Annotated in this window: 43 protein-coding genes (1 of these 43 running past the window's edge); 8 read left to right on the top strand and 35 right to left on the bottom strand. The window is 34.1% G+C overall.

Annotation, left to right across the window (positions count from 1 at the left end; translation table 11 throughout):
- The 6 genes from SOM12_RS13170 to rhaT all read right to left on the bottom strand — a co-directional run.
- On the bottom strand, nucleotides 1-670 hold the 5' portion of the coding sequence (locus SOM12_RS13170) for a lactate utilization protein B (protein ID WP_320493751.1). It extends 731 nt beyond the left edge of the window; the window shows 670 of its 1,401 coding nt (coding positions 1-670); it begins with the start codon at nucleotides 668-670; the stop codon falls past the left edge of the window.
- A 155-nt stretch (nucleotides 671-825) separates the two neighbouring features.
- Nucleotides 826-1,566 carry a (Fe-S)-binding protein gene (locus SOM12_RS13165; RefSeq protein ID WP_320493750.1) on the bottom strand — a complete coding sequence of 247 codons (741 nt, stop codon included), beginning with the start codon at nucleotides 1,564-1,566 and terminating at the stop codon, nucleotides 826-828.
- Nucleotides 1,567-1,662: 96 nt separating this feature from the next.
- The gene (locus SOM12_RS13160) at nucleotides 1,663-3,024 is read right to left on the bottom strand and encodes an FGGY-family carbohydrate kinase (protein WP_320493749.1); all 1,362 of its coding nucleotides are present in this window, start codon (nucleotides 3,022-3,024) and stop codon (nucleotides 1,663-1,665) included.
- 65 nt (nucleotides 3,025-3,089) lie between these two features.
- A complete protein-coding gene (locus tag SOM12_RS13155) occupies nucleotides 3,090-4,364 on the bottom strand; it encodes a TIM barrel protein (protein ID WP_095930772.1) in 1,275 nt (424 codons plus the stop codon).
- A gap of 203 nt (nucleotides 4,365-4,567) precedes the next feature.
- Nucleotides 4,568-6,712 carry a bifunctional aldolase/short-chain dehydrogenase gene (locus SOM12_RS13150; RefSeq protein ID WP_320493748.1) on the bottom strand — a complete coding sequence of 715 codons (2,145 nt, stop codon included), beginning with the start codon at nucleotides 6,710-6,712 and terminating at the stop codon, nucleotides 4,568-4,570.
- A gap of 26 nt (nucleotides 6,713-6,738) precedes the next feature.
- Nucleotides 6,739-7,788 carry an L-rhamnose/proton symporter RhaT gene (rhaT, locus tag SOM12_RS13145; protein WP_095930774.1) on the bottom strand — a complete coding sequence of 350 codons (1,050 nt, stop codon included), beginning with the start codon at nucleotides 7,786-7,788 and terminating at the stop codon, nucleotides 6,739-6,741.
- A 389-nt stretch (nucleotides 7,789-8,177) separates the two neighbouring features.
- Here rhaT and SOM12_RS13140 point away from each other — a divergent pair, with 389 nt between their 5' ends.
- Nucleotides 8,178-9,218 carry a GntR family transcriptional regulator gene (locus SOM12_RS13140; protein ID WP_095930828.1) on the top strand — a complete coding sequence of 347 codons (1,041 nt, stop codon included), beginning with the start codon at nucleotides 8,178-8,180 and terminating at the stop codon, nucleotides 9,216-9,218.
- A 76-nt stretch (nucleotides 9,219-9,294) separates the two neighbouring features.
- Here SOM12_RS13140 and SOM12_RS13135 read toward each other — a convergent pair whose 3' ends face one another.
- Nucleotides 9,295-10,473 (bottom strand): serine hydrolase domain-containing protein, encoded by a 1,179-nt coding sequence (locus tag SOM12_RS13135; protein WP_320493747.1) that lies wholly within the window; start codon nucleotides 10,471-10,473, stop codon nucleotides 9,295-9,297.
- A gap of 222 nt (nucleotides 10,474-10,695) precedes the next feature.
- On the opposite strand from SOM12_RS13135, the gene SOM12_RS13130 reads away from it, so the two are divergent.
- Nucleotides 10,696-11,451 (top strand): response regulator transcription factor, encoded by a 756-nt coding sequence (locus tag SOM12_RS13130; protein ID WP_095930776.1) that lies wholly within the window; start codon nucleotides 10,696-10,698, stop codon nucleotides 11,449-11,451.
- Between the two features lie 257 nt (nucleotides 11,452-11,708).
- Here SOM12_RS13130 and SOM12_RS13125 read toward each other — a convergent pair whose 3' ends face one another.
- From SOM12_RS13125 to SOM12_RS13045, 17 genes are all read right to left on the bottom strand, one after another.
- Nucleotides 11,709-11,885 carry a histone H1 gene (locus SOM12_RS13125; protein ID WP_008467640.1) on the bottom strand — a complete coding sequence of 59 codons (177 nt, stop codon included), beginning with the start codon at nucleotides 11,883-11,885 and terminating at the stop codon, nucleotides 11,709-11,711.
- 307 nt (nucleotides 11,886-12,192) lie between these two features.
- On the bottom strand, nucleotides 12,193-13,515 hold the full coding sequence (locus SOM12_RS13120; protein WP_320493746.1) for a rhamnogalacturonidase: 1,323 nt from the start codon (nucleotides 13,513-13,515) through the stop codon (nucleotides 12,193-12,195).
- 26 nt (nucleotides 13,516-13,541) lie between these two features.
- The gene (locus tag SOM12_RS13115) at nucleotides 13,542-14,831 is read right to left on the bottom strand and encodes a DUF4861 domain-containing protein (protein WP_320493745.1); all 1,290 of its coding nucleotides are present in this window, start codon (nucleotides 14,829-14,831) and stop codon (nucleotides 13,542-13,544) included.
- A 201-nt stretch (nucleotides 14,832-15,032) separates the two neighbouring features.
- Complete coding sequence (locus tag SOM12_RS13110; RefSeq protein WP_320493744.1) at nucleotides 15,033-15,473, bottom strand: hypothetical protein; 441 nt, start codon at nucleotides 15,471-15,473, stop codon at nucleotides 15,033-15,035.
- A gap of 155 nt (nucleotides 15,474-15,628) precedes the next feature.
- Nucleotides 15,629-16,162: a YcxB family protein gene (locus SOM12_RS13105; RefSeq protein WP_320493743.1), complete on the bottom strand. Its 534-nt coding sequence runs from the start codon at nucleotides 16,160-16,162 to the stop codon at nucleotides 15,629-15,631.
- A gap of 238 nt (nucleotides 16,163-16,400) precedes the next feature.
- On the bottom strand, nucleotides 16,401-17,144 hold the full coding sequence (locus SOM12_RS13100; RefSeq protein ID WP_320493742.1) for a rhamnogalacturonan acetylesterase: 744 nt from the start codon (nucleotides 17,142-17,144) through the stop codon (nucleotides 16,401-16,403).
- Between the two features lie 250 nt (nucleotides 17,145-17,394).
- Nucleotides 17,395-18,750 carry a glycoside hydrolase family 28 protein gene (locus SOM12_RS13095; RefSeq protein ID WP_320493741.1) on the bottom strand — a complete coding sequence of 452 codons (1,356 nt, stop codon included), beginning with the start codon at nucleotides 18,748-18,750 and terminating at the stop codon, nucleotides 17,395-17,397.
- A gap of 72 nt (nucleotides 18,751-18,822) precedes the next feature.
- Entirely contained in the window at nucleotides 18,823-20,799 is a 1,977-nt protein-coding gene (gene pelA, locus SOM12_RS13090) for a pectate lyase (protein ID WP_320493740.1), read from the bottom strand.
- A 31-nt stretch (nucleotides 20,800-20,830) separates the two neighbouring features.
- Entirely contained in the window at nucleotides 20,831-22,420 is a 1,590-nt protein-coding gene (locus SOM12_RS13085) for a glycoside hydrolase 43 family protein (protein WP_320493739.1), read from the bottom strand.
- A 155-nt stretch (nucleotides 22,421-22,575) separates the two neighbouring features.
- On the bottom strand, nucleotides 22,576-23,796 hold the full coding sequence (locus tag SOM12_RS13080; protein ID WP_320493738.1) for a glycoside hydrolase family 88 protein: 1,221 nt from the start codon (nucleotides 23,794-23,796) through the stop codon (nucleotides 22,576-22,578).
- Between the two features lie 22 nt (nucleotides 23,797-23,818).
- Nucleotides 23,819-25,024 carry a glycoside hydrolase family 88 protein gene (locus tag SOM12_RS13075; protein WP_320493737.1) on the bottom strand — a complete coding sequence of 402 codons (1,206 nt, stop codon included), beginning with the start codon at nucleotides 25,022-25,024 and terminating at the stop codon, nucleotides 23,819-23,821.
- Nucleotides 25,025-25,033: 9 nt separating this feature from the next.
- Nucleotides 25,034-26,254 carry a glycoside hydrolase family 88/105 protein gene (locus tag SOM12_RS13070; protein ID WP_095930786.1) on the bottom strand — a complete coding sequence of 407 codons (1,221 nt, stop codon included), beginning with the start codon at nucleotides 26,252-26,254 and terminating at the stop codon, nucleotides 25,034-25,036.
- 4 nt (nucleotides 26,255-26,258) lie between these two features.
- Nucleotides 26,259-27,224, bottom strand: coding sequence for a DUF4861 family protein (locus tag SOM12_RS13065; RefSeq protein WP_320493736.1), 966 nt, complete (start codon nucleotides 27,222-27,224; stop codon nucleotides 26,259-26,261).
- Between the two features lie 14 nt (nucleotides 27,225-27,238).
- On the bottom strand, nucleotides 27,239-28,177 hold the full coding sequence (locus tag SOM12_RS13060) for an alpha/beta hydrolase (protein ID WP_320493735.1): 939 nt from the start codon (nucleotides 28,175-28,177) through the stop codon (nucleotides 27,239-27,241).
- A 100-nt stretch (nucleotides 28,178-28,277) separates the two neighbouring features.
- Complete coding sequence (locus SOM12_RS13055; RefSeq protein ID WP_095930789.1) at nucleotides 28,278-29,951, bottom strand: RagB/SusD family nutrient uptake outer membrane protein; 1,674 nt, start codon at nucleotides 29,949-29,951, stop codon at nucleotides 28,278-28,280.
- Between the two features lie 13 nt (nucleotides 29,952-29,964).
- Nucleotides 29,965-33,093, bottom strand: a complete 3,129-nt coding sequence (locus tag SOM12_RS13050; protein ID WP_320493734.1) for a TonB-dependent receptor — start codon at nucleotides 33,091-33,093, stop codon at nucleotides 29,965-29,967.
- 30 nt (nucleotides 33,094-33,123) lie between these two features.
- Entirely contained in the window at nucleotides 33,124-34,563 is a 1,440-nt protein-coding gene (locus tag SOM12_RS13045; RefSeq protein WP_095930791.1) for a glycoside hydrolase family 28 protein, read from the bottom strand.
- Between the two features lie 289 nt (nucleotides 34,564-34,852).
- On the opposite strand from SOM12_RS13045, the gene SOM12_RS13040 reads away from it, so the two are divergent.
- On the top strand, nucleotides 34,853-35,881 hold the full coding sequence (locus SOM12_RS13040; protein WP_320493733.1) for a LacI family DNA-binding transcriptional regulator: 1,029 nt from the start codon (nucleotides 34,853-34,855) through the stop codon (nucleotides 35,879-35,881).
- Between the two features lie 363 nt (nucleotides 35,882-36,244).
- Here the strand turns inward: SOM12_RS13040 and SOM12_RS13035 are convergent, their stop codons facing one another.
- The 8 genes from SOM12_RS13035 to SOM12_RS13000 form a co-directional block, all read right to left on the bottom strand.
- Nucleotides 36,245-37,867, bottom strand: a complete 1,623-nt coding sequence (locus SOM12_RS13035) for a UxaA family hydrolase (protein ID WP_111377120.1) — start codon at nucleotides 37,865-37,867, stop codon at nucleotides 36,245-36,247.
- Between the two features lie 35 nt (nucleotides 37,868-37,902).
- A complete protein-coding gene (locus tag SOM12_RS13030; protein ID WP_320493732.1) occupies nucleotides 37,903-39,348 on the bottom strand; it encodes a tagaturonate reductase in 1,446 nt (481 codons plus the stop codon).
- A 220-nt stretch (nucleotides 39,349-39,568) separates the two neighbouring features.
- A complete protein-coding gene (locus SOM12_RS13025; protein WP_320493731.1) occupies nucleotides 39,569-40,237 on the bottom strand; it encodes a bifunctional 4-hydroxy-2-oxoglutarate aldolase/2-dehydro-3-deoxy-phosphogluconate aldolase in 669 nt (222 codons plus the stop codon).
- Between the two features lie 12 nt (nucleotides 40,238-40,249).
- On the bottom strand, nucleotides 40,250-41,272 hold the full coding sequence (locus tag SOM12_RS13020; RefSeq protein ID WP_320493730.1) for a sugar kinase: 1,023 nt from the start codon (nucleotides 41,270-41,272) through the stop codon (nucleotides 40,250-40,252).
- A 98-nt stretch (nucleotides 41,273-41,370) separates the two neighbouring features.
- Nucleotides 41,371-42,771, bottom strand: coding sequence for a glucuronate isomerase (gene uxaC, locus SOM12_RS13015; protein ID WP_320493729.1), 1,401 nt, complete (start codon nucleotides 42,769-42,771; stop codon nucleotides 41,371-41,373).
- 24 nt (nucleotides 42,772-42,795) lie between these two features.
- The gene (locus tag SOM12_RS13010) at nucleotides 42,796-43,587 is read right to left on the bottom strand and encodes a gluconate 5-dehydrogenase (RefSeq protein ID WP_095930797.1); all 792 of its coding nucleotides are present in this window, start codon (nucleotides 43,585-43,587) and stop codon (nucleotides 42,796-42,798) included.
- A gap of 4 nt (nucleotides 43,588-43,591) precedes the next feature.
- A complete protein-coding gene (gene kduI / locus SOM12_RS13005; RefSeq protein ID WP_095930798.1) occupies nucleotides 43,592-44,431 on the bottom strand; it encodes a 5-dehydro-4-deoxy-D-glucuronate isomerase in 840 nt (279 codons plus the stop codon).
- 98 nt (nucleotides 44,432-44,529) lie between these two features.
- Nucleotides 44,530-45,999: an MFS transporter gene (locus SOM12_RS13000; protein ID WP_095930799.1), complete on the bottom strand. Its 1,470-nt coding sequence runs from the start codon at nucleotides 45,997-45,999 to the stop codon at nucleotides 44,530-44,532.
- A gap of 408 nt (nucleotides 46,000-46,407) precedes the next feature.
- On the opposite strand from SOM12_RS13000, the gene SOM12_RS12995 reads away from it, so the two are divergent.
- Complete coding sequence (locus tag SOM12_RS12995; RefSeq protein WP_320493728.1) at nucleotides 46,408-47,346, top strand: alpha/beta hydrolase; 939 nt, start codon at nucleotides 46,408-46,410, stop codon at nucleotides 47,344-47,346.
- Nucleotides 47,347-47,432: 86 nt separating this feature from the next.
- Here SOM12_RS12995 and SOM12_RS12990 read toward each other — a convergent pair whose 3' ends face one another.
- The 3 genes from SOM12_RS12990 to SOM12_RS12980 form a co-directional block, all read right to left on the bottom strand.
- Nucleotides 47,433-48,809, bottom strand: a complete 1,377-nt coding sequence (locus SOM12_RS12990; protein WP_320493727.1) for a PepSY-associated TM helix domain-containing protein — start codon at nucleotides 48,807-48,809, stop codon at nucleotides 47,433-47,435.
- Between the two features lie 136 nt (nucleotides 48,810-48,945).
- A complete protein-coding gene (locus tag SOM12_RS12985) occupies nucleotides 48,946-50,178 on the bottom strand; it encodes a DUF4374 domain-containing protein (RefSeq protein ID WP_320493726.1) in 1,233 nt (410 codons plus the stop codon).
- Between the two features lie 24 nt (nucleotides 50,179-50,202).
- The gene (locus SOM12_RS12980) at nucleotides 50,203-52,509 is read right to left on the bottom strand and encodes a TonB-dependent receptor (protein WP_320493725.1); all 2,307 of its coding nucleotides are present in this window, start codon (nucleotides 52,507-52,509) and stop codon (nucleotides 50,203-50,205) included.
- Between the two features lie 191 nt (nucleotides 52,510-52,700).
- On the opposite strand from SOM12_RS12980, the gene SOM12_RS12975 reads away from it, so the two are divergent.
- From SOM12_RS12975 to SOM12_RS12960, 4 genes are all read left to right on the top strand, one after another.
- Nucleotides 52,701-53,732: a helix-turn-helix transcriptional regulator gene (locus SOM12_RS12975; RefSeq protein WP_095930804.1), complete on the top strand. Its 1,032-nt coding sequence runs from the start codon at nucleotides 52,701-52,703 to the stop codon at nucleotides 53,730-53,732.
- 514 nt (nucleotides 53,733-54,246) lie between these two features.
- Nucleotides 54,247-54,561 (top strand): hypothetical protein, encoded by a 315-nt coding sequence (locus SOM12_RS12970; RefSeq protein WP_320493724.1) that lies wholly within the window; start codon nucleotides 54,247-54,249, stop codon nucleotides 54,559-54,561.
- A 114-nt stretch (nucleotides 54,562-54,675) separates the two neighbouring features.
- Entirely contained in the window at nucleotides 54,676-56,937 is a 2,262-nt protein-coding gene (locus SOM12_RS12965) for a CocE/NonD family hydrolase (RefSeq protein ID WP_320493723.1), read from the top strand.
- 15 nt (nucleotides 56,938-56,952) lie between these two features.
- Complete coding sequence (locus SOM12_RS12960; protein WP_320493722.1) at nucleotides 56,953-57,513, top strand: 2'-5' RNA ligase family protein; 561 nt, start codon at nucleotides 56,953-56,955, stop codon at nucleotides 57,511-57,513.
- Nucleotides 57,514-57,671: the final 158 nt, after the last annotated feature.

The raw sequence follows: 57,671 nt of genomic DNA, 5'->3' as shown, positions 1-57,671 counted from the left end.
TCCCTTCATTCGTACAAACCACAAATTCCCCTGTTTCGGCAACCGCAAAATTGACTCCGGTTAAAGCCACTTTTCTAGTCAAGAAAGTATTTCTCAAACTATGGCGAGCAGATTCTGTCAAATACTGTGGATTAAAATTTCCTTTCTCTGTGCCCAAATGTTCGTGGAAAGTTTCGCTTACGTCTTCCTTTTTTAAGTGAATGGCCGGAAGTACAATATGACTCGGTGGTTCTTTTCGAAGCTGCACGATATATTCACCTAAATCAGAATCGATTACTTCAATTCCTTTTTCGGCTAAATAATCATTTAAATGGCATTCTTCTGTAAGCATCGATTTGGATTTAACCATTTGCTTTACATCATGTTTAGCCATGATAGAATGCACAATTTCGTTGTGTTCTTTGGCATCGGCTGCCCAATGTACAATTATTCCGTTTCTTTGAGCATTTGCCTCAAATTCAACTAAATAATCGTGAATATTAGAAAGCACATTAAATTTAATTTGAGAAGCGGTTTCACGCAACAGTTCCCAATCTTCAATTTGATGTGCTGATTTATCTCTTTTAGCACGCACAAACCATAGCGTTTCATCATGCCAATTGACACGCTCTACGTCTTTATTGAACTTCGCTGCGGCTTCGCTGTGCGGTATTATTTTTTCTGATGACATTTTCTATTATTTAAAAGTCAATTTTGAAATGTTTATTTAACCGCAAAGTTCGCAAAGGAAAAAGCGCAAAGTTCGCAAAGATTAAAATTAACTTTGCGAACCTTGCGTAAAACTTTGCGCACTTTGCGGTTAAATTTTATACTCAACATCTATTTTTAGTTTTCAAGTGAATTTAATATTTCAGCAATGTGAATGGTTTTGATCCTGCTTTTTTGTCTTTTTAAAATTCCATCCAAATGCATTAAGCAAGACATATCTCCACCTGTAATATAATCCACATCATGACTTTCGTGATCTTTAATGCGATCTTGTCCCATTTTTACAGAAACTGCTTCTTCGGTAACGCAGAACGTTCCTCCAAAACCACAGCATTCATCTTTTCTCGTTAAAGCAACCAAATCAAGACCTTCAATATTGTGTAGTAGTTGTTCTGGTTTCGAGAAAAATGGCGCATTTAATTCAGACATTTGCGAAAGCTTTAATCCGCGCTGACCGTGACAGCTCACGTGCATTCCCACTTTAAAAGGAAATCTACCGTCAATGTGGTCAATTTTTAAAACGTCGGTTATAAACTCAGTAAGTTCGTAAACTGTATTTCGAATTGCTGTTGCCTTCTCTTCTTGTTTTTCGTCGTGCAAATGGTCTTTTACATGCAAAACACAACTTCCAGAAGGACAGACGATATAATCAAATCCAGAAAAATTGGCAATAAAATTGGTGTCGCATCCTTTTGTTAAATGCGCATAACCGCTATTAGCCATTGGCTGTCCGCAGCAAGTTTGCCCCATCGGAAATTCGACGTCACAACCTAATTTTTGTAGTAATTCGTAGGTTGCGATTCCTACTTTTGGATAAAATTGGTCGACATAACAAGGTATAAAAAGTCCAATTTTCATGTTGTAGTATTTAGTGTGTTGTTCATTTTGGCGTGTACTGTAAAAATGTAAAAAATACGTTTCTCAGCAAATTTACAACATACAGATCGTTTTTACCTAATGTTTATAGAATTTCAAGTCAATTAAATCGTTCTGAATGGGTTTCGGATTCCAATTATCATGAATCGCCAATGCAGCACCCAAAGCACTCGCCTGCGCCATCGATGCGGCGTAGACTTCAATATCTGGAAAAGCTTCTGCCAATAAATTCATATAAATTGAATTTTTACTGAAACCTCCATCCACAAAAATCTTTTTTACAGGACTGTTATGAATTACCAAATTGGTAGAAAAAACTTGCTGTTCTACCAAATCCAGCATTAATTGGTGATAGGCTGTTTCGTAATTTTTATAATGTGAAAGATCTCTTTTTTGAAAAGGGCATTCTTTCAGTATATCAAAATTATATTTCTTAGGATAAAAAATTTGATAATTAAGCGCTCGCAAATTGGCTACAATCTTCTTGTCAAAATAAACTTCTTTGTAGGTATCAACCGGAACATTAAAATGCTGCGCCAAACGTTTGGTTTGCACTTCGTGTTCGTTTCCTGCAAATAAACGAGCCGCTTTTACGGGTTTCTCTGTGTACTGCATATAACACAGACAATCGTTTTGCGATTCGTCAAAAGTTAAAGGCTTATTATTGAATGGATTTAAAGAAATACTCCAAGTTCCTGTAGACAACAATACAAAAGGTTCTGTAAAATTGATTGTATACGGAATAATGGCCGATGAACTATCGTGAAGACCAACTCCAATTGCCAGATTATCGCGAGTCATAATGACATCTTTTCCAAAATGAATTGGTGGTATTTTATCTGAAATACCTTCTTCTTTCAGCCATTTATGATATTTCATTTTTTTGAAATTCCACAAATTGGTATGACAGCCAATACTTGTAATATCAGCATAGGCTTCATTCGTTAAAAGAAAACTTAAAAACTGCGGCAAGTGCAAGCAGTATTTTACATTTTCAAAAATTTCGGTTTTTTCTTCTTTCAATCGGTAAATCTGCATTCCCGAATTTAAACTGCCCAAAACTGGAGAAGCTGTTTTTACAGCAAACTTTTTTTCTCCTTTATATTTTTCATAGAAATTAGCTTTTAAATCCTCTGGATAATCTTTTAGATAATTATACAGAGGAGTTAAAACTTTTCCGTTTTCGTCTATATAAACAAAACTGGCGCCGTAAGTGCTAAAATTGATGGCTTTTAAAACATAATCTTTAAGCTCTTTTATTTCAGATAATCTATCTAAAATCCAATTTTTAAGTACTTCGATATCTTCACACGGAAATCCGTCTTCGTCTTTGGTTTCCTCCAGATTAACCGATTTCTCCCAGACAATTTTATAATTTTCGTTAAATAAAAAAACCTTTTTGTTTGTTTTACCAATATCAAAAATCGCAACTACATTCATTCTTTTTAATTGTAAATTGTTAATTATCAATTGTCAATTTATAATTAACAATTAATAATTGATAATTATAATCCCGTTGCCATTGTTTTTAAACCTCTTTCTTCGATAAGATTTTGTCTTACTTGAATCGAACGGTATAATGCTACAGGATTTAAAGCCGCTCCAGAACGAAGACGAGCTTCGGCAACTAATGCACGAACATCTGTACGGAAAGCATTTTGAAGAATTTCTTGTGCTTTTACCACATCATTTTCTTCTTGTGCTTGTTCCAATGCTTTTCTATCTACAGAAAGTGCTTGTGCGTAAGCAATCATAATTGCCTCAACAGACTGCAATAAATCTTCTAATGGATCTTTGATGTTATGAGAAGCGTCGATCATCCAGCCTAAATCTTTGGCGTGATTCATTCCTCTGGCATCCATTCCCTCAACCAATTCATTGAAAATCAAGAATAATTGATATGGTTTTAATGCTCCCGCCGTTAAATCGTCATCACCATATTTTGAATCATTAAAGTGGAAACCTCCTAATTTGTTTTCCATCAATAATAAAGAAACAATCTGCTCAATATTAGCGTTTGGAAGATGGTGCCCTAAATCGACTAAAGTCTGCGCTTTGTCGCCTAACTTTTTAACATACGAATAAGACTGCCCCCAATCTGCTACAGTCGTAGAATAAAAGTTAGGCTCAGCACATTTGTATTCTAAAAATAATTTCCAGTTTGAAGGCAATGCATCGTAGATTTCCTCTAAACTTTCTAAAGTATTTTGATATGCTTTTCTGAAGTTTAACTGCCCAGGGAAGTTAGAACCGTCAGCTAGCCAAATAGTTAAAGACTCAGAACCTAATTCGATTCCGTGTTTAATAACTTCAATATTATGAGCAATTGCTTGTTTGCGAACCGCTTTGTTTACATTTTGTAAAGAACCGTATTTATAAGTGTGCTCAGAGCTTGCTTGATCTTGAAAAGTATTCGAGTTCATAGCATCGAATTTTAACCCATGCTGATTTGCAAGTGTTCTGATTGCTTTATAATCAGTCGGGATATCCCACGGAATATGAAGTGAAATGGCTCCTGAAGCATTGTTTAATTTGTGAAGCAAACCAACATCTTCAATTTTTTCTTCTAAAGAACGAGGTTCTCCTCCTCCAGCGAAACGTCCAAATCTTGTTCCTCCTGTTCCTAAAGCCCAAGATGGAATGGCAATTTGAAAATCGATTAATTTTTGAATAATCGCTTCTGTATCATTAATTTCTGAAGCTGTAAAAACTAATTTATTCTGGTGTTTTTTGATTAAATCTTCGTTATGAGATTCGATGTGGTTTGATCCGATTAACATAGTTATTGATATTTTAATAGAGTCTACAAGATATAACTTTATACGCTGTGAACTCCCGTTTTACTTCACTTTTTTGTTAAGTTTTCTTTGTTAAAGCGAATTGTTATATGCTAAAAAAATCTAACGTTCGAAAGAATTCGAACGCTAGACCACAAAAAACCACTTTTGCTTAAACAAACTTATATAAAAAACCTAAACAATCTTTATCTATAAAAGCCCATGGCTACGCCACCGTCTACGTTTAATGCGTTTCCTGTAGATTTACCAAGTAAACCTCCAACAAAAGCATAACAAGCGTTAGCAATATCATCTGGCAATATGATTTCATTTAATAACGTACGTTTTGCATAGTAAGCTGGAAGTTCTTCAACTGTAACTCCGTATGCTTTTGCACGACCTTCTGCCCATCCGCCAGACCAAATATTAGAGTCTGAAATTACGGCATCAGGATTTACTGTATTGACACGAATTTTATCAGCTCCAAGTTCTGCAGCCATTAAACGTGTTAAGTGCGCTTGCGCTGCTTTAGCCGAACCATAACCAGGATTATTCGGACCAGCAACAACAGCGTTTTTAGAAACGATATTTACAATATCTCCTCCAAAACCTTGCTTGCGCATTACTTCGATTCCTGCTTTAGAAACAATAAATTGTCCTTTTACCAAGATATCATATAATCTATCCCACTCTTCAAGAGTATGTTCTGCAATAGATTTAGAAATACTGATTCCAGCATTATTCACTACAATGTCAACGCCTCCAAAAGCTAAACAAGCTTCGTCTAATGCTTTTTCTGTGCTTACTTCGTCTGTAACATTCAATAAAGTGCTAGAAACGGCATCTTTACCAAAAGCTTTAATAAACTCAGCAGATGCACCTTGCAAACGCTCTTCATTAATATCATTAATTACGACACAAGCACCTTCTTGAGCGAATTTTTTAGCGATAGCTTTACCAATTCCGCCCGCAGAACCTGTGATTAAAGCTACTCTTCCAGACAATGCTTTTGGTTTTGGCATACGCTGCAATTTTGCTTCTTCTAGCAACCAATATTCAATATCAAAAGCTTCTTGGTGCGGTAAAGAAGTATATTCCGAAACTGCTTCAGCGCCTTTCATTACGTTTACTGCATTGATATAATATTCAGATGCCAAACGCGCCATTGTTTTATCTTTAGCAAAAGTGAACATTCCAACTCCAGGATATAAAATCACAACTGGATTTGGGTCACGCATTGCTGGCGAGTTTGATTTTTTACATGCATTGTAATAGTCTTTGTACATGGCACGGTAAGCCTCAAATGCAGGAGCTAGTTTGGCTTTTACAGCAGCAACATCAGATAAATCTTCATTTGGATCTAATTCTAAAACCAATGGACTGATTTTAGTTCTCAAAAAGTGATCTGGACAAGATGTTCCTAATGGAGCTAATTTTGAAAGATCATTAGAATTAATGAATTCTAAAACTCTTGCATCGTCTGTATAATGACCAATCATCTGACGCTCTGACGAACAGAAACCTCTTAAGATTGGCGCTACTTTTGCTGCTTTTAATTTACGGTCTGCTTCTGGAAGACTGTCGATTTTTTTACCTCCAAAAACTGGACGTTTCTTTCCGTAATTATCTTCTAAGTAAGAAGCACATTTCTCTATTACTTCCAGCGTATTGATATAACTATCAAACGCAGTATCTCCCCAAGTAAATAAACCATGAGAACCTAACATGATTCCGCGTAGTTTTTTACCGTTTTTTTCTGCTTCTTCCAAACAAGCTCTCAACTGAAGACCAAGATCAAATCCTGGACGCTGCCAGCCTACCCAACCAATTTCTCCGTTAAATAATTCTTCTGTGATTTTCTTTCCATCTTTCGCAGCAGCAATAGCAATTGCCGCATCTGGATGTAAATGATCGATATGTTTGAACGGAAGAAAACCATGTAAAGGCGTATCAATAGAAGGTGCTTTAGAAGCTAAATCAAAAATACAGTGGTTGAACAATTCTACCATTTCATCTTCAAACTCAATACCTCTGTAAACATTTTCAAGGTTACGAAGTCTGTCCAAATACAAAGCTGCACAACCTGATTTTGTCAACGTTCCAATATCACCGCCAGAACCTTTAATCCACATTACTTCAGAAGATTCTCCCGTAAGAGGATCTTTGTCTGTAATTTTCACAGAAGTGTTTCCACCGCCGTAGTTGGTCAATCTTAAATCAGCCCCTAACAAGTTAGAACGATAAATAAAAAGCGCTACTTCATCACCTGCTAATGCGGCTGCCTTAGCTTCATCCCAAAGGTAGCTTACATGCTTAAAATTCATATTATTAATTGTGTTTGTATTCGACATATAGTATTTTAAATTATTTCTTGTATTTATAATGAGTTACCAATTCCTACCAAAACTATTGCAAGCATAATAAGTCCGATTCCCCAGAAAAAAGTTCTTAAAGTTTTTCTAGAAACTCCCTTCCATTCTTTCAAATAAAATCCCCAAAAGTTTGCTGTTAAAATGATGGTTGCCATATGCAGAATCCACGAACTGGCACCATTTCCAAGTTTGCTTTCTCCCATTCCGTAAAAGAAAAACTGTAAAAACCACATGGTTCCAGCAAGAGCAGAAAACAAGACATTTTTAGTTATTGGAGTCGATTTGTCGGTGTAATTTTTAATTGATTTATTTTTAAAATTTAAATAAAGACACCAGATAAAATTGGACGTTAACCCTCCCCAAAGCAAAACAACATAAGTCACGTTGTTTTGAAATAACGGATTTGCACCATTTACTACAGCATGTTCTGCCATAGATTTTCCAGCTTCGATTCCGTAATTAAAGAAGGAACTTAAAATTCCTGAAATCACGGCTACAATCAAACCTTTTACTAAGTTGAAATCTTTGTCTTTATCTTCGTGACCTGTTGCAAAATCTTTCTCTTTCAGCATTCCTGCTTTTCCAGAAATGGCGATTCCGATTAGATATACAACCACACCCAATAAAACGATCTGACCGCCAGTATTAGTAAGCATGTGAGAAAACGAAATCTTACCCTCTGTTGGAACAATATCATAATAAATGGATGGCACTAAAGCTCCAAATGCAGAGCAGAATCCTAACGTAATTGAATTCCCTAAAGACATTCCTAAATAACGAACGCCCAAACCATAAGTTAAACCGCCAATTCCCCAAATTAACCCCATCGTAAAAGTGAAGGTTTTTATGGATGGAGAAGCTGCTGCAATAATTTCTGTAAAATTTGGAATCGTTAAGTACGCTGCAATTGGCGGCACGATCAGCCAAGAGAAAAATCCTCCTACAAGCCAATAGCTTTCCCAAGCCCAGTCTTTTACTTTTTTAAAAGGCATATAAAAACTACCTGAAGAAAATCCTCCGATAGAATGAAAAATGATTCCTAATAATGATTCCATTTAATAAATTTTAGTTTTTGGTTTGTTAGATAGTGATTTGGTTTTGTAAAATAAGAGAATGTCAAAAACAAAACTGTCCTGTACTATCCTTTACGTATTTCATATTTTTTGTTAAAACTAAAGATTATTAGAAATAACGACTTGTAATTATTGGGTAAATAAATTTAAAATGGCTATTTTAGCAATCGATTTCGTAATTATTGATTCTGCATTAAGGTCAAAATTTAGAAATCATAAAAAAAAGATTACAAGCCTTGACGAATTCTCTTTTTTATGACAAAAATGATTCTGTGAATTAGATTCTTTTTGAAAGAAGAGATTTTTAAAAAAATTATTTAGAATTAAAATGAGTTTCGCTAAAATGCGAAATAAATTTCCTCACAATGAACATGATTAAACTTATTAAAATAGACGAAGACTCTCGAGTTCCCAAATACAAACAAATTGTTGACTCTATTCTTCAGAACATCGCCAACGGAAATTTAAAAATCAATCAAAAAATTCCTTCTATAAATAGTTTCAGCGAAGAATTCTATATGTCTCGCGATACTGTTGAGAAAGCCTATAATATTTTAAAAGAGCGAAAAATCATTTCTTCAATTAGAGGGAAAGGCTATTACATTACTCGAACAAAATTGGAATCTAAGGTCAATATTTTATTTCTGACTAATAAATTGAGTTCGTATAAAATGAAAACCTACAGCTCATTTATTGATACTTTGGGCGCAAATGCACATGTTGATCTACAGATTTATCACTGTGACGAGACTTTATTCTTAAATATTTTAGATAAGTTTGAAGGTGCTTACGATTATTATGTTATTACAACGCACTTTAAAACAGATGAATTAAAACATTTGAGCTTTACTGATGATGTTGTAAGTGCCATTAAAAAAATCCCACAAGAAAAACTCGTAGTTTTAGATAATATAAAATTAGGAACAGGTAACGATGTCATTAAGATTTACCAGGATTTTGAAAATGACATTTATAATGCCTTAAAAGAAGGTCTTTCTAAAATATCAAAATACAAACGTTTAATTCTAGTATATCCAGACAAAGCGGTTTATCCTTATCCGCGAAGAATTTTGCACGGATTTAGAAAATTCTGTGTGGAACACGAAATCAATTTTGAAATTCTGAGTGAAGTTTACGATGATATGATTCTTAAAAAAGGAGATTTATTTATCACTATTGAAGAATCTGATCTGGTAAATTTAGTGAAACAGATTCGCGATGAAGAGTTTGTTCTAGGAAAAGATATCGGGATCATTTCATACAACGATACTCCTTTAAAAGATTTGCTTGGCATTACTGTAATGTCAACCGATTTTAATGTAATGGGAGAAACCGCCGCAAGAATGATTTTGAATAAAGAAAAAGGTCAGGTAAAAGTGCCTTTTAATTTTATTGATAGAAATTCTATCTAAGGTTCTAAGATGCTAAGATTCTAAGGTTCTAAGTTTTTACTTCCTTAGCACCTTAGAATCTTAGAACCTCAGCACCTCATTTTTTATCATATGGAATATATTGATCCCATTCCCATGGTGTATAGGTGTCTTTTATTCCTGTTTCCAGTAAATACTTAATTATTTTTCCTGTTGGATAACTGTTCGACATGATGACCATTGCAGTTCCTTTGTCTTGAAAAACAATTCCATAGTGTTGGAAACCTGAACCTTGCCCTTCTTTAAAAGCGCCATAACCATAAGGGCTTTTTACTAATCCCCAGCCTAAACCGTATGAAAGCTCTGTTTGGTCATTCCAGTTTCCATCTTCTAATGCTCCTGGTCCGAACTGATTTTTAGAACGAATGCGAATCTGCGGACTAAACATTTCTTTGTATGATTTAGCATTCAATATTTTTTTATTCAAAATTGCCGTTATAAACTTGCTATAATCTTCTATCGTAGTTTCTAGCGTTCCTGCTCCTCTCGGTGCATTGTCTTTGTCTTTTTCCTGAATCTTTCCATCATTATCATATCCGAAAGCATAATCTTTTTCGAATTTTTCTTGCCATTTATAACTTGAATTTGACATTCCCAGAGGTTTGAATATCCTTTGCTGAGCCATTTCTTCTAAGGTTTTTCCAGTAATTTTTTCCAAAACGACCTGAAGATACGTAAGCCCTTCACCCGAATAACTGTATCTAGTTCCTGGCTCAAACTTAACTTTGAGCTTTTCATCAGATTCAAACCAACGCCAGTTCGGCAAGCCAGAAGTATGATCGAGACACATTCTAGCAGTTATTTTTTTATATTCTGGATATGATTTTAATTCTGTAAAATCTTCGTGCCATACTTTAAAATCATATTCATAAATTGGTTTCGGAAGATAATCCTGAAGTGGTTTGTCTAAGGTTATGACTCCTTCTTCTGCTAGTTTCATAACCAAAACAGCAAAAACCGCTTTGCTCAAAGAAGCTCCATAAAGATTGGTCTGCAGCTCTAACTTCTTTTTGGTTTCGACATTACTAAAGCCAAAAGTCTTCATGTAAACAGGCTTTTTAGCATTAAAAACAGCTATAGCTAATCCTTTCACATCGGCTTTGCTCATAAGGTTTTCAATAGTGGCGGTCAAACTATCGGTTGAAATTGTACTTCCGTCAAGCCTTTTTATGGTGGAATTTTGTGCTTGAACAGCAATTATACTTATAAAAAAAAAGATTAAAAGAAGATTTTTCATGATTTTGATTTATTAAGCATTAATTAATCAATCCACTCAACTTTCACACAAAGCCTTTTAAGCAATATGTTTACCTCAAACAACTTGATAATAAGTCAAGTAAAATGATTAAGAATTTTATAATTATTTTAAACCCCATTTTTTATTATATTTCAGTCCATATAATCATACAAATATATTCGGCAGAAAATCATAAGACAATACTTATAAATAACCATTTTTATGAAAAACATAAAAGATGATTTGAGCAAACAGCTTTTGGAGCAAAAAAACTCAGGAAACTTAAATAATAAAAAGGTTTTAAAAACGTGTCAGGAAATGGCACAGAATTTTGCTGATTTAGAAAATGGCATTGCCGTTTTAAGCGATTTATACAACAATAAAAGTTACATCTATTCGGGCAAAATTGCTCAAGAACTTGAAATTTTCAAAGAAGATCAAGTGCAAGAAATTGAGAGTATTTGGGAAGAAGAGCTTTTTGGCAAATTAAACTCAGATGATGTACTGCAAAAATATCTTTTAGAACTTCATTTTTTTCAGTTCATAAAAACGATTCCGACTGAGGAACGAAGAAACTTTTGTGTAATCAGTAAATTAAGAATGAATGATGAAACCGCAGGGAAATCTTTATTACACAAGATGTTCTATTTTTCGAATCAGTACGAAGATGTAGAATTGGCACTTTGCTTTTATAATTTTGATTTTTCTCTTGCTCTTCACTATGAAGGTGCAATAATAAATACCGCAACTGGAAATATTGTAAAACAGAATGTGAAAGAAAATGAATTCTTTCTTTCTGCACGAGAAAAAGAGATTCTTAAAATGCTTCAGGCAGGAAAACAAAGTAAAGAGATTGCAACTCTCCTATTTATCAGCATCAATACCGTAAGCCGTCATCGACAAAATATTTTAGAAAAAATGAAAGTTAATAATACCGTTGAAGCATGCTCGATTGCGACGAAGCTAAAATGGATATGAGTTTTTTCTAAGATACTAAGATGCTAAGGTTCTAAGATTCTAAGTTTTTTTTAGACGTTAAGAGAAATTCTTAATTCTTAATTCTTAATTCTTAATTCTTAATTCTTAATTCTTAATTCTTTACTCTTTACTCTTTACTCTTTACTCTATACTCTTTATTCTTTATTCTTTATTCTTTACTCTTTATTCTTTACTCTTTACTCCCAACAACTTTAACCCATAAAAAAACCTCGTCGATTGACGAGGTTTTAGTTGTATTATTTTTTTGATTCTTCGATAGAAACTTTTCTAAACTCTTTTAAAAGTTTTTCAATTTCTAAAGTTGATTTACGTGCTCTTGGTCCAGCAGCTTTAATTCCTTTTTCAGTCAAAGATTCAGCTTCAGCTTTGAATGTTTCAATTTCGGCGTTGATTTTTACTAATAAATCTTTCATGCTTATATATTGTTAAATTAAGCCACAAAAATAAAAGTTTGTGTGATAGTTACAACAATTTTGCTGTTAAATTTAATGCAGTTTTTCATTCATTTCCTTTACAATAAATTGACTTCTGTTCTTTATTAAAAACCAGCAAATACAATACATTAGCAATCAACCACTTACTTTGAAAGTGTTTTTACAACAACTGTTTTAATACGCTGCAGAAAGTATCAAATTAAAACTAGTTTCATCCAAAAAGATGGCTTATACCTCTTCTATTTGTTAATTTTTGAGCGGAAAAATTCCTCAAAAAAGGAAAATTTTACTCAATAAGAGTCTTGTTTAAGTAAACATTCTTTAAAACAAGTCCGTCTATAATGCTTTTATCCATCTTAGTTTTTACAGACTCTATATTTAGATTTTCAAATCTAAAATTACTCAATCTCACATTGGGATCTTTTTCCACCCCATAAAAATTTGTGCATTTAAGATTGATATTTTTTAAAGTAATCTGATCGCCATAAGATAAAGGAATATCCTGACGGTTTTTCAAATCATAAAACTGTCGCCAAGCAAAAATGGCAAGTCCAGTTTCTGCTTCGCCTTGAATGTTTTCGACTAAAATATATTCGTATCGCTGTGGCGTGTCTGGTCTCATTTTTAGCCACAACATTCTAGAAGCACCTTTTATTTGGCTATTTCTAAAAATTACATTTCGATTATGAATCGCTTCACTTCCATTGGTTAAAGCCGAATGGCAAAATCCAAATGTACAATCCTCAATTATGATGTTTTTATTAGGGCCGTTATTTGAATCTTTATCTGCGTAAGGTCCTTTCCCTCCTTTCAAGGCAATGGCGTCATCATTTACAGACATATAGCAGTTTTTTATCAAAACATTTTCGCAGACATCAAGATCAATGGCATCGGTACTTGGCGCTTTAATTTCAATATGTGGCGAAAAGATGTAAAGATTCAGCAGTTTTACATTATTACATTTATAAAAGTGATTCGTCCAAAAACCTGAATTAATCAATTTTACATCCTGAAACTGAACATTTTTTGAATTCCATACAAAAATTAATCTTGGCCTAGAGACTTCAAGATTCGTGCAATCAGGATTCTCACCACGTTTTTTCCAGAAAGCTTCCCAAAACTTTTTTCCATTTCCGTTTATTGTTCCTTCTCCCGAAATAGAAAAATGATCTACCCCATAAGCATTGACCAAGGCGGGAAAATAATCCAAATTTTGTCCTTCCATTCTTGAAGCCATAATTGGATAATCAATAATATTATCTGAGCCTTTTAAAACTGCTCCTTTGGCTAAATATAAAGCTGTTTTAGGCTTAAAGAATAAAGCGCCACTCAAAAAAACACCTTTCGGTACTACAATTACACCGCCACCATTTGCCGATGCAAGGTCAATTATTGCCTGAATGGCTTGCGTTTGGATTATTGTGCTGTCTTTTTTAGCTCCAAAATCTGTTATACGATATTGCTTTCCTAAATCCTTTAATTGCAATTTCTGATCATTTTTAAACCAGCTGCTGATGGGAGTGCCATCAGGAAAAACATCAGTTACCTGCTGCGAGAAAGAAAAATTCAATCCGCTTATAAAAGCTAAAACAATTAAAAACTCTCTCATTTTGTACAACAGCCTATCGTTTCAAATTACTTTATTTCGACTTTTATTTTAGCAGAAAGCTGTTGGGCTAAATTGGTCACATAATTAGTAAAAAATGCAGAATCATTAAAACCTTTATCGGCACTCAATTCCCAAGCTGCAATCGCATAATAACTGATCTCTTTTTTATTATCAACTTTTAATTTTGCCAAATACGAATCAGTCAGCTGTCCTGTTTTAGGAGCTTCAATATAACCTTGATAAATATTTGCAGGAACTAAAATCGCTGTTCCCAAAATCCATTGGCGTTCATAAGTCAAATAATCGTGTTGAATTAGACATATCCAATCTCCAGATTCTATAACCTGTAGCGGATTTTTATTATTCAAATTAGAAATTGCAGCCAAAAATGTTTCTTTGCCTTTAATGCCATCTATTGAAACAGTATTTTTATAACCATACATTCCAGGCCAAATAGAAGTTGTTTCCTGTACTTGATAAAGATTTTCAGAGGCTTTCCAGTTTTGATAGTGGTAGCTTAAAACAGAATTTACCGGTCCTTCTGCTACAATTTTAAAAGTCGTCTTTTCTACATTATTTATGGTGTCATTGCCTAAAATTCCAAGTCGGTCTATTTTATTATCAATCAGCAATGCATAACCGCCTAAACCAACAGAATTCCCAACGGGAAAAATATCTCTTCCCCAATCGTACATCACGTGATAATTATCTTCAACCGCGCCTTTGCTGTTTATACCAACGTTTTCGGGAGTTATCCCTGGAAGCTTTTTCCCAAATACATCTTTAGAATTTCTTCCATCTAGATAATGTCTAAAACCAACTTTGTCATTCTCCCAAGTCGGTCCGTCTGTTTGGTATTTTTGATAACCTAATTTTTTATGAACCTGATTCGCCATTAAAACCTCTTGTGTATCTGGATGAACAGGAAGATCCTTTCCTTCTCTTTTTCCAAAACGTGCACTGGTTTTTATTGTAAACTTGGGATCTATATCAGACCATTTTAACTGAATGATTTTTTCTTCGTTTGGTGAAAAATCAGTTGTAAAGAAAAGTTCATCCCATTTTCCATCGCCATTCAAATCGTTTGTCTGTGCTGGAATGGTATCTGTTTTTGAAATTAAAATAGGAAAAGCTCCTTTTACATTGCTTTCTCCAATATTCTCTCTTTTTATAGAAATTGCTTTTTGCGAGAGCGCCAAAGAACTACTATTTTTTAAAACAATTGTTTTTTCTGATACATTTTGAGAAACTTTGCAACTCGCTAATAATACCGTAACTAAAGTAATTGGAAGATAAAATAATACTCTTTTTTTCATTCTTTCTTTATTCTTTATTTTTTCAGAACAATTTAAGATTTTTAATTGTTATAATAACACTTAAAAATCAAAAACTTCTAAAAAAAATGAAAATTAATATAAATAAAAAGCAGGATAACGAACAACAATTACCCTGCAATTTAAACACATTACTATCAAATAATATGATCGAAAAAAATATAAAAAATAAAATAAATTACTTCACATTAAAAAATACATTGCTTTGTAATATTCATTAAACTTTGATTGTGATGGATTAGATGGCCTCACTGTCTTTTTTTCCCTTTTGAAATCTAATTTCATTTTCAAAAAGAGTTTTACTTCTTTAAAAATTTCACGACTCGTTTTTGATTCATCAAACAAAATCAAATTATTGATTTCTTCTAAAAAAGATAAGCTCTTGTAAAGTTGCCTATTAAACAAACAAACTAAAGTATTTGCTCTTTTTTCTTCTTGTAAAAAACTAAGCAACTCTTCTCTCCTGTAGACTACATAAATAATTCGATCATATTGATTTATTGTCCCTTCACATTGATCAGTAAAAGATTTTTCTAAAAATTCAAACTCATCTTTAAGTTTTCTTTTAAACATTTTCAGAAAAAAACCTTGATTATCAACCACTAAAACTCGCTCCTTTTGCATCTTTTTGTTTTTTAAAACAGTAAACTCCTCCATTAACTGAGGGATTCGCTACTAAAATATGTAGCAAAATTAGAGCTGTATCAATCATTCATTAGCTTCAATAAGCCATAAAACAATCATAATAAGGTATTTTTGATATTATTATTAAAAATGGATTAGACTTTTATCACGTGCATGACATGCTTTTCAACAAATGAAACCAATTCTTCAATCTCTTGACAATTGTGATCTTTCTTTGAAATAGAAATGATATAAGCATTTCTTTCTTTTACGTAGAGAAATAAGAAATTTTTAGTCGAAATAACTTTTTCAATTTTTGTCCATTTATGTTTTAATTCTCTTAACGGAGATCGAACACAAACATCAGAATAAGTAAAAGTGAGTTTATATCTGCTATAAAATTTGTTATACTGGATAAGCCATTTTGTTAAGCAGAAAATCGTTCTAGATATAGCATCCAGAAAAAAGAATTGAATGATCACCAAAAAAACAAGTGTAACCAAACAACTTATCAGCCACTGAAAAAAATCGGCTTCATTAATAAAATCAAGAAAAAGCATCACTAATGCAACTACAAAAAAAACATATATAAGACGCTCCTTAAAGAAGTGTTCAAAGTACATTTTGTTAAGTTTTCTAATTTCAGAAATATTCAACTGAAACTCTAATGAAAAATTAGCCGCTTTCATAATTTTTGTTTTCTTAGGTATATTATTCAAAGCAAAAGTATATCAACAAAAAAGTCTTAAATAGACTTAGAAGCTTTTATAATATTAAAATAAGGCTAGATTTATTTCTTTAATCTTTGATCTATACTTTTTTTATCTTCTTTTATATTAAATACTAAAAAAACAAAAGAGGAAACAAAAAGAAAAAAGGGAAATGCAAATTTCCCTCTCTATTCATTGTCTTAATTTTAAAATGTTTTTACTTAATTCCGCTTTTAAGATTCTTTAGCGAAGCGTCTTTCGAAAGCTTAATTTGGTTAATTACAATTTCAGCAATTTTATTTGCTCCTAACAAGGAAAGGTGCGTATCATCAGCTTTATCTGTATTATAAAAAGCATTTTCTCCCGCTTTGAAATGGAGATGAAGCTGTTTTGATTTTTCTGGCCCGTAAGATTGCTCTAATAATTCGGTGTAGTATTCTAAATCTATAAAAGGCACATTATATTCCTGTGCGACCAATCGAGTTTCTAAAGGATAATCGCCATGTGTAGGTACCAAAACGCCTTTTTCGTTAAAGTTACGTCTTGAGATGGAAGTTAATAATATCGGAATAGCACCTTTTTCTCTACTTTCTTTTACAAAACGAATCAGATTGTATCTGTAAGCTGTATGCGGATTGGTAAATCGTGCTGAGTCTTCAATTTTCTGATCATTATGTCCGAATTCTATAAAAACATAATCTCCTTTTTTAAGTTTGTGATAAACAGAATCCCAGCGTTTTTCATTGATAAAGCTTCTCGTGCTTCGTCCGTTTACCGCTTTATTGATTACTGTTATGTTTTCTTTGAAAAAAGGCTGTAATACCTGAGCCCAACCATGTTCTGGATTTTTGTCCGGATCTTTTTTATTTGCCATTGTAGAGTCTCCAATGCAATACAAAGAGGTTTTTTGGGCAAAACTTACTGTGGTGATAAGTAATGTTAGAAAGATATATTTTTTCATTTTCTTTTATTTTTTTAATGCTGAGTGGTTTTATTGCGAAGTGTTTTTTTAACGCAAAGTGCGCTAAGGTTACACAAAGTTCGCTAAGTTTTTTATTCTTTATTTACTTTGTCAATGAGGACACAAAGAATCTTTGAATCTCTGAACCTTTGAGCCTTTGTCTCCTTTTATTAAACCTTTGCGAACTTTGCGCTTTCTTTGTGCACTTTGCGTTAAAAAAAACGCTTAGCTATAAAATGAGGTTAAAAATCTAATGTTTTGAAACTGCTGTAGGCACTGTTGCTCTTTTACCTATAAAAACATCTGTCATCAAGACGTTTTCTGCGTTTTCATTCGAGAGCGCATTTTTGGCTTCTTTGATTTCTATGTTTTTTAAAGAGATATTCTTGATTTTTTTATCTGCAAATCCCTGAATTACAATACCAGATTCTGACGCTTTGTTACAGGTAATATTAGAGAAATATACATTTGATATCTCTGATTGATAGCCTTTTCCTTCTCCGTGATAATTTGCTGTAATGTATAGACAATCTTCTACTTGGTCTAACTGGATATTTTGAACAAATATATTTTTGATATAGCCTCCGCGATCGGCATTGGTTTTTAAATAAATGCCTCTTTTTAAATATCCTGCCGTTTTGCAATTTTCTACAAATACATTCTGAACTCCAGCCGACATTTCGCTGCCAATTACTACTCCGTGAAGTCCTTTAAAATTACAATTTCGTATCACAATATTCTCGCTAGGCGTTGCTGCATTAGCTCTTCCTTCATGATCTCTTCCTGCTTTTATGGCAACATTGTCGTCTCCGTTGTCAAAAGTCACATTTTCAATTAAAACGTCTTTTGCGTATTCTGGATCGATTCCGTCATTATTGTGATTTAAGGATTTGTAACTTATTCCGCGAATGGTAATACTTTCTGATTTTAAAAGATGCAGACACCAAAACGGCGAATTTTCGATTCTGATATTTTCGACTAAAATGTTTTTACAATTTAAAAACTGAATCATTTGTGGTCGTAAAAAATAGCCTTCTCCAAATTTTCTTTCCTCTAATGGCATATTGTTGTGATTCATGTCACGGCTTCGGTTTTTACCGTCGTTTTCTTTTGCTTTAAAAGTTTTCCAGTTCTTTCCTCCTTCTCCATCAATTGTTCCTTCTCCTGTAATCGCTATATTGCTGCAATTATTAGCGTAAATCAACGGACTGTAATTATACAGCATTGTACCTTCCCAACTTGTTAAAACCAATGGCAAATAATCTTTCGGATTGTCGCTGAATTTAATCTTTGCTCCTTTTTCTATTTTAAGATTAACATTGCTTACAAAATGAATTGGACCATTAATTTTATAAATACCTTTTGGCACAATTATAGTTCCGCCGTTATTCTTTTTACACAACGCCATTGCTTTGTCAAAAGCCTTTTTATTATCAGCAACAGAATCACCTTTTGCTCCCAGTTTTAAAATATTTATCTGATAAGCAGGTATTGTCGGAAGCTGAATATTCTTTACAATTGCATCTACTTTTGCTGATGGAAAATCTCCATTTTGTGCAAAACAAGCGCTGGAAAGAAGTATTAAGAATAGATATTTTATATTCATGTTTTTATTTTTAGTTTTTAGTCTCAGTTGCAGTATTCAGTGCAAACCGTGACTGAGACCGAATTCTGCGACTTACTTCAAATACCAGTTTGCAGTCTTATCTTTTAGAATATTTTCTATAGAATACTGTCCTGCTTCTTTTTTGGAAAGCTGATGCGACCACTTCACTCTTTTAGATGGCTGAAAACCCTCGCCCGTGCAATTGTATTCGGCATAAAAAGCTTTCTTTTCAGCTTCTGGTTTAGACCAATTTTCCCAACCCTCTGGCTTTATTTGTTTTCCCATTTCGCAGTTTATAAAAACTGTTTTAGCATAAATACGCCACGGCCTTCCTAAATATACCTCTTTTGCCTCTGGGCTTGCAGTCAGTTTACAATTTTTGAAAACAAAACCAAACGAAGTTCCTTCGGGGGTTGAAGCAGCTGTGATATAAGAGCTTTTGATACTGTGAATCGTACAGTTCTCAAATAAGGCGGTTGCGCCTCCAAAAATAAAATCTGTTGTGCCTTCTATATAACAATCCTTAAAATATTGCTTTGCCTCTTTTCCAGACAAATACAACGTATCTTGATTTCCTAAAAGATTACAGTTAATAATTTTAGCGCGGTTGGCTACAACAGACAACGCAATAGCTTGTCCATGCTCACCAGAAGTATTTTTAATCGTTAGATTTGATGCCGTAAAATCGTCCCCTTCAACCAAAAGTGTGTAGGTATAAAAAGTACTATTTCTGCCTAAAGCTATTTTTGAAAAATTATCATCAAAAGTAATAATGGTATTTTCTTTACTTTCCCCTTTCAGAAATACATTAGTATTCCATTCCGGAATTCTAACTTTTTCGTTGTAGATTCCGTTTTTAATAAAAATAGTAACTTTATCATAAGGAAAAGCGGGTGTTGCATAAATTGCATCCTGAATTTTGGTAAAATCTCCCGAACCATCTTGCGCTACAGTAATATAATCTACAATTTTCTTTTCGGCTGCCCCTACTTTTGTACCGTTTTTAACTGCCCAGTCTGGAAATTTTTTTAAAACTTCCTCTGGTGCATCTGAATACCATGAATAGCCATTTCTTCTTTCTGATCCTATTTGATCCAATGATTTTTTCTTAGTTCCGTCACGGTCACAAAAGAAAGGTTCATTGGTTTCCAAATCCATAAATCTTGCCCAGATAGGTTTGGCATTTACTGCTGGAATCATTTTTTTATCTACAATTTTTCCGGCGTCATTTAAAACTCTTTTTTCTTCTAAATTGGTAATTTTAGTTTTTTGAAACCATTCTACCGCACTTTTTACAGCGGTAACAACTTCTCTTGACGGTTTGTCAATCGACATTAAAAGCAATACTATTTTTGTTGATTCATAACCGCTTAACGAAGCCAATTCAAAAGCTCTTGCATTTGCTGGCGCCAAAGTCACTTCATCATGCTGCGCGCACCAAGCGGTTAAAACACCATTTTGCTTGTATTGTGTTTTTAAAATACAATCGATTCCTTTATCAAATGATTTTCTGCATTTTTCCACAATTTCTTTTGATGGTTTAATGCTGTAATAATCAGTTTCGTCTGCAACGGCTTTTATTACATTCATAATATTAACCATCGAATCATCATTGTAGGTAATGTGCGTATAATATCCTTTTTTTAACGGATAAAACTGAGGCCATCCTCCGTTTGCATATTGAGCCTCCAGCAGATAATTTAAGCCTTTTAAGAAAGATTCTCTATAACGTTCGTCTTTAACCTGCGCATACATTCTAGACATAAAAAGCATTTCCTGACAAGTTGCTCCGTTGTCTGTAGTAGTTTCTACAGCTGTTTTTTTAAGAGCAATCAAATCTTTTTTCTGCTTTTCGGTCAGCTCATCCTGCATTTGAATATTCTTTGGCCAGCCTCCAATATCTCTTTGGTAGAGCAGTACATTTTCTGCTACTCTTTTCGCGTCTGCGTTTGCAAACCAAGCGACATCACTCTTGCGAATAACATCTGACCATCTTTTATAAGTATTCTGAGCATTTACAGCAAAACTGCAAAGGCATAAAAAAAGCATTATTTGTTTTTTAAACTGTATCATTTCCAACCTATCTTGTTACTCTGAACCAATCAACAGCAACATTCCCCGAATCATTTTTAATTATCTCACCCAAAGCAAAAAGTCCGACTTTCGCTCCAATCCATTTTCCTTCTTTAGCAGTAAAATCTTTTCCTATGGTTTGGTAATTTTTATCGTCTAAACTATACGAAAAACTACAGATCGCACCTTTGCTAATTTTTACTCTTAAATAAATTGTATTTTGCTCAATTAATACAGGCTTGGTTTCAGTCTCTGAAACCGTTTTATCAAAAGTTCCTGTTTTCTGATTCAGATATAATTTTCCGTTCTCATTTTTGAAATTCAGATAACTATAATCTAACCCCATAACGATCAAACCTGTACTTTCTCCATTTAATCTTGCATTAAAAGTCAGTTTTGTAGTCGCCGTAAATTCTTCTGCTGGAAATTTTTGCAAGAGTAAATTCGGAGCATTAAAAATATTTTTGGTTGTGGTATTGCAAAACAAATTCAAATAACCCAAACTAGTTGGAAAACCAAAGTTGGTCTGTTTATTTGCCTGCCATTGCCATTGCAATCCTAATTTTGGCTCGTTAAATTCATCTGAAGTTGCTGGAACTTCAATCGGATATTTTTTGCCAACATTTGGTTTCTTGTACGTTGTTACGGGCTCACCTATTCCATTTTTATCAAAATCTTCTCCCATAACCGGCCAGTCATTCACCCATTTCATTGGCTGCAGATGCACAATTCGGCCATAAGCGCCTTTATCTTGAAAATGAAAAAACCAATCTTCGCCTGTCTGAGTCGTTACCCAAGCCCCTTGATGCGGCCCATTTATTGCGGTCGAACCTTGTTCTAGAACCTTCTTTTTTTCATAAGGTCCGAAAACATTTTTCGATCTTAAAACAGTCTGCCATCCTGTTGGAACTCCTCCTGCTGGTGCAAAAATGTAATAATATCCATTTCGTTTGTAAAATTTTGGCCCTTCAATTGTGCCTTCGCTTTCGTGTCCGTCAATAACCATTACTTCATCATTATTCACAACGGTTCCGTCTGGATTCATGCTACAAACGACTAGCAAACTTTTAATTTGAGCACGACTTCCTGCAAAAGCATGCACCAAATAAGCTTTGCCATCATTGTCCCAAAGCGGACTCGGATCAATCAATCCAACACCTGCTTTAACTAAAAGTGGCTCAGACCAAGGACCTTCTGCTTTTTTAGCTTTTATCATATAAATTCCGAAATCTGGATCTGGATAATAGATGTAAAATTCGTTGTTGTGATAATTGATGCTTGGCGCCCAAACTCCGTTTCCGTGCTGTACGCTATTGTAGGTTTCAAATGGAGGCTGTTTAGCTAAAGCGTAGCTTATAATTTTCCAATTTACCAAGTCTTTTGAATGTAAAATCGGTAACCCTGGAATACAATTAAAAGAAGAAGCTGTCATATAATAATCATCGCCTACGCGAACAACATCTGGATCTGAATAATCGGCATGAATAATCGGATTGGTGTATGTTCCGTCTCCGTTATCTGGCGTCCAGACTTGTGCGGTATTCTTCTGGAAACAAAAAATGGAAAGAAGAAATAGGATGATTTTTATATTTTTCATTTTTAACTGTTTTTTTTATTTAAACCCGACAGGTTTTAGAAACCTGTCGGGTTTGTCACTTGTTTTTTCTGTGAGTAATTTCTTTGCGATGCTTCGACTTCGCTCAGCAAGACAAAGTAGAGCATCATAACTCCAAACTCATAACTTTAAAAAAATTATCTGTTCAATTCCAAAGCGGCCAAAATAAATGGCCCTGTTGCTTTAGGATCATTGTCTTTTTTTCTTTCGTTTACGTAATATTCGTAAGATCCATCACGATATGGATTCCCGCCTAAACCTGCCACTTGGCAACAGTTTGTTAGCGTAATTCCTCCATCTTGATCTACTTTTTTGATTAATACAGTTGTTAACCCGTCAAAAGCTTTGTTGGCTGCTTTTTTAAATTTAGCTGGCAAATATCCTTTGTTTGCTCCTTTTGCAAAAGCATATGAAAACATTGCAGATCCAGAAGCTTCTAAATAATTGTCTTTTTCACCGCCTTTGTCTGTAACTTGATACCACAATCCAGATTTATCTTGGAATTTTAGTAAAGCCTCAGAAACATTGTTTAAATACTGAATCAACTCTTTTCTTTTTGGATGATCTTTTGGCATGTAATCTAAAACATCAACCAAAGCCATTACATACCAGCCCAAAGATCTAGACCAGAAGTTTGGAGAGTTTCCTGTTTCTTTATTTGCCCAAGGCATTTGTTTGCTTTCGTCCCATCCGTGGTATAATAATCCCGTTTTTGGATCTGTTGCTTTAAGCTGAATCAATTCGAATTGTTTCGCGATATCATCAAAGCTTTTTCCGTTTTCGAATTTAGCTGTGTATTCTGCGTAGAATGGCTCTCCCATGTACAAACCATCCAACCACATTTGATTTGGATAAATTTGTTTGTGCCAGAATCCTCCGCTTTGTGTTCTTGGCTGTTCTGTAAGCTGTTTGCGAATTAGTTGCAATGCTTTTAAATATTTATCTTCTTTTGTATAGGCATAAACATCAAAAAGCAAACGTCCTGGCAATACTAAGTCAATATTGAATTTATCAAATTCGTATGTATTAATGTTTCCGTCAGGTTGCACCAAATTATCCACATACCCTTTTATATAAGCTTTGTATCTAGGGTCTGGATTTTTTTTGTATAATTCTTCAATTGAATGCAATACTAAAGCGTGAACGTAATCCCACTTTGGTTTTTTAGCGTCGTCGATCATGTATGCCTCTGGATGGCGTTTCATCAATGTCAAGGCCATTTTATCAGACCATTTTGCATTTTTCCCAATCACAATCTCTTTTGCTGGTTCCTGCGATGTTACTTTACAACTTGTAATGGTCATAAAACAAGCCATCAAAATCGACATAAAATAACTTTGCTTTCTACTATTTTTCATTTCAAAATTTATTTAAATTCTACTATTTTTCTAATTCAACTGCCGCTAAAATAAAAGGACCTAATCCATGCGAATTATCTACTTTTATTTTTTCGCTTATATAATATTCGTAAGAACCATCTCGATAAGGATTTCCACCTAACCCTGCACTGGCACAAACTTGAGTAATATGTATTTCTCCGTCTGGATCTACTGTAACGAGTTTTTTTGTAATTCCGTCGAATCCTTTTTCTGCCATTTTTTTATAGCTTTTTGGCAAATACCCTTTTTTTACTCCTTTTGCAAATGCATAAACAAACATTTCAGAACCAGATGCTTCAAGGTAATTTCCTTTTCTATTTCCAGCATCTGTAACTTGATACCATAATCCTGATTTATCTTGATATTTTGCAACAGCTTTCGAAATCTCATTCAAATACTGGATAAGTTCTTTTCTTTTCGGATGTTCTTTTGGCATAAAGTCCAACACATCAACCAAAGCCATCATGTACCAGCCTATAGATCGAGACCAAAAATTGGGAGATGTCCCCGTTTCTTTATTCGCCCAATCCATTTTTTTACTTTCATCCCAAGCATGAAAAAGAAGACCCGTTTTTGGATCTAAAGTATGCTGGTGAATCTGCTCAAACTGTTTTGCAATATCATTGAAGCTTTTTCCTTGCTCAAACTCGGCTGTATATTGTGCATAAAAAGGAGTTCCCATATACAATCCATCCAGCCACATCTGATTTGGGTAAATCTTCTTATGCCAAAACCCACCAGAATTTGTTCTCGGATGCGTTTCCAATTGTTTTCTTAAAACCTGCAACGCTTTAAGATAACGATCATCTTTTGTTTGTTTATAAATTTCAAAAAGTCCTTTTCCAGCATTTATATAATCAATATTGTAATCTTCTAATTTATAATTTAGAATATCGCCAGAATTGTTTATAACTGTTTCGTAGTACTCTTTAACGTAATTGAAATAAACTGGATTTTGTGTTTTATTGTACAGATTCTCAAAAGCAGTCATAATAAGACCAAGCTTATAATCCCATTTTGGTTTTTCGTTATTATCAATCTGCCAAGCTTTTGGGTCACGCTTCATAATAGAAAGAGCCATTCTTTCAGACCACTTCAAGTCTTTAGATATAACAATTGTCGTTTCTTGAGCTCTTGCATTTATAAATGAAAAAAGCAGCCCCATAATTACAAACAGTAAACCAAAATATTTTCTCTTTTTATCCATAAAAAACATTTATTTATCTAATTCGATTGCACTTAATAAAAAAGCCCCCAATCCAATTGCACCGTTTTCTTTTGTTTTAGAAACTAGATAATAATAGTTTGTTCCATCACGGAATGGTTTTCCGCCCAAACCTACATTTGATGAAACATTCAAAACATTCACTTCTCCTTTTTTATCTACTTTCACAAATTCTTTTACAAAACTGTCAAATGATTTTTTAGCTGTGGTTTTGTAGCTTGAAGCCAAATAGCCTTTATTGGCACCTTTTGCAAAAGCATAAATAATCATTCCAGAAGCTGATGGTTCTACATAATTTCCGTACAATTCTGGTTTATCAGCAACTTGATACCAAAGTCCTGTATCACTTTTGTATTGATTCACGTTTTTTGCAATCTGATTCAAATACTCCACCAGAACTTTATGTTTTGGGTGCGATTTCGGGAAATAATCTAATGTTTCGACCAGCGCCACCATGTACCAACCAATTCCTCTTCCCCAGATTGTAGGCGAAGTTCCCGTTTGTTTATCTGCCCACGCAATCTCTTTACTTTCATCCCACGCTTGGTAAACCAAACCTGTTTTTTGATCTACAAGATGATTCTGAACCAATTCAAATTGTTTCGCAATATCATCCAGACTTTTTCCCTTTTCGTACTTAACAGTAAACTGCGCATAAAAAGGTTCTGCCATATACAAACCGTCAATCCACATTTGGTTTGGGTAAATCTGTTTGTGCCAAAATCCTCCGCTTGGTGTTCTCGGCTGACTTTCTAACTGATTTCTAAGCTGCCCAATAATCTTCAGATAGCGAGAATCTTTTGTTATATCATATAAATTAAACAGCAGTTTTCCCGGATTTAAACAATCAATATTATATTCCTTAACATCATATTTTTTGATATTTCCCGTACTGTCAATCATTCCATCAACATATTCTTTGATGTAATTCAGGTATTTTTTATTGTTTGTTTTTTGATATAATTTTTCAAATCCCAACAATACAAAACCCATTTTATAATCCCATTTTGGTTTTTCATTTCCGTCAAGCTGCCAAGCATTCGGATATTTATTTAAAATAGAAAGTGCCGTTCGTTCCGACCATTTTAAGTCGTAAGGAATAACATTGTTTTCTGTACTTGTTTGATTTTGCGCATTGATTTTATTTCCAAAAATCAGCAGTAAAACCAGAATGTTTCCAAAAATGAATTTTGTAGAAAGAGATTTACGCATAAAATTACATTTTGCTTTTTTTATTCAGCACTTCTAATTGTTTATCTAAATATTGTGCAAATTCTTCTTTTGTTTTGATTCCGTTTACTTCTTGCTCCCAAGCCCCTAAAAGGTAAAAAGTCACTGCTTTTGTACTTGGCTTAAAAACTAAAAGATAATCTAAATCTGTATCTGCAATATTTTCGATAGTACTAATTTCATAAAAAATTGCCATTCCTAACTTGTCTGGCACCAAAGATTGTTCTCCGTACGTTGCCAAATATGCCCATTTTTTATTTTTGCTTTCTTTTTTAAGCAATTCACCCGTTTTTGTCTTTACAATTCCTGTACAAATTCCTTGTATTGCTTGCGAAGCTTTAATTGTATGTTGTGTATAAAGCTGATCTGGTTTGATTGTCAATTCTGAAATAAAATCAATTTTATCTGAAGCTGTTTTCCATCCATAGTAATTTACTTTTACTGTAGATTCGTTCGACTTATTAGCCACTGTTGCAATTGTTGAATCTACTTCACGGAAGTGCAATTTTTCGCTGTTTAAATAACGATCGATAGAACCAATTCCGATTCCTTTTCCTGCTTTTAAAATATCAGCTCCCCAATCGCTCATATTGTGATAAGAATCAAATCCGTCTTGCCCTACAAGTGGAAGAATATTCTCTGAAGTCTTTTTTCCGAAGATATCGATAGCATTTCTCCAGTCTAAGTACAAACGGTATCCAATTCTGTTATTTTCCCAGCCTGGCCCTTCGTAACGAATGTCGAAAGAGTGATCTGTATGCTCAGGAGCCAATTTTAATCGGTCCACATTTTTAAAAACAGTTCCGCCTTTATACTTTCTTCCTTCCCATTTTCCGTCTGTTTTTGCAGATATTTCGGCGTAAGTTTTGTTCGTCTTAATATCGTATTTCTGCGCGTTTATGGCAGTTAAACCCGCGAAAAATAAAATTGCTGTGGTGATTTTTGCTTTCATTTCTGTATTCTAAATTATTTAAAAATTTTATCTAAAAATCGTACGCTGTACGTGATTGTTTGTGTAAACCAAGGATCATAAAACCAAAATGAATGTGGCGAATCTGGAATAGTCTGCACTTCATTATAGATTTTATAATTGTTCAAAATCTTGATCATATCATCTCTTCCTGCATGAAATCTCGGAATACTGCTGCAGATGTATAATACGGGTGGCGTATTTTTGTCTGTATGACTTAGTGCAGAAGCATTTTTCCAATTTTCTGGTATCTCATCTGATTTTCCTCCTAGCCAAAATGCTGCCATATCTCCTTCTGAGGATTCTGGATGCTTGAATGCCAAAACGCCGTCAACATCTATTATGGCATGAACTTTTGAAGAAGACCGGCTTTTAAAATTTTTATCTTCAAAAAGCGGATAATTATTTGTTGTACCAATCAAAGCTGCCATTTGCCCTCCCGAAGAACAGCCTAAAACCGCAATTTTGTTTGGATCTACATTAAATTTCGCCGCATTGTCTTTAATAAATTTTATCGCATTCTTGACATCAATAACACCATCAGGATATTTTGCTTCTAATGATAATCTGTATTCGATTGCAAAACAAGAATAGCCTTTTGCCGCAATTTCTTTTCCTATAAACTGCATCTGGCTTTTGTTTCCCGATCTCCAACCTCCGCCGTGAATCATAATCACTGCAGGATTTTTTTTCTTTTTTGTGTTGATAAAAGCATCAAAATTCAAAACACGATCTTGCTCTTTATTGTAAACCAGATCAAACATTTCTTTGACATCTGGATTTGCTTTTATTTCTGGAATTGTAATAAACGCATGCTTCTTAATTAACTTAGTGTAAGTGCTTTTTATAGTATACGACGTATCTACCTGGTACTGCTGACTTTGCATTACAAGGACATTAAAAAACAACACTAAGATTAATTTAATTTTTTGCATTTTTAATCTTTACTTTTTAGTTAAGAAAGGAGTTCGACCAATAGTCAAACCCCTTTTTAACTACTTCAAAAAACATAGTTCTCAAAAAACTAACAAATTACTAATAACCAGGATTTTGAGGAAAATCTTTATTCTGATTCAAATCTAAAGCTGATTGTGGAATTGGTCTTAAAATTTTAAGTTTTCCGTCTATACCAACAAAATTTGCTTCTTTAATTTTATAATTATGAGCTGAAGCTCTTGCAACTAAAGTTCCTGTACGTTTTAAGTCGAACCAGCGTTTGTATTCTCCTAATAGTTCGCGCCCTCTTTCGTCTAAGATATAGTCGATATTAAATTGAGCTGCAGTTGCATTGGCAACACCTGCTCTTCTTCTTACTTCATTTAAACGAGCTAATCCTGTTCCTGGGTTTCCTGCTTTTAAATAAGCTTCTGCTGCAACTAAGTACGTTTCTCCAAGTCTAGAAACAATAATATCTCTTGTACTTACAGGCCCGGTGCTTGATGGAGTTGTTGGATCTGGATCGTCAAATTTCTTAACTGGAATAGTATAACAATCTAAGTTTTTAATTAGCGTATGAGCTGCAGAATATTCTCCCCAAGGGTGGTAAACAAATGTCGAAGCTAATCTAGAAGCATTCGTTGTCATGTATGCCGTTTTATCTGCCGCTGTAAACCATTTTGGTTCGTAAAAATGTCTTATTTTTAAAGAAGATGGATTTGAACTTCTGTAGTACGGATAATATAAAATAGTTTTTGTAACTCCGTTTGTCGTTTCTGGTCCTTCTAAAATTTCAGTCATGAAAGTAGCATTCCATCTAGCATCCCCTTTTTCATATAAGCCTAAAGCATAATCGGTAGGACATAAATTGTAACTTCTTAATGGAGCTCCCGTTTCTGCTCCTCCTAAATAAGAACTGAAATAGTAAAACTGATTGTTACCCAATTTTGTCGGATCTGTACTTGTAGAGGCTTTATCGTATTGTACAGAAAAAATCGTTTCTGCATTTAAATCATTTCCTGGTTTAAATAGCTGGTCGAATGCAATTGCTAAAGTCTGGCCTGCAATTGCTGCATCGGCGTAAGCTGCTGCTTTAGAGAAATCATCTGCTTTTCCAAAAGTTTCATATCCTCTTGTTAAATACACTTTTGCCAACAAATCGTTTACTGCTCTTTTATTTACTCTTCCTGTAGTACCATAAGCCGTAGTTCCAACATTCGCCAAAGCAAAATCTAAATCTGCAATAATTTGTGTGTACACTTCCTCAGCAGTATTTCTTGTAAAAGATAAAACTGGAGTAGTAATATTATCCAAAACAATCGGCACACCACCATAAGTCTGCACTAATAAGAAATAAGCATTGGCTCTTAAATAACGTGCTTCACCAACAAGTGTATTTAAATTTGGTGTTTGTTCTGTAATTGTAGAATAATATACCGTCTTGTTAACCGCTTGGATCTGCTGGTAGCATGAATTGTACAAATCGGCTACGTTGTCTGAGGACGGAATTAAAAGTGTATACTGGCTTAATCCTGCTGGTTCTGGAGTTCTTCCTTCAGCATACATATCGGTTCCTGCTTCAAAAAGCCATGGGTTTCCACCATAAATTCCTTTTAGCCAAGCGTAGTTTGTGTTAACCAATAACTGAAATCCTGATGCTGTTTTATATGTTGCGTCTGCCGGTACAAAAGAGCGGCTATCTTCTTCAATATAATCACTGCAAGAACTTACAGCTGCAGCGATTATTCCTATCATTACTAATATTTTTTTCATTTGAATATCTTTATTAAAATTTAACACTTAATCCTAATTGTGTAGTTACTGCCGCTGGACGGTTTACTCCAAAAGGAGAAGCTGCCCATTCTGGATCGTAACCATCAAAATCTGTAAACACAAATGGATCTAGAACATTCACATAAATTCTGAAATTAGAAATTTTTAGTTTTTTCAATAATTCAGAATCTAAAGTGTAACCTAAAGATATATTTTTGATTTTCACGTAAGAAACATCTCTATAGTACCCAAAAAGAGAAGACCAATAAGCTCCTGCACCTGTTGCAACAGGACCTGGTCTTGGGTTTGTAGTATTTGCATTAGCTTCGATTCCTGCACCATTTGTTGGAATGAAATAATCCATTGCTATTTTTTGACGTCCTCTATCGCTTACATCGGCAAAGTTTTGGTGGAAAGTACTTAAAACAGTTTGCCCTTGACTTGTTAAGACTGAGAAATTAAAATCAAATTGTCCTACAACTAATTTAGAATATAAACTTCCTTGCCATTCTGGGTTTGGATTTCCAATTACTGTTCTATCATCTTGGTTAAATTTACCATCTCCATTTAAATCTTTTGGTCTTGCCTGTCCAGGAGCCATTCCGTAAGAGGCTGCCTGAGCCGCTTCGCTTTCTTGCCAAACTCCATCATAAACATAATTGTAATTTGGGTTTAATGGCGCACCAAGTATTAATTTGTTTCCAATATCACTTACTTTGTCCTGATTGTAAATTGACTCTAATTTATTTACGTTTTTAGTAAAAGTAAAAGTCGTTTCCCAAGTTACTTTTCCAGACTTAATGTTTTTAGTAGTCAATAAAGCTTCTATACCTTTATTGCTAACAGATCCAACATTTGCAAACGTATTTTTCCAACCTGTTTCTGATGGCAATTGCTGTTTGTAAATCAAATTGTCTGATAATCTATCGTATACGTCTATTGTACCCGTAATTCTATTTTTTAAGAATCCAAAATCAAGACCTAAGTTATATTCTCTTGTTTTTTCCCAAGTTAAATTTGGATTTGCTAAATTTTCTGACTGCCAACCTGGAATAACATTTGAACCTTGTGCATAGAATGTCTGTTGGTTTAGAAGTGCTTGAGATGTATAAGGAGCTACGTTATCGTTTCCTGTATAACCAATACTAGCACGCAATTTTAAATCTGAAACAACTGAGCTGTTTGCTAAAAATGATTCTTTACTAAGTTTCCATCCGAAAGCTAATGATGGAAAACTTTCCCATTTGTTACCTTCAGATAAAACAGATGAACCATCCCATCTAGTAGAAGCGGTAACCAAATATTTATCTTTAAACGCATAGTTTAAACGCACTGCATAAGAGTTTAAGGTATTTTTCGCAAAAGCCGATCTTATTACATAACTCGTTTGTGCGCCAGAACCCATATTATCTGTACCAACATCAAAAGGCTGACTATTAGAATACATATAAGAGTTTTCGTCTGTATTTGAATACAAACTTTGCAATAATAAAACACTTACATCGTGCACTTCATTGAAAGTATGTTTCAAATCGATTTGATTATCCCAAGTGTAATTAAAGTTGTTTATGTTTTCTAAAGTTGCTGAGTTTTTTCCGTTTAAAGTTACCCCTGCATTTGTTTGTGCTGTGTAAGCTTTAGAATTTTGGGTGTCCATAATTCCCGCAGCAAATGTCGTTTTAAACGAAAGCCATTTTAGTGGCTGATATTGGAAATACGCATTCCCTACAGTTTGCCATGTTTTTTCTGTTTGAGAAGAATTTGCAATCTCCATTAATGGATTAACTGTTGAAGTTTTATTGATAGCCCAAGCACCATTAGGATAAGTTAATTTACCTGGTAGAAAAAACAAAGTTCCAACCTGCTCATTTCCGTTTGCATCAATTGCCCAAGGAGACATTAACGGACTTAATCTGAATGCGTCTTGCATTGCCAAATCACTTCCTAATTGATTGTCTAATCTTGCAATTGTAACGTTTACTCCTGTAGAAAATTTATCATTTATTTTATGATTCAATCCTAATTTAAAAGAGTATTTATCTGTCGCATCATTTTCAATAAGACCGCGATCACTCTGGATTCCGAATCCTAAGTTATAGCTTAAACCAGAATCTGAACGTCCAGAAATATTTAAATAATTATTCTCTGTCATTCCCGATTTAAGTACAGCATCATACCAGTCAAAATTGTAACCGCTATTGGCACGAGAAACCAATAAAGGACTCTGATTTCCAGCCAAAGTAGCCAATTGTGCCGGCGTTTGGGTAAGAGGCGTTGCACTCATATAAGCAACTTGGTGAAATTTCCACCACTCTTCTCCAGACATCATTTTTGGCAATCTAGTCGCAATTTTATTTCCGTAAGAAGTATCAAAAGTTACACTAATTCCAGCTTTTGCGCTAGTTCCGCTTTTTGTTGTAACAATGATAACCCCGTTTGATCCTCTAGAACCATAAATTGCAGCAGAAGAAGCATCTTTTAAAACATCCATTCTGGCAATATCCTGTGGATTTAAGAAATCGATTCCATCCATTGGCACACCATCTACAACATATAAAGGCGAAGAACCAACCACACTTGGATTATTTGAATCTGCAATTAGGGAATTATTTCCTCTAATTACTACTTTAAATCCATCTCCTGCACGTCCTGATGAAGATGAAATCTGCACCCCAGGCGTACTACCTTGAATTGCCTCCAAAGGATTAATTGTATTTCTTTCTGTGATAGTAGCAGCACTAATGGTACTAACAGAACCTGTAAGATCTGTCTTTTTTACAGATCCGTATCCTACAACCACAACTTCTGTTAATGCGTTTGATTGTTCTGCTAAACTTACATTGATTTTAGTTTTTCCAGCAACACTTACCTCCTGTGTCTGAAATCCTAAATAGCTAATTATTAAGGTCGATTTACTGCTTGATACATTAATTTTGAAACTTCCTTCAAAATCTGTCGAAGTTCCGTTTTTAGTTCCCTTTTCATTAATGTTTACCCCTGGCAGCGACATACCTGTCGCGTCGGTAATCTTCCCTTCAATTGTTGTTGACTGTGCATAAATAGAACTGCACAGCAAAAAATTCAGGAAAAAGAAAAATACAAAGTACTTATCTTTTTTCTCAGATAATTGTTTAATACTCATGTGGTTTAAAGTTTGGTTAATTGATAGTGTTTAATTGTTGATAGATTCTACTTTTTTCTCATTGATATAGGTATTTATAAAATTTATGTTTTTTACGTTTTTTAGTAAATAGACAGAATCTACTTTCTGGATTTTTACATTTTTTAGTGTAATATTCTCCACTGGAGATGCTGCATAACCTTCTGCCCAAACGCTGTATTTTCCACCGTTTTTTACAGTTACATTCTCTAAGCTTACATTTCTGATTACTGGAATAAAGTTTCCTGTCTGAGATCCGTATACATTGTAAAACATGTTTAGTTTCAAAACACATTCTTTTACAGTTCCCACTTCTAGATTTCGCACATATATATTTTCAATGACTCCACCTCTTTTTGAATTGGTTTTGATACGAATGGCTCGATCCAAATTCGGACTATCCATGACACAGTTTTCGACAAAAACATTATTCACTCCTGCCGAAATTTCGCTTCCAATTACAACACCACCGTGGCCATCGACCATTTTGCAGTTTTGTACAATGATATTTTTACTTGGTATTGCCACTCTTCTTCCGTCTCCGTCACGTCCTGCTTTAATTGCGATACAATCATCGCCCGTATTAAAAGTGCAGTTTCTGATTAAAATATTCTGGGAATATTCTGGATCGCAACCATCATTATTGGGACCATGGCTATTAACCGTTACGCCGTCAATAATCATGTTGTTTGTTTTTATAGGGTGTAAAATCCAAAAAGGAGAATTAATAATTTTCACATCTTTTATTAAAGCCGTATTACACTCGAAAAACTCAATAAAGTTGGGTCTTAAATAACGTCCCTCACCAAAAATTCTTTCTGATACCGGAATTCCTTTTTCTGCCATATCAACCAAAACTTCACGATTTGTCGGATCATTTTGAGAAGGAATACCTTTTTTCCACCCATAACCTTTTCCGCCAGACCAAATCCACCAATTGGTGCTGTCTGCCTGACCGTTTAAAGTTCCTTTTCCTGTAACTGCAATATTGGTTTTGTTTTTTGCATATATAAGAGGAGAATAATTCATTAATTCTGTTCCTTCCCAAGAAGTATGAACAATAGGATAATCTTTTGGATTTAAACTGAAAAGAATCTCAGCATGATCATCTAAATGCAGATTAACATTATTTTCTAAATGAATGGCTCCTGTTAAGTATTTTCCGTTTGGAACCAAAACTTTTCCTCCACCATTTTTTGAACACTCTTGTATTGCTTTTTGGAAAGCCAAAGTGTTTAACGTTTTTCCATCTGCAATAGCACCAAAATCATTTATGTTGTATACTTTATCTGAGAAATGGGTTTGTGGAATGCTTTTTATAACCAAATCCATTCTTTTCCATGGATTATCTGAAGAAACTGACGAAGAGTGTCTTGCACATGATGCTATTAACAGCCCTAAAGCAGCTAAAAAAAGAATCTTTTTAAACGTGATCATCTTATTTGTAATCATTTGCACAGATTTTTCTTATTGGAATATCAAAAACATCAAGTTTTATGTAATCGATTACACGAAAGTAGAAAAATTGTTCTAAGACACCAAATTAATTTAGAAAAAAATTATATATTTAATTTTTATTACAAAAATTAATTACATTTAATGCAAAAAATTAGATAATTTATTATCATTGTAGAATCTAAAACGTTTGAGTTTTTCAATACGGTAATCGATAACAATTTTTATTACATAATGAAAAAAAATGTACTTTTGTCTAAAAATAATCTGAAAAACTTTTTTTTGAATGAGTGAAAAAGTAACTATTTACGATATTGCTGAAAAATTAAACATCACAGCTGCAACAGTTTCCAGAGCGTTAAACAATAATCCTAAAATAAAGGAAGCAACGCGAGAGCTGGTAATCAAAACTGCTGCTGCGATGAACTATAAGCAAAACAAACTTGCGCTAGCTTTGAAAAGCGGTAGAAGTAATAATATCGGAGTTATTGTTCCGCGTATTGATAGCAATTTTTTCGCGTCTGTAATTCGAGGAATCGAAGAAGAACTTTATCCTCACGGCTATCAGGTTATTATTTGTCAGACGCATGAAAGCATTAAAAGAGAAAACGAAAATCTCCATACATTAGTAGATGCACAAGTAGACGGAATTATGATGTCGGTTACGGGTATTTCAGATGAAAATGACAGCGCTTTCAGAAATGTTTTAGAAAAAAATGTACCGTTGATATTTTTTGATAGAAGCAAACACATCGATGGCGTAAGTTCTGTAACCATTAATGACTTTAAAGGTGGTTATTTAGCCACAAAGCATCTAATAGATGAAGGCTGCAGAAATATTGCTCATTTCTCTGGAGATCAATCGTTAGACATATTCAAAAACAGGTTTTTAGGATATAAACAAGCTTTATTGGATAACGGACTTTCTTTTAACGAAGAGTATGTTATTTTTACTAAAAGTAGCGTAGAGGCTGGTAAAGATGCTGTCGATAAACTTTTACAGTTGCAAACTCCTCCTGATGCTATTTTTTCTTCGAGTGATTTTGCTGCTTTAGGAGCAATACAAGAGTTAAAAGAACGAAATATTAGTATTCCTGATGAGTTTTGTGTTGCCGGTTTCAGTAACGAACCTTTTACTAAATTCATGGAACTATCGATCACCTCTGTAGATCAGTCGCCATTAGAAATGGGAAGAATGTCTGCGCGTGTTTTCTTAGAACAGGTTGACAAAACAGATACGATTAAAATAGAGAAGAAAGTTGTTCTTGCTCCAGAATTACATATTCGTAAATCTTCTACAAGAACTAATTTTTAATATTATTTTTACCATATAAGTTATATAAGCCCATTTTAGAATGGGCTTTTTTTATGCAAGCTTCGGAGAAGCGAAATATTTATAGATAAAAATTAGTCATCGAGAATAAAGCTCCAGAGGAGCGACATATTTTTTTGCAACCTAAATATATGTCGCTCCTCTGGAGCTTTATGTTGTAACCGGCTAATCTTTTGCTATAAATATTTCGCTCCTTCGGAGCTTTCTCATAAAAAAACAAGAGATGCACGACAGTGCGTCTCTACAGATAAACCTAACACAAAAAAAAAGACGCACTATATCGTACGTCTTCTATATAAACCTTTGTCACTTTGCTCCTTAGAACCTTAGCACCTAAAAATAAAACTAAAGCGACACCCCTCTTTTCCAAGGAATAAAATCGTTCTGATTTAAAATAGCAGCTTTTGTTTTAATGTTACCGCTGGCAACATCAATAATAAACTCAAGCATTTCGTCAGCCATTTCGTCAATTGATTTTTCACCCGTGATAATTCCTCCAGTATCGATATCGATAATATCAGACATTTTATTTGCCAATTGTGTATTTGATGAAATCTTTACAACTGGCGCAATCGGATTTCCTGTTGGAGTTCCTAAACCTGTTGTAAACAATACCATATTTGCACCAGAACCAACCATAGCCGTTGTACATTCTACGTCATTTCCTGGCGTACATAACAATGTAAAACCTGGTTCGCTAATATATTCTCCATAATCGTAAACACCTGTAATTGGAGATGTTCCACCTTTTTTAGCGGCACCAGCCGATTTCATAGCATCAGTAATCAAACCGTCTTTGATGTTACCTGGTGAAGGATTCATATCGAATCCTGAACCTGCATCAACAACTGTTTTTTCGTACCATTTCATTAAGTCTAAGAAACGTTTTCCATCCTTATCATCTATACAACGATTTACTAATTCTTGTTCTACTCCACATAATTCAGGGAATTCAGAAAGAATTGTAGTTCCACCTAAAGCAACTAAATGATCCGATAACACTCCCAATGTTGGGTTTGCAGAAATTCCAGAGAATCCGTCAGATCCACCGCACTCTAAACCAATTCTTAATTTAGATAATGGAGCTGGTTCTCTCTTAATTTCGTTTGCTTTTTTAATTGCTTCAAAAGTGTCTTTTACAACACTGCTCAACATCGTTTCAATTGTTCCGATAGATTGCTGATCGTAGATTAAAACAGGCTTTTTACTGTTTGGATTAATCGCATCTAAAGCTTCTTTGAAAATTGAAATCTGAAGATTCTGGCATCCTAAACTCAAAACCGTTGCTCCAGCCACGTTTGGATTATTTACATAACCAGCCAAAAGCTTCGCTAAACTGTGAGAATCCTGACGAATACCACCGCAACCACCTTGGTGCGTGATGAATTTCACTTCAATATTATTGAATAAATTAGCATCGTTTGAAGCTTCTTGATTTCCTGCTCCACCCGTTTCTGATTTCACTAAAGAACGCAACAATAACTGATAATCGTTCTCTTTTGGTTTCATCAATTCTTTCTCAAAAATATCTTTTAAGATCTCGATGTTTCTGTTTTCACAAAAAACCAATGGAAAAAATAACCATACATTTTCTGTTCCAACCTGTCCATCTTCTCTATGATAGCCCTGCCACGTTCTATCTTTCCATTTATCAACATTTGGAGCGTTCCAGCCAATCGTTTCTGTTTTACCAGTAACTTTATCACTTTCGTGTTTTACGTTTGCTGTAGAAAGCAAACCGCCTTTTTCGATTCTAGCGCTTGCTTTTCCAACCAAAACACCATACATAATGATTCTGTCCCCTACATTAAAAGGAACCATTGCAATCTTATGTTTCATTTTTACATCAGACTCTACGGTAATTGATTGTCCTTCAAAATCAATCACTTCGCCTGCAGTAAGATCCACCAAAGCAACCGCAACATTGTCGGTTGGGTGTACTTTTATTAATTTTTTCTGCGTTGCCATAATTAACCTTTGTTCTTTTGTTTTGTTGTGTTTTTTTATTTTATTCTTTCTTGAAACTTAGCAAAACCAGCTTCAATTCCGTTTGAATCAATTTCTTCTAATGCAATTGTAATTGCTTTTGTCAACCCTGGAATTTCAGTTAAATCTTGATCCCAGAAACCTTTGTTTTGCAATGTTAAACGAGCAATTTTCTCGTAATCGTCAGATTTCCAAAGTCCGTTAAAGAATGTTGTAATATCTTCACCATCTTTAACCGGCAAACTTTGACCATTCCATGTTCCTTTGTAGAAACGAATTAAGCTCGCTAATGAAAAAGTCAAATTAACAGGCAATTCTTTGTTAGCATTATAATATCCTAATAAACTAGGCAAAACTCTTACTTTGAATTTCGATACAGAATTTAATGCAATATCAGCAAGTGCATGTTTGATAAATGGATTTTTAAATCGGTCCATTACTTCCTCAGAATAGGCCGTAATTTCATTTTTGTCCATATCAAGAGTTTCACTAATTTCACTAATAACGCTGTTTACAAATTTTCCAGTAAAATCTCCGTCAACAGTTTCCATTACTAATTTATTACCATGCAAAAGTGAAAAAGGAACCATTGCCGTATGCGCACCGTTTAAAATACGAACTTTAATCATTTTAAAAGGACGTATATCATCAACGATTTTTACATTCAAATCTGTTTTATGGAAAGGCAATTTTGCTTTTAGATCATCTCCACCTTCAATAGCCCAAAGGAAAAAAGGTTCAGCCGCAACAATTAAATTGTCCTCATAATCTAATTTATTATTGTATTCTTCGATTTCAGCTCTTGGATATCCAGGGACAATTCTGTCAACCAAAGTGCTATGGTATGTACAAGCATCTGATACCCAAGTTTTAAATGCATCCTCTAATTTCCATAAATCAACATACTGCAAAATATATTTTTTAAGCGTCTCAGAGTTATAATCAATTAATTCACACGGAATTATTGTAACTCCTTTAGAAGCATCTCCATTAAAATGCTTAAATCTTTCATGTAATAAAACCGTCAATTTTGCAGGAAATGACACTGGCGGCTGCATGTCTGGAGTATCACTTTCAATAAATTCAATTCCAGCTTCTGTAGTATTAGAAACAATAAACTGAAGTTCTTCTTCTTTGGCTAAAGCCAAATAATTTGCAAATTCAGTATATGGGTTTATCGTTTTTACAATATTATTAATCAACACAATATCTTGTATCTTTTCACCCTTTTTAATTCCGTTCATAAACAAGGTATAAAGACCGTCCTGCTCATTAATCATATTTACCATACCGTCTTTCAAAGGCTGAACTACTGCAATACCGGCATTAAAATCAACTTCTTTATTTAATTTGTCAAAAGCATAATCAACAAAGGCTCTTAAAAAATTACCTTCTCCAAACTGAACTACTTTAATTGGCTGTAACTTTTCTAATCCTGTATTTACTCTATTTAATTTTTTCATTTTGAATTTTCTTTAATGCGTTATAAATAACCATTTATAAACCCTATTTCATTATTTCTGCCTTTAAAATTGTAAATGAAACATTACACCCGATTGAGTAAAATAAAGCCGGCTGTGAGGAATGGCTAGCTAAATTTTTCAAGCGTAATGTTCAATTACAATCTCTAAAAATCTAAAAAAAACTTATAAAATAAGGAGTTGGCATGATTACCCCTTAATCTTATTTTCTAATATCTTTTATAATGTCAAGAACCTGTTTCACTTTTGCAGTAAGTCCGTCGAAGTCTTTATTGTCAAGTATGTCTTTAGAAATTAACTGAGAACCCAAACCAACGCAGGTTGCCCCCGCATTTAACCATGAACTCAAGCTTTCTTTTGTTGGATAAACACCGCCTGTAGGCATAATGTTTGTCCACGGACATGGGCCTTTTATTGCTTTTATGAATTCTGGCCCGTACGTATCAGCTGGAAATAATTTTACGATTTCACAACCTAATTCTTCTGCTCTAGCAATTTCTGTCAAAGTACCGCAACCTGGCGACCAAAGTACTTTTCTGCGATTACATGCTATAGCTATATCTTCTCTAAAAACTGGTGTTACAATAAAATTTGCTCCCAAACTCATGTATAAAGAAGCCGAAGCCGCATCTGTAATAGAGCCAACTCCTAGAATCATTCCTGGTAGTTCTGCCAAAGCATATTTGTTCAAAACTCCGAAAACTTCGTGAGCAAAATCGCCTCTGCTGGTAAATTCCATTAATCTGGAACCTCCATCGTAACATGCTTTTAAAACTTTTTTACTCAGCTCAATATCAGAATGAAAAAACAACGGAACCATACCGTTCTCTTTCATGGTCTGAGCTACTTCTATTCTTGAATATTTTGCCATTTTTATTTAAAATTATCTTGATACTAATGCAGAACCATCACCATCAATCATATTCTCAACTTCTTTTAAAGTAACCAAGTTATAATCTCCTGCAATTGTATGTTTTAAACAACAAGCGGCAACTGCAAAATCTAATGCTCTTTGATTATTATTTTGATATTCTAATAAACCATAAATTAATCCGCCCATAAAAGCATCACCGCTTCCTACACGGTCTACAACTGGTGTAACTTCTTTTACGGCTGCGCTATAAATTGCTTTTCCGTCGTATAAAATTCCGCCGATTCTTTGATGCGAAGCGCTAACAGAATAACGAAGTGTCGTTGCGGCAATTTTTAAGCTCGGAATCAATTCAAACAATTTATCATATACCGCTGGAAGTGATTTTTCATCCTGATAATTCGGATTCACTTTAGGAATTCCTAACATGAAATAAGCCGTATCAATATCTCCTAAAATCACATTGCTGTACTTTAGCATTTCTGGCATAACCTCACTCGGAGTTTTTCCGTATTGCCAAAGTTTTGACCTATAGTTTAAATCGCATGAAATTTTAATTCCTTTTTTATGAGCGACTTTAATCGCTTCTAAACAAGCTTCTGCTGCACTTTCTGAAATTGCTGGCGTAATACCGCTCCAGTGAAACCATTCTGCACCTTCCAAAACTTTTTCCCAATCAACTTCTCCTTTTTGGATAGTCGACATGGCACTGTGAGCACGATCGTAAACGACATTACTTCCGCGAGTTCCTGCTCCAGTTTCTAAGAAATAAATTCCTAAACGCTCTCCTCCATAAACAATGTTTTTAGACTCGACATTCATCTTTCTGATTTCTTTTAATGCAGAAAAACCAATTTCATTTTCAGGCAGTCTGGTAACAAATTCAGCATTTACACCATAATTAGCCAACGAAACACATACATTGAATTCTCCGCCACCATACGTAGCACCAAATGCTGTAGATTGCGAAAAACGCAAATGTCTTTCTGTCGATAAACGCAGCATGATTTCTCCAAATGCAACTACTCTACTCATACTATATTTTTTTTGCCACAGATTTCAAAGATTATAAGGATTAAGAAAACTTAGCGAGCCTTGCGTAAATCTTTGCGAACCTTGCGGTTAGACTTTATTTAAAACTTAAAATATTCTTTAGCATTGTTGTATGAAATATCAGAAACTAATTTTCCAATCCATTTCATATCATTTGGAAGCTCTCCTCTTTTGATTTCGTCTCCCAAAAGGTTACACAAGATACGTCTGAAATATTCGTGTCTTGGGAACGATAAGAAACTTCTTGAATCTGTAAGCATTCCAACAAAACAGCTAATTAAGCCCATGTTTGAAAGTGCGTTCAATTGTTTTGTCATTCCATCTTTCTGATCTAAAAACCACCATCCAGAACCAAATTGTACTTTTCCGCGAACGCTTCCGTCGTTAAAGTTTCCAATCATCGTTGCTATAACTTCGTTATCAGCAGGATTCAGGTTATAAATAATCGTTTTAGTCAATTTATCTTTACTGTCTAAAGCGTTTAAGAAAGCTGATAATTTTTGCGCTTGCGGATAATCTCCAATAGAATCCCATCCTGTATCTGGACCCAAAATTCTATGCATACGTGCGTTATTGTTACGCAACGCTCCTAAGTGAAATTGTTGCACCCATCCAAACTCATGATAAGTTTCTGATAAGAAAACCAAAATAGCACTATGGAATTTCAAAACTTCTTCTGGAGACAATTGGCCATTTTCTCTTTTCTTTTTGAAAATAGCATTTACTTCACTTTCCGTAAAATTCTCAAAATCAATTTGATTCAATCCGTGATCGCTCAATTTACATCCGTTTGCATTAAAGAATTCAATTCTTTTTCTTAATGCAGAAAGTAAATCAGCATAAGTGTTAATTGCAACTCCGGACACATCCCCTAATGTGTCCAGATATGCATTATATCCATCATTAGCAATTAAGATGGCTTTATCAGGTCTGAAAGCCGTACTCATCTTGATTCCAGTTGAATTGTTGGCGAATTTTTGGTGAAATTCTAACGAATCAATTGGATCTTCTGTTGTACAAACTAATTCAGCATTTACTTTTTTAAGAAGGTTTTGTGTGCTGTAAGCTTGAGAATTTATTTTTTCTGAAGTTTCGATATAGATTTTCTCAGCCGATTTCTCATCCAACAAATCATAAATATCAAAATAACGAGCCAATTCTAAATGTGTCCAGTGATACAATGGGTTACGCATAGTATACGGAACCGTTTTTCCCCAGTTTAAGAACTTATCTTTATCAGATCCATTTCCAGTTACAAACTGCTCGTTGATTCCCAATGTACGCATTGCACGCCATTTGTAGTGGTCACCGTTAATCCAAACTTGCGTGATATTATCAAAGATTTTATCTTCAGCAATAAACTGTGGATTTAAGTGATTATGATAGTCAATAATAGGCTGATTTTTAGAGTAATTGTGGTACAACTCTTCAGCATATTTATTTTCTAATAAAAAATTATCGTGTATGAATTTCTGGCTCATGTCTTTTAAAATATAATTTGAAAATTATTCTTCGTTTGAAGGTTTTCCGATTGTTGCAAGGATTCCTCCATCAACATATAAAATGTGACCGTTTACAAAATCACTCGCTTTTGATGATAAAAATATCGCTGCTCCAGCCAAGTCGCTTGGATCTCCCCATTTAGCTGCCGGCGTTCTGCTAATGATAAAATCATTAAAAGGGTGTCCGTCAACTCTAATCGGTTTTGTTTGTTCTGTAGCAAAATATCCAGGACCAATTCCGTTGATTTGAACATTGTACTTAGCCCATTCTGTTGCCATGTTTTTAGTTAGCATTTTCAAGCCTCCTTTTGCAGCAGCGTAAGCAGAAACGGTATTTCTACCCAACTCGCTCATCATAGAACAAATGTTGATGATTTTCCCTTGTCTTCTTTCAATCATTCCTTTTGCAACATGTTTAGAAACGATAAACGGACTTACAAGATCAATATCTACCACTTCTCTGAAATCTGATACTTCCATATCCAATAGCGGAATTCTTTTAATAATTCCTGCATTATTGATTAAAATATCGATTGGTCCAACTTCGCTTTCAATTTTCGCAACAGCTGCTTTAACTTCTTGCTCTTCGGTTACATTAAATTTGTAACCCACTGCATTGATACCTTCACTTTTTAATTCTGCTACAGCATTGTCAATTTTTTCTTGAGAAGAATTTCCATTAACCACAATTGTTGCTCCTGCTTCACCTAATCCTTTTGCCATTGCCATTCCCAGTCCGTGTGTACTTCCCGTGATCAAGGCAACTTTTCCTTTTATATCAAATAAATTTGTCATTCTCTTATCTTAAATCAGTGATTTTACAAACATCCATATCTCCGTAATCTAAGTTCTCACCCGCCATTCCCCAGATAAAAGTGTAATTACTAGTTCCTGAACCTGAGTGAATAGACCAAGGCGGAGAAATTACTGCCTGATGATTGTTCATCCAGATATGTCTTGTTTCCTGTGGCTGTCCCATAAAGTGACAAACGGCTTGATTTTCTGGAATATCCAAATAGAAATAAACCTCCATTCTACGATCATGAACGTGTGCTGGCATTGTATTCCAAACACTTCCTGGTTTCAATTCTGTCATTCCCATTTGCAATTGGCAAGTGGTTACCACGCTTCCAATAATCATTTGGTTTACGGTACGGTGATTTGCCGTTTCCATTGTTCCTAATTGCAGTTTATTAGCTTCAGCTAAACTTACTTTCTTAGTAGGATAAATGGTATGTGCCGGCGCAGAGTTTAAATAGAATTTAGCAGGATTATTTTTGTCATCACTTTTAAAAACCACCTCTTTATTTCCAGCTCCGATGTACAAAGCATCTTTAAAACCTAACTCATAAGTTGTTCCTTCTACCACAACCGAACCGCTTCCTCCAACATTGATGATTCCTAATTCTCTTCTTTCTAAAAAATAAGGAGCTTTAAGCGGATCAATAGTTTCTAAAGCTAAATCGCCTTTTACAGGAACTGCAGAACCTGCAATGTATCTGTCGTAGTGTGAATAAACCAATACAACTTCATCTTCCTGCATTAAGTCATCAATTAAGAATTCTTCTCTCAATTGCTGTGTATCATACTTTTTTACTGCTTCAGGGCTTGACGCGTATCTTGAACTATATTTTGTCATAATTTTAATTTAATGTAATCGATTGCACAAAATTATATTTTTATATTTAAATAGCATAATTGAAACGAAAAAAATATTTCAATTCTGTTCATTTTTCTTTATAAATTAGTGATTGGGCTATATTTAGGAACCAATGATTTCATTACAATCCAACCCGTTAAGTAGCAAACAGCACAAATGGAGAAAATGATGAAATATCCAGCCTCAATCCCTTTGAATCCCATAAAGGCCATATTGGTATCTTTTGCATAATCAAATAATACTCCAGATCCTTTATTAATTAATGTTGAGCCCACACCACCTGCTAAACCTCCAATTCCGGTAATGGTTGCAATGGCTTTTTTAGGAAACATATCTCCTACTGTTGTAAAAATATTTGCCGACCAAGATTGGTGAGCCGCACCTGCAATTCCGATGATAATTACAGGAACCCAGTAACTAATATATCCTAATGGCTGTGCGATTAAAGCTAACAATGGAAAAAATGCAAAAATTAGCATCGCTCTCATTCTTCCTTCGTACGGATTCATTCCTTTTTTCTCTACGAAATAAGTTGGAAGCCAACCTCCAATAATAGACAATAATGTAATCATGTAAAGCACAAATAATGGTAATGCAGCTTCTGTAGAATCCATTCCGTAAACAGAACTTAAATACGCTGGTGTCCAGAACAAGAAGAACCACCAAACACCGTCTGTCATGAATTTACCAAATGCAAAAGCCCACGTTTGTTTGTATTTAAAACATTCCATTAAAGAAACTTTTGAAGTCGTTTCTGGTACATAACCAACTAATTTACTGTCGGCAATGTCATCTTGCTGAATATAAGCCAATTCTTCTGGCGTAACTTTAGTATGTTTCTCAGGTTTATCGTACATAAACATCCAGAATCCCATCCAAACAAATCCTAAAGCTCCAATGATAATGAAAGACATTTCCCAACCGAAAGATTTTGCAATAAACGGAATTGTAATGGGCGCCGCCAAAGCTCCAACTGTTGCCCCAGCATTGAAAATACTAGTTGCAAAAGCTCTATCTTTTTTAGGAAAATATTCTGCTGTTGTTTTAATAGCCGCAGGAAAGTTACCTGCTTCTCCAACTGCTAAAACGAAACGAGCAAAAATAAATAAAGCCACACTTACATTGATTACCAATGCTGTATCGCTTATTGTGCTGATTATTTCTTTTGAACCGTGAAACCCTACAAACCATTCTCCTGTAATAATTCCTGAAGTTGCAATACCGCAAAAAGCGTGAAGACAAGCTCCTACAGACCAAATTCCGATTGCCCAAAGAAATCCTTTTTTAGTATCTAACCAATCTACAAATCTTCCTGCAAACAATAAGGATACTGCGTAAAAAATAGAAAACAAAGCGGTAATATTTCCGTAGTCGTTATTGGTCCAGTGGAATTCTGGCGCGATAAAATCGCTCCATGTTAACGAGAGTACTTGCCTATCCAAGTAATTGATGGTAGTCGCAAAAAACAGCAATGCACAAATACTCCAACGGTATTTTCCTGTAGATTTAATGCTTTGTTTTACTGCAACAGTTTCGGTTTGATTCATAGTAAGTGGGTATTATAGTTTTGTAATTTTTGGTCATCTTAAAAGACTATATTTACTGCTTTCTAAAAATATTAAAATCAATAAATTAACACCTTCAAAGAAAATTAATGTAATCGATTGCACAAATATAGTTTTTAATCTGTACAATCCAAATAATATTGTATAAAAAATTATTTTAGCTTCTAAAATAAACATAATACATAAAAAAAAGAATACAAAATTACACATTAAACAATATATTTGTTAAAAGTGAACGGGTGAAATTCATCCTTTTTAAGGGGTAAAATTGTCCTGAAATTTACAATTATGAAAGTATCTTTTTGTAAATTTCACTTCATTAAGACTATCGGTTGCAATTTTTTAAGCAAAAAACGTATAGTATTACAAACCAAATAATTATAAACAAAATTGAAAACTACAAGAACACAATTTTCAAGAGGAATTACATTGAGTTTTCTTCTTTTTTCGGGGCTATTTTCTATGAATGCACAAAATCAAGTAATCTCGTTATGGGATAAAATTCCAGATGAAGTAAAAGCAACCAATTATAAAGAGAAACCAGAATTAAAAGACGGAAAATTACAAAGCACAAGTCAAGTCTCTGTTCCTACTTTGAGCATTTTTATTCCTAAAGCAACAAAACCAAATCAGACTGCTGTTGTAATTTGTCCGGGTGGCGGCTACACGCATTTGGCTTTTGATAAAGAAGGCACAAAAGTCGCTGAATGGTTTAATAGCTTAGGGATTACGGCATTTGTCTTAAAATATAGAATGCCGACTGATTTAACAATGAAGAACAAAAACGTTGGACCTTTGCAAGATGCTCAGGAAGCCATTCGCTACGTAAGACAAAATGCGGCAAAATGGAATATTGATCCTAATAAGGTTGGAATTTTAGGTTTTTCTGCTGGAGGACATTTGGCTTCAACGGCATCAACTCATTATGATGATAAAGTTTATGAATCTGCTTATAAAGTAAGCGCACGCCCTGATTTTTCACTGCTGATTTATCCTGTGATTTCTATGGAAAATGAAATTACGCACAAAGGTTCTCAAACCAATTTGCTAGGAGAAAATCCTTCAAAAGAGCTAATAGATTCTTTTTCGAACGAAAAGAAAGTGACTTCTCAAACGCCTCCCACTTTCTTAATTCATGCTACAGATGATACAGTTGTTATACCAGAAAACAGTATTAATTACTATTTGGCTTTAAAGAAAAATGGCGTTTCAGCAGAGTTGCATATCTATGAAAAAGGCGGTCACGGATTTGGATTAGGCATAAGTGATACAAACAAATTCTGGACTAGAGATTGTGCTGAATGGCTCAAAGCAAACGGATATAATTAAAAAACAGAAAGGCAAAACTTTTACAAGTTTTGCCTTTTATCAAAAAAAAAAACAAAAAAGGAATTATAAAAACCGATTTAATATGTTTAAGCAGTAATTTCTTGTTCTGCTGGATTTTTCAATTTAGGAGCGGGAATTGCTTTACTTGCCACTTTTGGTTTTGCGGCAGGTTTCTTTTTGCCAAATTTCTGTTTTCCCCACCAGATAATAAATCCTGTAATGGGTAAGCTGGCAGAAATTAAACTGGCCAAAAATGCAATAATTTTACCCGTAAGTCCAAGAACGCTTCCTACGTGAATATCGTAATTCATACGTCGGATTTTGTCTGGAATATTGGCTTCGATATACTTTCCTGAAAAAGGAGTTTTAATCGAAATTTCCTTCAAGCTTTGCTGATCAAAACTATAACGATCCATGTTATAAAAAGTGTGTTTCTGTTTGTAAACAAAAGCACCAATCGGATCTGCAGGTTTTCCTGGAATACTAATCATAATTCCGGCTGCCTGAGGATTTTCTTTTCTTAAATTCAATAAAACTTTATCAGCTGTTGTGATATTGAACTCTTTTACATTGGTTGTATCAGATTTTGGAGATTCGCGGTTTTCAGTCAGCGGTTTTCCTCCAGAAGTTACCCAATACAAAGATTTACTCCACCATCCAAAACTCCATACTAAGCCTGTTACGGCAATAAAAAACAGGAAGATACAGCTGTAAAAACCAAATACATTATGCATGTCATAATTAACACGTTTAAAGCTGGCATCCCATTTAATTTTAAAACTTTTATCTATAATGGATTTAATCCATTTGGTTGGCCACCATAAAACGATTCCCGAAATTAATAATACCACGAAAATTAAAACCGCAACTCCAACAATCGGTCTTCCAATATCATAAGGAAGCCATAGTGCGCGGTGTCCGTTTAAAATCCATCTGAAAAAATCTGGTGAATCTCCTCTAGAAAAAGTCTTCACATTTAATACTTCACCCGTATACGGATTCATATAAACGCTTATAAAAGTTCCTTGTCTTCTTCCTCCTTTACCCTTCTTTTCCTTTCCTTTTCCTTTTTCGCCAGGTTTTCCTTGAGGTTTCAGTTCAGATTTTGCCTTTTCTTTATTTTGGGCTAGCTCTTTTTTTCTCTCTCCTCTTTTTTGTTCTCCTTTTTCACCACGACCTCCTCTTTCACCTTCTTCTTTTTTCTCTACAAAATAACCTACAATCGCAGCTTCATCTTTTGCACCAAAAGTTACACTGGTAGCTTTTTTATCTTTCATTTTTTTATCTGCAATCGAAACCAATTGCGATGGCAGCAAAAATGCTTCCTTCTGAGGTTTTACAAAACGCCAGTCTTCAATAAAATCTTTTATTTCATTTTCGAAAACATAAATACAGCCGGTAAGACTGACAATAACTACAATAATTCCAGATGCTAAACCGAGCCACAAATGCAGCCAAGCCATGATGCGCTTAAAAAGCGACTTTTTACTTTTTTTCTTATTATTTGGTTTTGAAGAAGAAAACATAATTGGATAGATAAATAGGATAAATAAAAAAACCGCAAGTCCTCATAAAATAAGGACTTACGGCAAAAAAATATTAGTATTTTAATTTTTGGATTGCAGTAATTTGTCCGCCTTCCACTTTCATACCTTTTATTGCAACAGCAGTTGTACCGTTGATTGAGTAAATCCAGTTTCCGTCAGGAGTATTGATACCTACAATTGCAGAGCTTCCATCTTCTGAAGTAATATTGTAACGGCTAGTTACAGAAGTTAATGTTTCTGGAGCACCTGTTACCCAAGTAAATGTTTGGTTGTAAACATCTGCAATTGCCATTTTAACTGCACCGTTGTTTTTTCCAACATTTCCGTACATTAACAATAAGAATTTACCTTTTGAAATGTAGCTTGTAGAAGAAATTTTATATCCTCCAGATTTTTCTTGAACATTAAAGAAGTACGTTTTATCAAACTCTGTAGTTCCTTTTTTGATTCTCACAACCGCAGACGGTTTTGTAGAAGTCATTACAGCATTGCTAGTTGCAATTGCACCAGAGAAACCGTAAGCATCTCCATTTTCATCTTGGAATAATCCGTTTGTGAAATAAGCTCCCAAATAACTTGTACGGTTATCTTTGATTACTTTTTCTAACTTCAATTCTGGGTAGTTGTAAACAGCAACCCAAGTACTATCTGGATTTGCAGTTCCAAAGTTGTCTACACCGTCTCCTTTAATACTCATATAAGGCATGTACACTTTATCTCCAACTTGAGTTGCCCAAGTAAAGAAAGCTCTTTCTCCGTTTTTAGCCAATACTTTAGTGTCTTGTTGTGCTTCACCAGTAATAAGCGATTTTGTAGCATCAATTTTGTACATAGAAGCAATAGAAGCACCACTTCTTGGAACTTTAATCGTTAAAATATCTTGGTTTACAGCAGCAAATACGTGTACCGTTTCTGCTTGAAAATCAGATTTCTTAACTAGTTTCCCTTCAGAATTTAAGTTATAAGTGGTAACAGCTCCTGGGTTTCCTTGTCCGTAAAGCAAACTAAAGAAATTGTTTTGTGCTGTAATGTAATAACGATATGTTCCGTCTTGCTCCAATCCGTTTCCTGTAGTCGTGATAACTCCAGCAGAAACATCGTCTGCAGTTAATAAATAATCTGCAATTCCTGCTGCACCAGTTGTTGCAGTAATAATATATTTCGTTTTTCCTGTATCGTTTCCTCCGCCAGTTTCACCTCCTGATTTATCAGAATCACTGCTGCAAGAAAATGCTGTAAAAGCTAAAACAGCTGATAATAAAGCTAATGTTGTACTTTTTTTCATTGTATTATGGTGTTTGTATTAAATTTAATTATTTGATTTACTGAAGTAATATCTCAACTTGATGTAAAAAGCTCTACTTGGTTTTTGTAAGGAGAAATTATCGTAAAGCTTATTATCTAAAAGGTTTTTGCATTCAAAAGCAATATTGTATTTTCCGTTTGCCATCGTATAAACGGCATTCAAATCATGGCTAAACTGCTGCGGAATTTCCAGTTTGCTGTCTTTGCTTCCCATACTTGGCCAAGACAAATAGTACGTATGCACATAAAGCAAGTTGTAACCAACAGAAAGATTGTTTCCTTTTTTCCAGACATTATTAAAAAACATTGTCGCATCTGCATTACCAAATAAATAAGGCATATTCGGAATTCTGTCATTATAGAAAGGAGACACATAGTTCTGATTAGGCTCGTACATTGTTTTGTTTCTAATATTCTGGTATGTAGCATTGAAACCAGCCGTAAAACGATTCGCGTATGAATATCTAACCTCACCATCGATACCGTAATTCGTCACTTTTCCTTGATTGACATTGGTTGTCATGGTTTGGTTATTATTCAATGTCGGACGAATAAAGTCTACTGCATTTCTATGCAAAAGATTTACATCAAATGATAAAGCATTCTTTTCGCTAAAACTCGTCTGATAACTTGCTCCTACATTATAATTGTTGCTCGATTCAGGTTTCAAAGCAAGATTTCCTTCTAAATTATCATTAACATTACCAAAGATTTCCTCTGGAGTTGGCAATCTATACGTCTTTTCATAAGAGGCTTTAATCTGCAGATTACGTTTTAAATAATAACTCGTAGCCGCTCCATAACCCGTTGTAGAAGTATGGTCTACATATTTCTGATAAGCAATATCTCCTGTAGCTCCTGAAGGATTGTAACTTCTAGAATAAGTAGTTTTTAATGAATAATCTTTTAGAAACACAGAAGTACTCCACTTATCATTGTAATCCAATTTATACCCTAAACCTAAAACATTTTTCTGCGTTTTTTTAGGCTGTTTATAAACCAATGATTCAGGAACCAACTCATCACTTTCTTTACGATCGAACGTATTAAACGTATTATTGACCATAAAAGAGTGTCTATCATTAAGCGTGTAAGTCGCGTTGGCAGTTGCAATACCATTGTTGTTATAGAACTTACGAAGCGTTCGGCTTCTTTCTCCTCCTGCTCCTTCATATTGTTTGTAATCGCCAAACCAATTGTATCTTCTAAAAACAGTATCAATATTCTGTTCGTATCCAAAATTGTAATTACCTGTTACATTTACATTAAGGCCTTTAGTAAACAAATCTTTTACCTGATATTTTAAAGTAGGCATTACAATGCTTCCTTTTCTGTAAATCTTTCCAAAAACACTTACCATTCTTGCACCAGTCTGAATATCTGCTTGATTTTCTCCTCCAGTAAAACCAATCATTAATTTATCAGCATATTTTTTACCCGTTACCCCAACATTTACAATTACGGTTTCGTTGCGATATTTATCGTGAAAACGTCTCACTCTCTGATTTGGGAAATAAGCACCCGTATTTAAATCGGCTACATCTACATTTACCCAATAATTATTATCTGAATAGTTTTGAAAAGCATTAATTTCTGTTGTAAAACCGCTTTTTGCTGTATAACCCGCATTGATGCTTGAACGATGCGTATTAAAAGAACCGAATGAATAAGAAGCATCTACAAAAGTTCTTGGTTTACTATTGGTTACAATATTTATTGCTCCACCCAAAGCATCTCCTCCTAACCAAATTGGCACAACCCCTTTGTAGACCTCTACGCGATCGGCAAGATTGATCGGAATATTATTCATTTGAAAAGAAGAACCAAAATTATCCATCGGAACTCCGTCAATAAAAACTTTAATTTGATTTCCTGAGAATCCATTTATAGAAAGCTCCGATCTAGAACCTACTCCGCCCGCTTCACGGTTACGCACCCCAGAAACACGGTCCAAAGCATGCGATAAATCTAAAGTTGAGTTGTGTAGTTTTCTAGCATCAATGGCAGTTACACTATAGGATTGTTTATTTACTTTATCCGTTTGAGATCTTCCTAACACGGTTACACTTTCTAACTCTTGCAATTCGCCTTCCATTTTAATTGAAACATCCAAATTGCCTGAAACTTCAATCTGTTTTTTCTGAACTGCAAATCCCATTGCGGAGATTTTTAATGTATGTTTTCCTGATGGTACATTTTTTAAAATATAGTTTCCATTTTCATCTGAAATAACACTTAAACCTGTTTTCTCGATTATAACTGTTGCAAACGGAATTGTTTCTCCAGAATTTTCAACAACTTTTCCAGACACTGTGAAACCCTGATTTTGCTGGGAAAATGATAAGAACGTGGTTAGAAAAAATAAACTGGCAAATAAAAATTTTTGAGCTGACATATCTTTAATTAGACTAATTATAAATAACTTTGCTGCAAAAGTACCATCAACGTCTCCAAAAAAGATAGGGAAAAACGGATTATTATTTTGTAAAAACGGATTATATTTTGAAAATCAAAGCCACTCTTCTAACTTCTCAAACGCCCATCATTAAAATTCAAATTGGAGATAAATATTATCCGAAAAGTATTTTAACCGAAGAAAATGTTCATATTGAAAATGACCATTCGGAAAAAATAATTAGTCGCCATTTCATCACCGACGGATTAGTCCTATTGGATACGCAATTGTATTTCTCCAATTCTAAAACTATTCTTTTTGAAATTGACGAAGAATCGATTGTTATGAATTTTATTTATAGCAGTAACATAGAAACTCATATTGATCAATTGGAAAGTGAAAAGTATTCTAAAGAAAATACACACAATATATTTTACACCAATAATTTTAAAGGATCATTTAAAATTCCGGCTCACAAAAATGTAAACTATCTTTCGATTATTCTTTCTAAAGAGTTTTATTATAACATCATTAACGAAGATTGGCAGCTGCATGAAAAATTTTCAAAAAAAATTCTTCAGAAGCAATCCGGTTATTTAATCTCAAAATATCTTCCGTTTACACCAGCAATCCAGTGGGTAACTTCGGAGATAAAAAATTGCACAAGAGAAGGTCTTTTAAAAAGAATTTACATCGAAAGCAAAATTAAAGAGTTGCTTATTCATCAGCTCGAAACATTAATTATCAAACCTTTACCAGCAGAAAATATCAACGAAGAAGATTACAGCAAACTTTTAGAAGCAAAAAAAATACTAGAAAACGATTATCGCAACACACCTACTCTTCCTGAACTTTCAAGGCTTATTTCGCTAAACGAATTCAAATTAAAAAAAGGCTTTAAAGCTTGTTTTGGAACAACTGTCAAAAGCTATATCATCAAACTTAGAATGGAGCATGCCAAAGAATTATTTCAAGCCAAAGCCTTTACGGTAAGCGAAGCGGCGTATAAATGCGGATATAAAGACGTTTCTCATTTCTCGGCCGCGTTCAAAAACTATTACGGATTTTCTCCCCAAAAATTTAAAATCAATACCGATATCCTTCAGTTTTGGTTTCTCGCTTTTTCATTTATATGCTAAAAAAGGGTTTTAAAATTCAGTCCGTCGACTTCCTCTTAAAACCCTTAAAATAAGACATTAATGTATAATCTAAACTTTTTATACAAGTACCCACGATCAAATGAATATGTCAAAATTTAATTCAAAAAAAATGTTTCTCCAAAAAACATGAATTAGTTAAAATCTAAAAAATGGCATTCTAAAAAAGGTAAAAAACAGCATTTGTTTTTAAATTTCAACATGCCAAAAGTAGAGCCCTTAAAAGAGAATACCTTACGGTTTTCCTCATTGCATGAAAAAATTAACAATATTATTTACAATTAAAAACCTTAAGTGATTGTACTGCAAAATATTGCCAAAATATACTTTAACTAAATTTTAGCATAATAAAATATCAAATTCATACATAAAAAGGACGAAAAAAGCCAAAAAAAAATATTTCTTGTCCTAGATTAAGTCTCTTTTTCCCAAACCCTCGCTACATTTGCATGTAATTCTTTTAATTAGATAATTAGAATCTTAGAACCTCAAAAAAATGAAACAACTGCAATTTTTATTACTAGGAAAAAATGAAGCTATTTTGGCTATTCTACTTCGTCTCGTTAATGCAGATGAAAATTGGAACGCAGTAGCTTTTAATAATGAAAAAGAAGCACAAGAATACTTTCAGAATAATATCATTGATATTGTTCTTTTGAGTTCTGCAATAGAGGATCATGTCGAAAAAGAATTTACTTCTTTCTGTTTAAAACATCAGCCAGATGTTGAAGTCATTGAGCATTTTGGAGGCGGAAGCGGTTTATTAAAATCTGAAATTCTTCATCGATTGCATCTAAAAGGAAAGCTTTAGCATACGCTTTTCTTTTCTAAATATAATAAAAATCCACTTATTGATTATAAGAAATTTATGCTATTTTTGAGAACACAAATTTAAACCAATACCTCAAAAAGTAAGTTTCTTAAGATGAAAAAAAGCATCATTCTTTTATTAATTTGTTTTTCCTTTCAAATAGGAACTTCACAAAAAATCTATTTCGAAAAAAGCAATTACAAAGACAGTCTGTCTCTTAGCAAAAGCATACCGCTTCTTGCCAAAAAAGTACTTCCTCTTTATAAAAATCCAAGCAGGGCTTCCTATTTAGACAATTATGCCAGAATACAATCTGTTGCAGGAGATTTTAAAGGAATGCATGAAACTTTTGTGACCTATTCGCAGGAAATTTTAGGTGACAGTATTGCCAACAGACCTCTAGGATTTGTTTACAAAACGTATGCAAAAACAGCCTCAAAAGAACCTAAAACAAAGGCTGATTTTGAAAAAACCTTTACAACCGAGTTCTACAAATTATACAATACTTTAAATGTAGACGGAAAAAGTTGGGCCGAAGGGTATTATGAATTAAAACTATCTGACATTAAAAACGATTTTGAAACCCAGCTTAAAGCGGTTCAAGATAATGACAGCATTAGTGTAGAAAATGCTGCGCAATTGTGCCGACAATATTCTCGCTATTTGATTTTAAGCAAAACGCTTTCACTTGCTCATAAAATAATTGCAAAAATCGAAGCCGATACTTATATAATAGACCGCGATATCATTATTACATTGCCCAACGGAAGTACAATTTCTGCTACGATGGTTAGACTTAAAAATGTATCTGAACCACAGCCCGTGGTAATGAAATATAATATCTATGCAGGAAATGAAGTTAGTGACTGCAAAGAAATTGCGAATATGGGCTATGTGGGTTTTGTTGCCAATACACGAGGCAAACGTTTAAGCAATGATCCAATAGAACCTTATGAACACGATGGCGACGATGCGTATCATATTTTGGACTGGGTTAGCAAACAGCAGTGGTGCAATGGTAAAATCGGATTATACGGCGGCAGTTATTTAGGTTTTAGCCAATGGAGCGCTGTAAAAAAAGTACATCCTGCTTTAAAGACAATTGTACCGTTAGTTTCTGTTGGTGCCGGAATCGATTTTCCGATGCAAAATGGAATTTTTATGAGCTATGCCTTAAAATGGATTCATCTGGTTACCAATACTAAATTAACAGATCTCAATAGCTTTTTGAACAGCAAAAAATGGGACGAAGTTTTTACGCAATATTATAAAACCGGAGCGAGTTTCCGTTCCTTAGACAAAATTGAAGGCAATGCTTCTCCTTTGTTTCAAAGATGGCTGGATCATCCTGCTTATGATAGTTACTGGCAAAATATGACGCCTCAAAAAGAAGCATTTGCGAATATTAATATTCCTATTTTAAGCACAACTGGCTATTATGATGACGATCAGCTTGGAGCGATGTATTACTACAATCAGTACCAAAAATATAATAAAAGCGACAATTATTATCTTATAATCGGGCCATATGATCATGGCGGTTCGCAAGGCACTCCTCGAAAAGAATTAGGAGGCTACACAATCGATGAGGCGGCAAATATTCCGATTAATGCTATTATCTTTCAATGGTTTGACCATATTTTGAAAGGTGCAAAACGTCCTGAAATTTTGAAGGATAAAGTAAACTTTGAAATTATGGGCAAAAATGAATGGAAAAGTGTTGCTTCGTTAGACCAAATGCACAATGATAACCTAACTTTTTATTTAAGTGGCAGCAATTCGAAATACTCCTTACAAAAAACAGCTCCTAAAAAGGCTGTTTCTATTAACCAAACGGTTGATTTAACAGATCGATCTGAAATTAACATCTACAATGATGACTACGTAAATGGTTTTCCTAAAGTTATAGATTCGATTTTTAAACCAGAAAAACATCTGTTGGTTTTTGAAAGTGATCCTCTTGAAAATGCAACTATAATTAGCGGTTCCTTAAAAACGTCGTTAAAAATAAGCACCAACAAAAAAGATATTGATGTAGAAATACAGCTTTACGAAAAAACAGCCAAAGGTCAATATTTTGCTTTAACCAATAATTTGCAAAGAGCCAGTTTTGCAAAAGATAGAACCAAAAGACAGTTATTGACTCCTAATAAAATAGAAACAATTGACATTGAGCAAACTTTTATAATTTCTAAAGAATTAGAAAAGGGAAGCTCAATTGTAATTGTATTAGGAGCCAACAAAAATCCGAATTGGGAAATTAATTACGGTACAGGTAAAAATGTGAGCGACGAAACTATTGCTGACGCTAAAGAACCTTTACAAATAAAATGGTATTCTGACAGTAAAATCATAATTCCGATTTTAAAATTGTAAAAACATTTTTCAGCTATGGAAAAAACATATTCAGTTGTATTTTATTCTAAAGGATTAGTCGAGCCTGTTAAAAAATTGAAAGACTTTTTGAAAAGCAAAATCGATTGGTACAACAGCTGCAATTCTGAAGCCCATATTACGATTTGTGAGTTTATAATTGACGAGTCTCAATTCGATTCTATCAAGCAGAAGCTTTCAAAAGTTTCGGATACTTTTACGCCTTTTGAAGTGTCTTTAAATCACTTTGATTCTTTTCCGAATGCTGGCGCTTTTTTTATTGGTGTAAATGAAGATTCAGAAAAAAATCTTGTTCCGATTATGAAAAAGATTCATGAAACTTTGAAGTTTTTAAAACTCAAAAAAAGCGACAACCCGCACCTATCAATCGGACGAAGATTAACTCCCGAAAATCTGAAAATTGCTTCTGAACTTTTTACCACAATTGATCTTCAATTTGAATGCAATGAAATTGTTTTAAGGGAATTTGATCCCAAAGTAAAACAGTTTTTTGTGATTGATGCTTTTCCTTTTGGAAGTAATCCAGAACCTGAGTTTTTGCAGGGGAGTCTTTTTTAACCGCAAAGAGCGCAAGGTTTTTTCGCAAGGTTCGCAAAGATTTAAGCAATTTGTAAGCGTAAAGTTTGTCATTTCGATTTCTATGATAAAACCAAATCTTTTTCATAAAAGGTTTGGTTTTTTATTACTGCAAAAACTCTATGGATTATTTTGTTTCT

This window comes from Flavobacterium sp. CFBP9031 (genome assembly GCF_034044945.1).
GTDB lineage: Bacteria > Bacteroidota > Bacteroidia > Flavobacteriales > Flavobacteriaceae > Flavobacterium.
This window is presented reverse-complemented; position numbering and strand designations above follow the sequence as displayed.

What these genes read in the sequence shown, in the direction of transcription:
- SOM12_RS13165 (WP_320493750.1), bottom strand. Translation starts at nt 1,566, where the DNA reads ATGAAAATTGGACTTTTTATACCTTGTTATGTCGACCAATTTTATCCA.
- SOM12_RS13160 (WP_320493749.1), bottom strand. Translation starts at nt 3,024, where the DNA reads ATGAATGTAGTTGCGATTTTTGATATTGGTAAAACAAACAAAAAGGTT.
- SOM12_RS13155 (WP_095930772.1), bottom strand. Translation starts at nt 4,364, where the DNA reads ATGTTAATCGGATCAAACCACATCGAATCTCATAACGAAGATTTAATC.
- SOM12_RS13150 (WP_320493748.1), bottom strand. Translation starts at nt 6,712, where the DNA reads ATGTCGAATACAAACACAATTAATAATATGAATTTTAAGCATGTAAGC.
- rhaT (WP_095930774.1), bottom strand. Translation starts at nt 7,788, where the DNA reads ATGGAATCATTATTAGGAATCATTTTTCATTCTATCGGAGGATTTTCT.
- SOM12_RS13140 (WP_095930828.1), top strand. Translation starts at nt 8,178, where the DNA reads ATGATTAAACTTATTAAAATAGACGAAGACTCTCGAGTTCCCAAATAC.
- SOM12_RS13135 (WP_320493747.1), bottom strand. Translation starts at nt 10,473, where the DNA reads ATGAAAAATCTTCTTTTAATCTTTTTTTTTATAAGTATAATTGCTGTT.
- SOM12_RS13130 (WP_095930776.1), top strand. Translation starts at nt 10,696, where the DNA reads ATGAAAAACATAAAAGATGATTTGAGCAAACAGCTTTTGGAGCAAAAA.
- SOM12_RS13125 (WP_008467640.1), bottom strand. Translation starts at nt 11,885, where the DNA reads ATGAAAGATTTATTAGTAAAAATCAACGCCGAAATTGAAACATTCAAA.
- SOM12_RS13120 (WP_320493746.1), bottom strand. Translation starts at nt 13,515, where the DNA reads ATGAGAGAGTTTTTAATTGTTTTAGCTTTTATAAGCGGATTGAATTTT.
- SOM12_RS13115 (WP_320493745.1), bottom strand. Translation starts at nt 14,831, where the DNA reads ATGAAAAAAAGAGTATTATTTTATCTTCCAATTACTTTAGTTACGGTA.
- SOM12_RS13110 (WP_320493744.1), bottom strand. Translation starts at nt 15,473, where the DNA reads ATGCAAAAGGAGCGAGTTTTAGTGGTTGATAATCAAGGTTTTTTTCTG.
- SOM12_RS13105 (WP_320493743.1), bottom strand. Translation starts at nt 16,162, where the DNA reads ATGAAAGCGGCTAATTTTTCATTAGAGTTTCAGTTGAATATTTCTGAA.
- SOM12_RS13100 (WP_320493742.1), bottom strand. Translation starts at nt 17,144, where the DNA reads ATGAAAAAATATATCTTTCTAACATTACTTATCACCACAGTAAGTTTT.
- SOM12_RS13095 (WP_320493741.1), bottom strand. Translation starts at nt 18,750, where the DNA reads ATGAATATAAAATATCTATTCTTAATACTTCTTTCCAGCGCTTGTTTT.
- pelA (WP_320493740.1), bottom strand. Translation starts at nt 20,799, where the DNA reads ATGCTTTTTTTATGCCTTTGCAGTTTTGCTGTAAATGCTCAGAATACT.
- SOM12_RS13085 (WP_320493739.1), bottom strand. Translation starts at nt 22,420, where the DNA reads ATGAAAAATATAAAAATCATCCTATTTCTTCTTTCCATTTTTTGTTTC.
- SOM12_RS13080 (WP_320493738.1), bottom strand. Translation starts at nt 23,796, where the DNA reads ATGAAAAATAGTAGAAAGCAAAGTTATTTTATGTCGATTTTGATGGCT.
- SOM12_RS13075 (WP_320493737.1), bottom strand. Translation starts at nt 25,024, where the DNA reads ATGGATAAAAAGAGAAAATATTTTGGTTTACTGTTTGTAATTATGGGG.
- SOM12_RS13070 (WP_095930786.1), bottom strand. Translation starts at nt 26,254, where the DNA reads ATGCGTAAATCTCTTTCTACAAAATTCATTTTTGGAAACATTCTGGTT.
- SOM12_RS13065 (WP_320493736.1), bottom strand. Translation starts at nt 27,224, where the DNA reads ATGAAAGCAAAAATCACCACAGCAATTTTATTTTTCGCGGGTTTAACT.
- SOM12_RS13060 (WP_320493735.1), bottom strand. Translation starts at nt 28,177, where the DNA reads ATGCAAAAAATTAAATTAATCTTAGTGTTGTTTTTTAATGTCCTTGTA.
- SOM12_RS13055 (WP_095930789.1), bottom strand. Translation starts at nt 29,951, where the DNA reads ATGAAAAAAATATTAGTAATGATAGGAATAATCGCTGCAGCTGTAAGT.
- SOM12_RS13050 (WP_320493734.1), bottom strand. Translation starts at nt 33,093, where the DNA reads ATGAGTATTAAACAATTATCTGAGAAAAAAGATAAGTACTTTGTATTT.
- SOM12_RS13045 (WP_095930791.1), bottom strand. Translation starts at nt 34,563, where the DNA reads ATGATTACAAATAAGATGATCACGTTTAAAAAGATTCTTTTTTTAGCT.
- SOM12_RS13040 (WP_320493733.1), top strand. Translation starts at nt 34,853, where the DNA reads ATGAGTGAAAAAGTAACTATTTACGATATTGCTGAAAAATTAAACATC.
- SOM12_RS13035 (WP_111377120.1), bottom strand. Translation starts at nt 37,867, where the DNA reads ATGGCAACGCAGAAAAAATTAATAAAAGTACACCCAACCGACAATGTT.
- SOM12_RS13030 (WP_320493732.1), bottom strand. Translation starts at nt 39,348, where the DNA reads ATGAAAAAATTAAATAGAGTAAATACAGGATTAGAAAAGTTACAGCCA.
- SOM12_RS13025 (WP_320493731.1), bottom strand. Translation starts at nt 40,237, where the DNA reads ATGGCAAAATATTCAAGAATAGAAGTAGCTCAGACCATGAAAGAGAAC.
- SOM12_RS13020 (WP_320493730.1), bottom strand. Translation starts at nt 41,272, where the DNA reads ATGAGTAGAGTAGTTGCATTTGGAGAAATCATGCTGCGTTTATCGACA.
- uxaC (WP_320493729.1), bottom strand. Translation starts at nt 42,771, where the DNA reads ATGAGCCAGAAATTCATACACGATAATTTTTTATTAGAAAATAAATAT.
- SOM12_RS13010 (WP_095930797.1), bottom strand. Translation starts at nt 43,587, where the DNA reads ATGACAAATTTATTTGATATAAAAGGAAAAGTTGCCTTGATCACGGGA.
- kduI (WP_095930798.1), bottom strand. Translation starts at nt 44,431, where the DNA reads ATGACAAAATATAGTTCAAGATACGCGTCAAGCCCTGAAGCAGTAAAA.
- SOM12_RS13000 (WP_095930799.1), bottom strand. Translation starts at nt 45,999, where the DNA reads ATGAATCAAACCGAAACTGTTGCAGTAAAACAAAGCATTAAATCTACA.
- SOM12_RS12990 (WP_320493727.1), bottom strand. Translation starts at nt 48,809, where the DNA reads ATGGCTTGGCTGCATTTGTGGCTCGGTTTAGCATCTGGAATTATTGTA.
- SOM12_RS12985 (WP_320493726.1), bottom strand. Translation starts at nt 50,178, where the DNA reads ATGAAAAAAAGTACAACATTAGCTTTATTATCAGCTGTTTTAGCTTTT.
- SOM12_RS12970 (WP_320493724.1), top strand. Translation starts at nt 54,247, where the DNA reads ATGAAACAACTGCAATTTTTATTACTAGGAAAAAATGAAGCTATTTTG.
- SOM12_RS12965 (WP_320493723.1), top strand. Translation starts at nt 54,676, where the DNA reads ATGAAAAAAAGCATCATTCTTTTATTAATTTGTTTTTCCTTTCAAATA.
- SOM12_RS12960 (WP_320493722.1), top strand. Translation starts at nt 56,953, where the DNA reads ATGGAAAAAACATATTCAGTTGTATTTTATTCTAAAGGATTAGTCGAG.